Below are 57,381 nucleotides of genomic sequence, written 5' to 3'. Positions count from 1 at the left end.
GCTTCGCATCCCGTGTTTCCTCCTCAGTAGGTCGCCTGCGACCCTAACTGTCGGTGCCGCATGGCACGATCGGACCCGGACAGGATTCCGCCCCGGGGAGATGCTCGTGTTCTGGTTCTTGCTGCTCACCATGGTCGTGGTGGTCGCCGCGGTCACGCTCGCGGTGGTCGGCGGCGGTGGGAGCCCGGTGCTCCAGGATCTGCCGCCCGAGCGGCTGACCGACCCGCTGCCCGCGACGCGCCCGGTCGGCCGGGCGGATGTCGAGGCGCTGCGCCTGCCGATGGCCCCCCGCGGCTACCGGATGGCGGATGTCGACGAGGCGCTCGACCGGCTCGGCGCCGAACTGGCCGAGCGGGACTCCCGGATCGCCGAGCTGGAGTCGGCCCTGGCCGGTGCCCGGTCCGCCGCGGCGGGCGGTCCCGATCTGTTCAAGAGGCCCGGCGAGCCGCTGAGCCAGGACCCGGGCCCGTACCGGGGCGAGGAGGACGAACGATGAGCGGTGGAGCCGAACCGGCCCCGGACGGCGGCCTGCGCTGCCCCTGGGGGCTGTCCACGGATGACTACCTGACCTATCACGACACCGAGTGGGGCCGCCCGGTCCACGGCGACGACGCGCTCTTCGAGCGGCTCTGTCTGGAGGCGTTCCAGTCCGGCCTGTCGTGGCTGACGATCCTGCGCCGCCGCGAGGGCTTCCGCGCCGCCTTCGCCGGGTTCAGCATTCCCGCGGTCGCCGCGTTCACCGACACCGACCGGGAACGGCTCCTCGCCGACGCCGGCATCATCCGCAACCGCGCCAAGGTCGACGCGACCCTCGCCAACGCGAAGGTGCTGGCCGACTGGCCGGCCGGTGAGCTGGACGCGTTGATCTGGTCGTACGCCCCCGATCCGGCCGGCCGGCCCGTGCCGCGCGTGCTGGGGGACGTCGCGGCGGTCACCCCGGAGTCCACGGCGCTCGCCAAGGAGCTGAAGAAGCGCTCCATCCGCTTCGTGGGTCCCACGACCGCGTACGCCCTGATGCAGGCGTGCGGCCTGGTCGACGACCACCTCGCCGACTGTGTGGCCCGCGGGGCCCGTCCGTAGGCCCTCGGGGGCCGCGAGCGCCCCCGAGGGTCCGTCCCGTCCCCGCCTACTTGCCGAGGTACTTCGGCTTCCGCTTGGCCAGGAACGCCTCCACCGCGATGGTGTGGTCCTGCGACGCGCCCGCCCTCGTCTGGAGTTCGTCCTCCTTCTCCAGCGTCTCCGCGAGCGTGTGCCCCGCGCCGTACGCCATGGACGCCTTCAGCGCCGCGTACGCCACGGTCGGGCCGTCGGCGAGGGTGCGGGCCACGGCGGCGGCCTCCTCGGCCAGCTCGGCGGCGGGCACCACCCGGTTCGCGATACCCAGCTCGTACGCGTCCTTCGCCGAGATCGACCGCGGGAAGAACAGCAGGTCGGCCGCACGGCTCTGGCCGATCAGCCGGGGCAGCGTCCAGGACACGCCCGAGTCGGCGGTCAGCGCGACGCCCGCGAAGGACGTGTTGAAGGACGCCGTGTCGGCGACCACCCGGTAGTCGGCCGCCAGCGCGAATCCGAATCCCGCTCCTGCCGCGACGCCGTTGACCCCGGCGACCACGGGCTTCTCCATCTCCGTGATCGCCCGCACGACCGGGTTGTAGTGCTCCCGCACGGTGCTCAGCGCATTGCCGCCGCCCGCCTCGCGCGTGGCCGTCAGCGTCGCGACGTGCTCCTTGAGGTCCTGGCCCACGCAGAAGGCGCGCCCGGTGGCGGTGAGCAGAACCGCGCGCACGGCCGTGTCGGCCGCCGCGGACCGCAGCGCGTCCCGCAGAGCGACCTTGGCCTCGGTGTTCATGGCGTTCATCGCGTCGGGACGGTTGATCGTGATCGTCGCGAGACCTTCGCTCACTGTGTAGAGCACGGTGTTCGCCATGTCGTCGGCCATTCCGGTATCCCCTTACGGCTCGGCATCGTTGCCACTGCAGGCAAGCATGGCCGACTCGGGGCGGGGCGAGCATGTGACCTGCGTCTAACAATTGCCCCTCACCTGGGGGCGCAAGGCGGCGCAGTATCGCAGCCGGATCGCCGAATTGGGTGGTTTTGCGAGAGCGCGTTGCGCAAGCGATGCCGACCGATGTTGGTCATCAGGGTCTGTGATGCGGGATAATGGTGGGGAAGCAATGTGTTCGATGCCGGTGAGGCAGCGCCTGTCATGGGGCCGCCGGTTGCGATGAGCTGGTTTCAGGAAGGGGAACGAGCATGGCGGCCATGAAGCCGCGGACGGGCGACGGCCCGCTCGAGGTGACAAAGGAGGGGCGGGGCATCGTCATGCGCGTTCCGCTCGAAGGCGGCGGTCGGCTTGTTGTCGAGCTGACTCCGGACGAGGCCGATGCACTCGGCGACGCCCTGAAGAAGGTCGTCGGCTGACGCGGAACGCCCACACTCGACCACTGCCCCGGCACGGATTCCGTGCCGGGGCAGTGGCGCGTTCAGGGGGATGACCGGCGGATACGTGAACGGGGCGGGCGAGGGCGCGGAACGGGCGCGGCGGGCCGGAAGGAACCGGTGCGGCGGGCGGAAAGGGGAGAACGGCCGTCAGCCGCGACGGACCGCGCAGAGCAGCCCGTCACCGACCGGCAGCAGCGTCGACATCAGCTCCTGGCTCTCCCGCACGGCGCGCAGCAGCTCGCGCAGGCGCAGCACCTCGGCGGGCTGAGCGGCGGAGTCGACCGTGCGGCCGTCCGCGAAAACGCCCTCGAAACAGACCAGCCCGCCCGGTCGCAGCAGGCGCAACGATTCAGCGAGGCAGTCCAGGCTCTCCAGCCTGTCGCCGTCGCAGAAGACGAGGTCGTACCCGCCGTCCGCGAGCCTGGGAAGGACGTCCAGGGCGCGCCCGGGGATGAACCTGGCCCGGTTCGCGGCGAAGCCGGCCGCGCGGAAAGCCTCGCGGGCGAACTGCTGGCGTTCCGGTTCCGGATCGACCGTGGTCAGTACGCCGTCCGGGCGCATTCCGTGCAGCAGATGGATGCCGGACACGCCTGTCCCGGTCCCGATCTCCGCCACCGCTTTGGCGTCCACGGCGGCAGCGAGCAGGCGCAGCGCGGAACCGGTGCCTGGGGACACCGAGCGCAGCCCTGCCTCGCGGGCCCGCTCCCGGGCCCAGCGCAGTGCTTCGTCCTCGGCGACAAAGGCGTCGGCGAACGCCCAGCTCGTCTGCCGGTTGGCGGTAATGACCCTCTCCTGACCCCGTAGTTGGCGCAACGGTGACTGTATCCGCTGGACCCGGGAACCCGCAGATGGGACCGGGCGTTGTGTAAGGACAGGGGAAAGCGCAGCGAACGGGCCCGCGGATCGGGCCCGCGACCGTGCGCCGGAAGTTCCCGGGCGACGCCCGGCCCCAGCAGGAAAAAGGCTTATCCGGAGCTAACGGGCGAGGTGGCTATGGTAGGGGCTCCACTGGACACCACCAGAGCCGATAGGGGAGGTGCGGCTGCGCCTGTGGATCGGAGAGGAGTGCTGCGGCGCCTTCTCGGGTCGGCGGGTGAGCCGAAATCCGTGACCAACATTGCTGACCGTTCTTCCAACGACTCCGCAACGACCGCGACCTTCGCCTCAGATGCGGACTCTCAGGCGTGGACCCCGCCCTCATGGGAAGAGATCGTCAGCACGCACAGCGGACGTGTGTACCGCCTTGCCTACCGGCTGACGGGCAACCAGCACGATGCCGAGGACCTCACCCAGGAAGTTTTCGTCCGGGTGTTCCGTTCCCTCTCGACCTACACCCCCGGCACGTTCGAGGGCTGGCTGCACCGCATCACGACCAATCTCTTCCTGGACATGGTCCGCCGTAAGCAGCGGATCCGTTTCGACTCCCTGGGCGACGACGCCGCCGAGCGGCTGCCGAGCCGTGAGCCGTCCCCGCAGCAGGTTTTCAACGACACCCATTTCGACGCCGACGTGCAGCAGGCCCTGGACACCCTCGCGCCCGAATTCCGTGCGGCAGTGGTGCTCTGCGACATCGAGGGGCTCAGCTACGAGGAGATCGCCGCGACCCTCGGCGTGAAGCTCGGCACCGTGCGCAGCCGTATTCACCGCGGCCGCTCGCACCTGCGCAAGGCGCTGAAGCACCGTTCGCCCGAGGCCCGCGCCGAGCAGCGCTCCCTGGCGGACGCGGTCCTGGCAGGGGAGGGCGGATCGGCGTGAGTGGCACAGGACCGACCCCCGCGGAGCAGCATCTGGGGGACCGGCTCGCCGCGCTTGTCGACGGTGAGCTGAAACATGATGCCCGTGAACGGGTCCTGGCCCATCTGGCCACCTGTCCCAAGTGCAAGGCCGAGGCAGACGCCCAGCGGCGCCTGAAGAGTGCCTTCGCCCTGTCCAGCTCGCCCTCGCCCTCCGAGGGGTTCCTGGCCCGCCTGCAGGGCCTTCCCGGCGGTCCCAGCGGCGGCGACAGCGGCCCGAGCGGACCGTTCGGCGGCAGTGGACGCTTCGCCGACGAGTTCTTCCCCACGATGCGGCCCTCCGGCGGCGGCCGTACGGACCCGGCCCCGGGCTCCTCGCCGCTCGACAGCTTCGGTTACCTCCCCGCCGGGCACGGCTCCACCGCGGTCCTGCCGGGCGGTGGCTCCCGCGGCGTCTTCCGCATTCACGACGTGGCCCGCGACGCCGACCGTTCGCCCTGGCGCGGCCGGAGATTCGCCTTCGCCGCGGCCAGCGCCGTGTCGCTGGCGGCCATCGCCCTCGGTGGCACCCTCCCCCTGGACTCCGCACCCGACACCGCGCTCCGGGCCGAGGGCGCGGGCAGCAACGTGACCCCGCTCGACGCCGACGCGCGGGCCGAGAGCGGCAACGCGGCCAGCCGCCGGGCCGGTGGCGCGCTCGCCGTGGACGGCGACCGTCCGGCGATCGGCGGCACCGCGGTTCCCTCGGCCTCGCCGACCGTCCGGGCCCTCATGGCCCCGCAGATGCTCGCGGCAGTGCCTTCGTCGCTCAATGCCACGCCGCTCACCGGGCACCCGTTCGTCCTTCCCGTCCTGAATGTCTCCGTACCCCCGCTGATACGGCCGACCGGCACCACGTCGCTGCTCGCCGCGGCGCTCGGCAGTGCCCCGGCGCCGAAGTCGGCCGCCCCGTCCGCACCGGCCTCGGCGATGCCGTCCGCACCCGCCTCCGCGCTGCCGCCCAACGATCACGCGCTGCCGCTTTTCCCTCGCCGCTGACGGGGTCCTGCGCGGGGATTCGCAAACCTGGTTGAATTCCGGGAGGGACGCCTCTGTGGGGGCGTGCAGAGGCCAGTTGCGGGGAGATCATGGACGACGCGAAGCCCACCGGGCCGAAGGCGAAGTGGTGGAGCCGTCCCACGACGGGGCGCAGCGGTCGCACGGAACCGGAAGACGTATCTCCCGTCGAGGACGCCGCAGGAGCCGCGGATACGGCAGGTGCGGCAGCTGCGGATACAGCAGGTGTGACAGACGCGGCTGCGACAGGTGTGACAGGCGAGGCTGAGACGGGGAGCGCGGCGGTGTCGGACCGTCCGGTTCCCGGTGGGCCGACGCCCGCACTCCCCGCCGGGGAGCCGCTCCGGCCCGCCCCCGCGATACGGCCCCTGCACGAGCCCGACGAGTACAGCACTCCGCCCTACGGCGGCCCCGGACCGTGGGCGCCCGCGCCCCCCGTACAGCGACCGGTGCCGACCCCGGCGCACGGGACCCCCGTACCCCCGCAGTACGCCGCGACGAACGGGGCTCCCGTCGCCGTCGATCAGGGTCAGCCGCCCGGTCCGGTGCCCGGCGGCATGCCGCCCCAGGCCCCGCCGCAGCACCTTCCGCCCCATCTGCCGCCCCACCCGCAGGCGCAGCAGGTGCCCCCGCAGCAGTCCGGGCAGCAGCCCCCCTCCCAGTGGCTCCAGTACGACCCCTGGGGGGCGCCGCGGCAGCCCCTGACCCAGCCGGGCCCCCCGCTCGGCACCGAACCCGCCCGGCGCGGGAAGGGCCGCCGGGGCACCGTCCTCATCGGGGCCGTCCTGCTCGCCGTGGTCGCGGGCGGCATAGGCGGGGGAATCGGCGCCTACGTCGAGCGCAACGGCGGCCTGACCAGCGTCGAGCTTCCCCAGGCCGGCCGGGACAGCGGTGGCCGGGCACCCGACAGCGTCGCCGGAATCGCCGCCAGCGCCCTGCCCAGCGTCGTCACCCTGCATGTCAGCGGTGCGTCGGAGTCCGGCACCGGCACCGGCTTCGTCCTCGACAACAAGGGCCACATCCTCACCAACAACCATGTCGTCTCCCCGGCCGGCTCCAGCGGCGACATCACCGTGACGTTCAGCGGCGGCGAGACGGCGACCGCCGAGATCGTCGGCAAGGACAGCGGCTACGACCTGGCCGTCGTCAAGGTCACCGGCGTCTCCGGGCTCAAGCCGCTGCCCCTCGGCAACTCCGACAATGTGCGGGTGGGCGATCCGGTGGTGGCCATCGGTGCTCCCTTCGACCTGTCGAACACGGTCACCTCCGGCATCATCAGCGCCAAGCAGCGGCCGATCACCGCCGGTGGCGAGAAGGGCGACGGCACCGACGTCAGTTATGTCGACGCACTCCAGACCGACGCGCCGATCAACCCCGGGAACTCCGGCGGCCCGCTCGTCGACGCCCAGGCCCACGTCATCGGGATCAACAGCGCCATTCGCGCGGCGGACAGCGGGGCCGGACCCGAAGGCGCCCAGTCCGGCTCCATCGGCCTCGGCTTCGCCATACCGATCAACCAGGGCAAGCGCGTCGCCGAGGAGCTGATCAACACCGGCCGGGCGACCCACCCGGTGATCGGCGTCACCCTGGACATGAAGTACACCGGTGACGGGGCCAAGGTCGGTGCGAAGGGCGCCGACGGCGGGCCCGCGGTCACGACCGGCGGTCCCGGGGCGAAGGCCGGGATCAGGCCGGGCGACATCATCACGGAGGTACAGGGCCAGCGGGTGCACAGCGGCGAGGAGCTGATCGTGAAGATCCGCGCCCACCGCCCCGGCGATCGGCTCGGCCTCCGGCTGACCCGCGGTGGTAAAGACCTGTCCATGACTTTGACGCTCGGCTCGGCGAGCGGCACGTAACGGCCACCGGAAGGTACCGCCCGGACAGCTTCGACAGGTACCGTTGAGCGGTCCGGGCCGTCATCCGGCCTGGTGGGGAAGACCCGGAGAACACGCGGAGAACACGAGGAGCAGCTAGGTGTTCAATGACATAGGCGCACTGGAGCTGCTGACGCTCGTGGTTCTCGCCGTACTGGTCTTCGGCCCCGAGAAGCTGCCGAAGGTCATTCAGGACGTCACGCGCACCATTCGCAAGATCCGCGAGTTCTCGGACAGCGCCAAGGAAGACATCCGCTCGGAGCTCGGTCCGCAGTTCAAGGACTTCGAGTTCGAGGATCTCAACCCCAAGACGTTCGTCCGCAAGCAGCTGATGGACGGCAACGACGACCTGGGGCTGAAGGAGATCCGCGAGAGCTTCGACCTCCGCAAGGAGATGGCCGAGGTCACCGACGCGGTGAACGGACGCGAGAGCGCGTCGTCCGCTTCCGCCAACAGTGCGGCGAACGGATCGGCGAAGGAGTCGTCCGGCGGTTCCTCCGACGGTGCGGTGAATGGCTCCTCCACCACCCCTGACCTGCTCAAGAAGCCCGCTCAGCCGGTCAAGGACGAGCGCCCGCCGTTCGACGCAGACGCCACCTGAGACCGGTCAATCCCGACTCGTCCGTACGGTATGGCTATTCTCCATCTGTCCGGTTGCGAGGACGCCCAAGCCCGCGGGGGGCGGGCCGCTCCGGATCGGAACAGATCGAGGAGGCGGCCGGGCAGATGGAGACGACGAGTCGGGTAGGGGCGGAAGGTGCGCCCAGCACAGTCACCGCAGAGGGGGTGCCGGCGGCCCGGCGTACGGTCGACGGCTATCTGCTGGCGCCGTTCCCGTGGTACGGGCTGGACGAGGCGTTCACCGGGCCGCGCTGGCTGATGCAGGTCGGCACCGCGGCGGACGGCACGGTGCAGCACGGTTCCACCGGACACGGTGACGAGCCCTCGGTACGGTCCGACGCGCGCCCGGAGAAGGAGCGGTTCGCGGTCGTCGTGACCGTGGGCAGCAGCCCGGTGCGGCGCAGCGGCGACGGTACGGGGGTGCTGGACGCCACCACGGTCTCCTCGGCGGCCTGGCTGGCGGGCTCCGGCCTCCTGTCGTACACCTGGCCGCCGCAGCTGGACCACGTGCTGCGGGACGACTGGCTGGACCAGCAGACCGAGACGGCGTTCGAGCTCGCCGACGACCTGGGCACCCCGCCCTGGTCGAAGCTCTCACTTCCGGTGGACGGCGTTCCGGTGGAGTTCCACTACCGCGAGTCCGAGTTCGGCTGGGTGCTGGCCGGTTCGGCGCACGGTGGTGTGCACATCGGGGCGTACGGGCGGGGGATGAGCGCGTACGGGCTGGGGTTCGCGGTGATCGGCGACATCACCACGTACGCCTGAGCGAACCGGGACGCTGTCGGGCGGGCGGAAACGTCCGCCCGGCGACGGGGATCGGCGGTGACCGGGATCAGCGGTGACCGGGATCGGCGGTGCCGGGACCGAGGACAGCGCGGTACCGGGGGCCGGGACCGCGCTGTCGGGGTCGGTGGGTGTCAGAACTTGTTGCGGGGCGTGAGGCCCAGCGACATGCCGGACAGGCCGCGCTGACGGCCGCTCAGCTTCTCGGCGATGGACCGCAGCGCGCTGCCGGCCGGGGAGTCGGGGTCGGACAGGACCACCGGCTTGCCCTCGTCGCCGCCCTCGCGCAGCCGCAGGTCGATCGGGATGGTGCCGAGCACCGGAACCTCGGCGCCGACCGTCCGCGTCAGGCCCTCCGCGACCCGCGCACCGCCGCCCGAGCCGAACACATCGACCATCTCGTCGCAGTGCGGGCACGGCATGCCCGACATGTTCTCGACGACGCCGACGATCTTCTGATGGGTCTGTACGGCGATGGAGCCGGCCCGCTCGGCGACCTCGGCCGCGGCCTGCTGCGGGGTCGTGACGACCAGGATCTCCGCGTTCGGCACGAGCTGCGCGACGGAGATCGCGATGTCACCGGTGCCCGGCGGCAGGTCGAGCAGCAGCACGTCCAGGTCGCCCCAGTACACATCGGCGAGGAACTGCTGGAGCGCGCGGTGCAGCATGGGCCCGCGCCACACCACCGGGGCGTTGCCCGGGGTGAACATGCCGATGGAGATGACCTTCACGCCGTGTGCGGACGGCGGCATGATCATGTTCTCGACCTGGGTCGGCTTGCCGTCGGCACCGAGCATCCGGGGCACGCTGTGCCCGTAGATGTCCGCGTCCACGACGCCCACCTTGAGCCCGTCGGCCGCCATGGCCGCCGCGAGGTTCACCGTCACCGAGGACTTGCCGACGCCGCCCTTGCCGGAGGCGACCGCGTACACCCGGGTCAGCGAGCCGGGCTGGGCGAAGGGCACCTCGCGCTCGGCCGTGCCGCCGCGCAGCGCGGACGCGAGTTCCTTGCGCTGTTCGTCGCTCATCACATCGAGCGTGACGTCGACGCGCGAGACGCCTTCGACCCGCGCGACCGCTTCGGTCACATTCTTGGTGATCGTCTCGCGCATCGGGCAGCCGGAGACCGTGAGATACACCGTGACAGCGACTACACCGTCAGCATCGATCTCGACCGATTTCACCATGCCCAGCTCGGTGATCGGGCGGTGGATCTCCGGGTCGTTCACTGTCGACAGTGCTTCACGCACCGCGTCTTCCGTAGCCATAGGGACGATGGTACGGCGCAGGGCCGTACGCGCGGGTAACCCTTCAGCGGTCGCCTTCGTCACTCTCCGGCCGGGCGAGAACCTGCCGGTCGTCCATGTCCCTCACCATGTCCTGGAGTTCCGACCTGATCCAGTCCCGGGTGGCGACCTCGCCGAGGCCCATCCGCAGCGCGGCGATCTCCCGGGTGAGGTACTCGGTGTCGGCGATGGACCGCTCGTTCTGCTTGCGGTCCTGCTCATGGGTGACCCGGTCCCGGTCGTCCTGGCGGTTCTGCGCGAGCAGGATCAGCGGAGCGGCGTACGACGCCTGGAGCGACAGCATCAGCGTCAGGAAGATGAACGGATACCCGTCGAACCGCAGGTCGCGCGGCGCGAAGATGTTCCACAGCACCCAGAGGATGATGATCAGCGTCATCCAGACGATGAACCGCCCGGTGCCCAGGAACCGGGCGATCCGCTCGGAGAACCGGCCGAACGCCTCCGGGTCGTACTCCGGCAGCAGCTTGCGCCGGGGGTCCTTCGGCTGGTCGATCCGGTTCCGCGGCGGGCGCACGATGCCGGAGGAGCCCGTCGACGCCGCCTTCGAACGCTCCTCACCGGCCACGGGCGATCCCTTCCTCACCGTGGAAGTCGGTCTCACGCCAGTCGTCGGGCAGCAGGTGGTCCAGGACGTCGTCCACCGTCACCGCGCCGAGCAGCGAGCCGCTCTCGTCGACGACGGGCACCGAGACCATGTTGTACGCGGCCAGATAGCTGGTCACGACCGGCAGTGGGGTGTCCGGGGACAGCGGTACGAGGTCGCTGTCGACGATCGAGCTGACCAGGGTGAACGGCGGGTCGCGCAGCAGCCGCTGGAAGTGCACCGTGCCCAGGTACTTGCCGGTCGGGGTCTCGTCCGGCGGCCGGCAGACGTACACCTGCGCGGCCAGCGCGGGCGACAGGTCCGACTGCCTGACCCGGGCCAGCGCGTCGGCGACCGTGGCGTCCGGCCGCAGCACGATCGGCTCGGTCGTCATCAGACCGCCCGCGGTCCGCTCCTCGTACGACATCAGGCGGCGCACATCGGCGGCGTCGTCCGGCCGCATCAGCGCCAGCAGCCGCTCCTTGTCCTCCTCGGGCAGCTCGGAGAGCAGGTCGGCCGCGTCGTCCGGGTCCATCGCCTCCAGGACATCGGCGGCCCGCTCCTCCTGGAGCTTGCCGATGATCTCCACCTGGTCGTCCTCCGGCAGCTCCTCCAGGACATCGGCGAGCCGGTCGTCGTCCAGCGCGGCGGCGACCTCGGCCCGGCGCTTGGGTGACAGATGGTGCAGGGCGTTGGCCACATCGGTGGGCCGCAGCCGCTCGAACGTGGCGACCAGGCTCTCGGCGCCCTGCCCGTGCTCATCCAGCGAGAACCCGCTGACCGCCGACCACTCCACCGTCAGCGTCTCGCCCTTGCGGCGCAGCGCGCCGCCGCGCCCCTTGCGGACGAAGTACTTGTCGATCTCCCAGTCGCGGCGGGCCGGCAGCTGCTGGATCGCCACATCGAGGACGGTGACCTCCTCGCCGGTCTCCACCAGCCGGACCCGCCGGTCCAGGAACTCGCCGAGGATCAGGCGTTCGGTGGGCCGCTGCTCGAAGCGCCGCATGTTGACCACGCCCGTGGTGATGACCTGGCCCGACTCGACGCCCGTCACCCGGGTCATCGGCAGGAAGATCCGCCGTCGGCTGAGCACCTCGACGACCATGCCGAGCAGCCTCGGCGGGCGGCCGCCGACCCGCAGCATCGCCACCAGGTCGCGGACCTTGCCGACCTGATCACCGTTGGGGTCGAAGACCGGCACACCGGAAAGATGTGACACGAAGACCCTGGGGGCGCCTGCCGCCATCCGATGCGCCTCCTTCGCCCGACGGTGCCGTGCGCGGTGTGTGCCCTACGGACCGCACCACGCCATATCGATCAGTCGATTTCGCCGTTATGCCGGGATCAGGCTAGCCCGTACCACGCCACTCCGCCCCGGCGGACGTCTCGGTACGCCTCGCTGCGGGCGGGTGCGGACGGACCGGTACGCTGCCGTCTGCCACCCCGTACACGCAGTTGAGAGGCAGTGCGCCCGTGACCTCTTTTGCCCCGGCCGTCCGGAACCACCGCCGGGCCGCTCTCGCCGTAGTGCTCTGTGCAGGGCTCACCGCGGCCCTCACGGCCTGTGCGGGCGAGGACCTGGACAAGGGGACGAACGGCGTCGGCAGACTCTCGGCCGCGGAGATCGACAAGAAGACGAGAGCCGCGGCGGACGCGGCGGACGCGGTGCGGCTCGCGGGCAAGCTCGTCAGCAAGGGCGGCACGTACACCCTGAACATGCGGCTCAACGCGGAGGGCGGCACCGGCTCCGTCACCTCGAAGCAGAGCACGTTCGTACTGCTGCGGATCGGTGACGAACTCTTCCTCAAGGCCGACTCCGCCTTCTGGAACCACGAGAAGAGCGACCAGGGCGAAAAGGGCGACCAGGCGGCGGCCGACAAGCTCAACGGCAAGTACGTGAAGGTGCCCGAGGGCGACCCCACGTACAAGCAGCTGCGCGGCTTCACGGACAAGGAGATCCTGCTGGACGGCCTGCTCTCGCTGCACGGCGAGGTCAGCAAGGGCGACCGGGACAAGATCTCCGGGGTCCGCACCATCCAGATCCGGGGCGGAAAGGGTGAGGGCGGCGTCCTCGACGTCTCCCTTGAGGGCAAGCCGTATCCCGTACGGGTGGCACGCGGCGGCGGCGGGGGCAGCGTCACCCTCGCCGACTGGGGCAAGCCCTTCGCGCTGGAGGCACCGGAGGAGGCCGACACCGTCGACTACGGGGGCCAGCTCCCGAAGTCCTCGGGCTGAGGTCCCCGGCTGCTCAGCACCGGCGCGGGCTTCGGGCCGGGACGCGTGGCTCGAAGCCCGCGCCGGTGTTACCGAGCCGGGGCGCCGCGTCAGCCCGTGCGGCGACGGCGCTTCAGCAGCAGCCGGGGGAGCGCGGCGGGCACCGGCCGGCGCGTGGTCGCCGGGGTCGGCAGCGGCGGGGCCGCCAGCGAGGTGTCCGGCAGTCCGGTGAGGGTCCCGCCGGGCGTCAGCCGGACGACCACGCACTCCCGCGCCCAGCGTTCGGTCATCTGTTCGGCATCCGGTGCGTTCAGCCGCTTGCCCTTGAGTTCGGCGACCGCGGTCTCCCACTCCTCGGAGTGCGGTGCCAGTACGGAGACCGCGGCGCTCCAGACGACGAGGCGGCCGCCCTTGTCCTTGCTGCGGACGGTAACCTCGACGGCGGCCCCGTCGGTGATCCCGGCCGGGAACGGCTGTTCGCCGGGGCCGTTGCCCACGAGATGGGCCGCACCCTCGTGCCAGACGTGCCACAGCGCGCGGGCGGGCCCGGTGCCCCGCACCCAGATCAGACCGGACTTCTTGGTGGCTTCCTCGACGAGGGCCCGGTCCATCAGCGCGTCAGCGGCAGCAGTCATGGCCGCACTCTATGGGACCGGGTCGCCCCGCTCAGAGCCAGCCGTTGCGCTTGAGCATGCGGTGGATGGAGAAGCAGACCACCCCGATGAAGCCCAGCACCATCGGATAGCCGTACGTCCATTTCAGTTCCGGCATGTGGTCGAAGTTCATGCCGTAGACGCCGCAGATCATCGTCGGTACGGCGATGATGGCCGCCCACGACGTGATCTTGCGCATGTCCTCGTTCTGGGTGACGGTGGCCTGCGCCAGGTTGGCCTGGAGGATCGAGTTCAGCAGCTCGTCGAAGCCGATGACCTCCTCGTGCACCCGGGCGAGGTGGTCGGCGACGTCCCGGAAGTATTTCTGGATGTCGGGGTCGATCAGCCGCATCGGGCGCTCGCTCAGCAGCTGCATCGGCCGCAGCAGCGGGGAGACGGCCCGCTTGAACTCCAGCACCTCGCGCTTGAGCTGGTAGATCCGGCCCGCGTCCGAGCCGCGCGGGGTGCCCTTCGCCGGAGTGGAGAAGACATCGATCTCCACCTCGTCGATGTCGTCCTGCACCGCTTCGGCCACCGCGATGTAGCCGTCCACGACATGGTCGGCGATCGAGTGCAGCACGGCCGATGGGCCCTTGGCGAGCAGCTCCGGGTCGTCCTGGAGCCGGTGACGCAGCGCGCGCAGCGAGCCGTGACCGCCGTGCCGGACGGTGATGACGAAGTCCCGGCCGGTGAAGCACATCACCTCGCCGGTCTCGACGACCTCGCTGGTCGCGGTCAGCTCGGCGTGCTCGACGTAGTGGATGGTCTTGAAGACGGTGAACAGCGTGTCGTCGTAACGCTCCAGCTTCGGGCGCTGATGCGCGTGGACGGCGTCCTCCACGGCGAGCGGGTGGAGACCGAACTCCCGGGCGATACCGGCGAATTCCTCCTCCGTCGGCTCGTGCAGGCCGATCCAGGCGAAGCCGCCGTTCTCCCGTACCCGAAGCATCGCCTCGTGCGGGGTCGGGCAGGCCGACGCGTCGAGCCGCCGCCCGTCGCGGTAGACCGCGCAGTCGACGACCGCGCTGGAGGCGGACGGGTCGCGGGTGGCGTCATAGCCACCGCTGTACGGGGCGCTGTTCTTACGGAGGGAGGGACGCAGGGACGGGCGCACGGCGGCGCGCAGGTCGCGGATCATCGACATGGGCTGACTCCTTCACGGAGGGCCGTCGGCGGGGCGTGGAACAGCCCGGAATGGGGACGTGGCTCACGTCCGCAAAGCGGGCGGCACCGCGCGGGCGCGATGACGGCGTTCGCTACAGACAGGCAAAAACGAAAGGCTCTTCCGTGGTGCGAACTGCCGTGGGCCTGGACCGGGAAAGGGTCAGATCACCGAGGGAAGGCGTCGTGCGGAAGAGCGGCTGGTACTGCACGGTCGACTTGGATCCATGGCAGTCCCCACCTCCTCCGGTCGGTCCCCCGTGAGGGACGACGTGTCGTCGGGACTGAGAGAGCGACGCTTCTGCGCGCTGTCCCGACCGGCGGCCAGGCTATCAGCCACCTAGGGCCCAATCCCTTACTTTGCCCCTCCGATACGCGTTCTATGCTCGCGACATGGGAGAAATTCTTGCTCTGGTCGAGGCGCGGCTGCGGACGGCCCTGGGGGAACCGGACGCCCGCGCCGATGTGACGTTCCTCGGTACGGACCGTATCGAGGTGCTCCGCTTCATCGACGGGGACGTGGTGCGCTACGCGACGCTCGGCATGTCCGCGCAGCCGATGGCCGACCCCACCTCACCGCTCGCCGATCCGGTGAAGGGGCCCCGCGCCGAGCTGGTCCTGTCGGTACGGGCCGGGCTCGCCGACACCGACCAGGTGCTGCGCCCGCTCGCGGTGCTGGCCGCCTCTCCGCAGGTCGAGGGGCTGATCGTGGCCCCGGGCGCCGCGCTGGACCTCGGGCAGCCGCTCTGGACGGGGGCGCCGTTCAGCTCGGTGCTGGTGGCCGAGCCGGGCGGGCTGGTCGAGGATCTGGAGCTGGACGAGCCGCGTGAGCCGGTGCGTTTCCTGCCGCTGCTGCCGATGACGCACAACGAGGCCGCCTGGAAGCGGGTCCGGGGGGCGCAGGAGCTCCAGGAGCGGTGGCTGTCGCACGGGACGGATCTGCGTGATCCGCTGCGTACCTCCGTAACGCTGGACTGAAGCCCCCGCGCCGGTGCCGGGCGGGGTGCGTGCGGGGTCAGTCGGCGAAGACCGTGACGCCGTCCTCGGTGGCGTGCTTCGGCTCCAGTTCCTCGGCCTCGTGGGTCAGGGCCGTACGCCGGACCCCGATGACGACGGCGCCCGCCAGCGCGGCGATCGCGGCGACGACGAACGGGATGTGGATGCTGCTCCACTCCTCGATCTTCGGGGCGAGGAAGGGGGCGGCCGCCGCGGCGAACCAGCGGACGAAGTTGTATCCGGCGCTCGCCACCGGCCGCGGCGCGTCCGACACACCGAGGGCCAGCTCCGTGTACACGGTGTTGTTCATGCCGATGAAGGCGCCGGAGACGATGGTGCAGACAATGGCCGTCGTGTGGTTGCCGTACCCGAGGATCAGCAGGTCGACGGCGAGCAGCACCAGCGAGGCACCGACCACCTTCAGCGAGCCGAAGCGCTTCTGCAGCCGCGGGGCGACGAGCACCGAGAAGACCGCGAGCAGCAGGCCCCAGGCGAAGAACACCGCGCCGGACTTGTACGGGGTCATGTTCAGCACGAACGGGGTGAAGGCCAGGATCGTGAAGAACGCGTAGTTGTAGAAGAACGCCGAGGTCGCGACCGAGGCGAGACCGCCGTGGCCGAGCGCCTTGAGCGGGTCGAGCAAAGAGGTCTTCCGCGCGGGCCTGGGCTGTTCCTTGAGGAACGCGGTGATGCACAGGAAGCCGATCGCCATCAGGACCGCGGTACCGAAGAAGGGGTAGCGCCAGCTGGCGTCCCCCAGCAGCGCGCCGAGCAGCGGCCCGCACGCCATGCCGAGGCCGAGCGCCGATTCGTACAGCAGGATCGCCGCGGCGCTGCCGCCCGCCGCCGCGCCGACGATCACCGCGAGCGCGGTGGAGACGAAGAGCGCGTTGCCCAGACCCCAGCCGGCCCGGAAGCCGACCAGTTCGCCGACGGACGAGGAGGTGCCGGACAGGGCGGCGAAGACGATGACGAGCGCGAGACCGGCCAGGAGCGTCTTGCGGCCGCCGATGCGGCTGGAGACGAAGCCGGTGACGAGCATCGCGACGGCGGTGATCAGGAAGTACGAGGTGAAGAGCAGGGACACCTGGCTGGGTGTCGCGTCCAGCCCCTTGGCGATGGACGGCAGAATCGGGTCCACCAGGCCGATTCCCATGAAGGCGACGACAGACGCGCCCGCGGTGGCCCAGACGGCCTTCGGCTGACGCAGGATGCTTGACGCCCCTTCGTCGAACGGATCCTCTCCCGGCATGGGTTCTCTCGCTCTCCACTAGGTCGTTGTGTTATGCACAGAATAAGTTAGACACTCTAATGAATGCAAGTTACATCTATTTTCCCCGGTGGGGGCCACGCTGCGGACGGGTGATCGTCCTTGACGCGGCGACCGCCGCGGAGGACCGTTGGTGGTTATGAGGGGTGAACCCAGTTGCCCGAAGTGCGGTGGCCGGGTCAGGGCGCCCGGCCTCTTTGCCGACTCCTGGCAGTGCTCCGCGCACGGCCAGGTCCATCCGCTGCAGCCCGTGATCCCGCCCAGCGTCGAGGCGCTCGGCGTGGTCGTGCACCGCGCGCGGGTACCGGTGTGGATGCCCTGGCCGCTCCCCGTGGGCTGGCTGTTCACCGGGGTGGCCTCCGCGGGTGATGACCGCAGCGGCGGCCGTGCCACCGTCGTCGCCTGCTCCGGACCGGGGCCGCTCGGCGGTATGGGTGAGCTGCTGCTCGTCGCCGAGGAGCTGGGGGTCGGACTCGGCGCGCGGTACGCGGGTATCGAGGGGCCCGACCCAGGCCCGTACTTCCAGGTCGACGGCGTGCCCGACGCCAAGGTCCTCGCCGCCGGACGCCCCACCCCCCTCTGGCACGTCAAGGGCGCCCCGGAGGACCGGGCGGTCTTCGCGGGAGAGGCGTGCGGCCTGTGGCTCTGGGCGATCGTCCGGCCCGAGCAGTCGGGGCTGCTGATGTACGACGAGCTGGTGCTGACCGATCTGCGCGACGCCGGGGGAGAGTCGGACCTCGTCCCCTGCGGCGCGCTCACCCCGCGGCTGCTCAGCACTCCGGACGGCCCGCCCCGGCAGGGGTCCGCCGGGATTTAGGGGGGTTCGCGGCGGTTATCCTTGAGCGACCGCCGTCCAGCCCCGCCTGTCACCTTCCTCCGTCCCATCCCCCGCGAGCCATGGAGTACGCGTCGTGCGCATCGATCTGCACACCCACTCCGCCGCGTCGGACGGCACGGACACCCCCGCCGAACTGGTGGCGGCCGCCGCGGCCGCGGGGCTCGATGTGGTCGCGCTCACCGACCACGACACCGTCGGCGGATACCGGCAGGCCATCGGCGCCCTGCCCGAAGGTCTCACCCTCGTCACCGGCGCCGAACTCTCCTGCAGGCTCGACGGTGTGGGCCTGCACATGCTGGCGTACCTCTTCGACCCCGAGGAGCCCGAGCTGGCCCGCGAGCGCGAGCTGGTACGGGACGACCGGGTGCCGCGCGCCCGGGAGATGGTCCGCAAGCTCCAGGCGCTGGGCGTCCCGATCACCTGGGAACAGGTCGCGCGCATCGCGGGCGACGGTTCGGTCGGCCGACCGCACGTGGCCACCGCGCTCGTCGAACTCGGCGTCGTCGAGACCGTCTCCGACGCCTTCACCCCCGAGTGGCTGGCGGACGGCGGGCGCGCGTTCGCGGAGAAGCACGAGCTCGACCCGTTCGACGCGATCCGGCTGGTCCGGGCGGCGGGCGGCGTCACCGTCTTCGCCCACCCGGCAGCCGTGAAGCGCGGCGCCGTGGTGCCCGAGTCCGCGATCGCCCGGCTCGCCGCCGCGGGGCTGGACGGCATCGAGGTCGACCACATGGACCACGACGAGCCCACCAGGGCCCGGCTGCGCGGGCTCGCCCGTGAGCTGGGACTGCTGACGACCGGGTCCAGCGACTACCACGGCACCCGCAAGACGGTGGGACTCGGCGAGTACACGACCGACCCCGAGATCTACGGCGAGATCACCCGGCGCGCCACGGGAGCCTTCCCGGTGCCGGGCGCCGGCGGAACCGGCCGCCCGTAGGACACCGCGCGCACCCGCGCGAGCCCTTCACCGCACCACGCAAGCACGCCACGCACCACTCCCCGCGCGCCCGGACAGCTGTCATGCGACTTCCGTGCGACCGTCCCCGGCCTGCCGCTGACGCTGCTCCGGCCCGACCCGCGCGCACCTCCCCGTACCGCCCGTTCTCTCCTCGCAAGGCTCACTGTGTTCGACGTCGCTGTTTTCGGATCCCTGTTTCTCACGCTTTTTGTGATTATGGACCCGCCCGGGATCACCCCGATCTTCCTGGCCCTCACCGCGGGCCGCCCCGCCAAGGTGCAGCGCAAGATGGCGCTGCAGGCGGTCGCGGTCGCCTTCGGGGTGATCGCCGTCTTCGGTCTGCTCGGGCAGCAGATCCTGGACTATCTGCATGTCTCCGTGCCCGCGCTGATGATCGCGGGAGGTCTGCTCCTGCTGCTGATCGCGCTGGACCTGCTGACCGGCAAGACCGACGAGCCGACCCAGACCAAGGACGTCAACGTGGCGCTCGTGCCGCTGGGCATGCCGCTGCTGGCCGGGCCCGGCGCGATCGTGTCGGTCATCCTGGCGGTGCAGCACGCCGACGGGGTGGGCGGCCAGATCTCGGTCTGGTCGGCGATCGTCGCCATGCACGTGGTGCTCTGGCTGACCATGCGCTACTCGCTGCTGATCATCCGGGTGATCAAGGACGGCGGTGTGGTGCTGGTGACCAGGCTCGCCGGAATGATGCTCTCGGCCATCGCCGTGCAGCAGATCATCAACGGTGTCACCCAGGTCATCCAGAACGCCTGACCGCCCACCGGCGGCACCGGACACCACAGCGCCCCCGGACACCACAGCGCCCCCGCACGGATCTTCCGTGCGGGGGCGCTTCGTCTTTAGCGGCGCAATGCGTCATCAAGTCCGACCGGCAGGTGCCGGTCGGCCCAAGGCGTTACGAAGCCGAGCTTTCGGCCGGCCGGATGTAGATGCGCTGGCCTATTGCCGCGGCCTGCTGCACGATCCGGTTGACGGAGGCGGCGTCCACGACAGTGCTGTCCACGGCGGTACCGTCGACATCGTCGAGTCGCATGATCTCGAAGCGCATATGGCTTCCCTTCGTCTGATCCTCCTGCTGGAGAACTACTGGGAGGACGGGGCGACCCCGTCCGCAAGGATGAAGAGCGCAAGGCGTCCGCGTCTCGCGCTCCACAGGGGGTACAACGGCTTGCCCTCTGCAAACATTCCCTACGCTAAGGAAATTTTTTGGATGTCTAAGTATCCTCCAGTAGCTGCGCGTGCGCAGACGATGAGGTCCGCATGAACGAAGCGGACGCACAGCCATTCGGCGAGGCCGATATCGAAGAGCGCCTGGACCGCACCAACGAGCTGCTCCAGCGCGTGCTCGCCGAGGTGTCGAAGACCCCGTCGACCCACGCGATCTTCGTGGACGCGGGATATGTGTACGCGGCGGCGGGACTGCTCGTCACCGGCACGGAGGACCGCCGCTCCTTCGACCTCGACGCGGAGGGGCTGATCGAGGCGTTCATCGACAAGGCCCGCACGATCTTCGCGGACAGCAGACTGCTGCGCGTCTACTGGTACGACGGGGCCAGGCGCCGCATCCACACCGTCGAGCAGCAGTCCATCGCCGAACTCCCCGACGTCAAGGTGCGGCTCGGCAACCTCAACGCCAACAACCAGCAGAAGGGCGTCGACTCCCTCATCCGTACCGACCTCGAATCACTCGCCAGGCACCGCGCCATCAGCGACGCGGCCCTCGTCGGCGGCGACGAGGACCTGGTGTCGGCGGTCGAGGCGGCCCAGGGCTACGGCGCCCGGGTCCACCTCTGGGGGATCGAGGCCGGTGAAGGGCGCAACCAGGCCGAGCCGCTGCTCTGGGAGGTCGACAGCCAGCGCACCTTCGACCTCGACTTCTGCCGCCCCTACGTCACCCGGCGGCCCGTCACCACGTACGAGGACGACACCCCGGCCCCCTCGCGCGAGGACGTCCGCTTCGTCGGCGCGCAGATCGCCGCCACCTGGCTCTCCGCCCGTGGCCGCGAATCCCTCGCCGACCTGCTGCCCGGACATCCCTACCTTCCGGGCTCCGTCGACCAGGACCTGCTCGTCGAGGCGGAACGGCTGCTCCAGCACTCGTTGCGCGGCCACGCGCACCTGCGGCGGGCGCTGCGGGACGGGTTCTGGCAGCACCTCCAGGCGCAGTACTGATCCACCGGAGCCGCTGAGACACTGATCCACCGGGCCACTGATCCACCGGAGACACCGATCCACCGGAGCCGCTGAGCCGCTACGGGCCCGAGGGCCCGCAGCCGCTGAGCCGCCGCGGGTCCGAAGCTCCGTCAGAGGCTGTCCCAGAACGAGACCAGGGCCGCGGCCGTCTCCTCGGGCCGGGCCGTGTTGGGGGAGTGCTCGGCACCCCCGACCGTGGTGCGGCGGGCCCCCAGCCGCCGCGCCATCGCATCGAACCGCTCGACCGGCCAGACGTCGTCGCGCTCGCCGGAGATCACATGGACGGGCAGCGCGAGGGCGGCCAGTTCGTCCACCCGGTCCGGTTCGGCGGCCAGCTGCGCACCGGTGGCGATCAGCTGCGCCGGGTTGTGGAGCAGCCAGCGGCGGCGCAGCTCCTCGCCGCCACCGGTGTCCGCGTCCTGCGGCGGGTCGAGGGCCCGCATCGCGTCCCACACCTCCGCCATGCTCAGCGCCGACAGCGCGTCGCTGAGCATCTTCACCTTGTCCCGCTGGGCGGCGACGACCTCGGCGGGACCCGAGGACATGAGGGTCAGCGAGCGGAACGGCGCGACGTCGAGCAGGACGGCGGCACGGGCGATCTGACCGCCGAGCGAATGACCGAGCAGATGTACGCGGCCGGGGGTGCCGTCGGGCCCAGCGGGGGCGCCGAGCGCCGTCGCCTGGGCCAGCACGTCGCGGGCCAACTCCTCCTGGGCGTACGACTCCTGACGGTCCGTTCCCGCGGTCTCGTACTGTCCCCGGCCATCGACGGAGACGACCCGGTACCCGGCGTCGGTGAGCGGTTCGAGCAGCGCGATGAAGTCCTCCTTGCTGCCGGTGTATCCGGGCAGCAGCAGGGCGGTGGAGTGCGCCTCGGTACGCGGTGCGGCGTCCAGCACGGCGAAGTCCCCGCGCGCGGTACGCAGCACACGGGCACGGGCACAGGGGGGCGGGGTGAAGGTGGGCGGCCGACTCATGTCACCGAGGCTATCCCCGGCCGCCCACCTCGCGCCGTACAGCCCTACGGCCCCGGTCCCGCAGCTGCGGGACCGGGGCCGTAGGGGCCGTGTTGTGCGGGTGCGTGCGGCTGTCAGCCCTCGGTCGTGGCCGACTCGACCTTGGCCGACGCGCGGGTGGCCCGGCGGCGGCGCGGCTTGGCCGGGGCCTCCGCGTCGGACGCGGCCTCGCTCACCACGGCCTCGGCCTCGGAGACCACGGCGGCCTCCGTAGCGGCGGTGGCGGCGCGGGTGGCCCGGCGGCGGCGCGGCTTGGCCTCGGCCTCGTCGGCCGGAGCCTGCGTCACCGTCTCCGTCGCGGCCTTCGTCGTGGTCTTCGCCTTGGCGTCGGCCTTCGGCTTCGACTCCGTCTTCGGCTTCGCGGCGGCACGGGGCCTGCTGCGGCGCGGCTTGGTCTCCGGCTCGGGCTCGGACGCCGGGGCGATCTGGAAGTCGACCTCGTCGACGACCGGCTTCACGACCCGGGTGCGGCGGCGCGGCTTGGTCTCCGCCACCGGCTCGGCGAAGCCGACCGCGACGGCCACCGTCTGGAACTCGGCCTCGGCCCTGGTCCTGACGGCCGGAGCCTGCGTCACGGTCTCGGCCACCGGCTTCACGGCGGCGGTCCGGGCGCGGCGGCGGCGCGGCTTGGTCTCCGCCGCGGGCTCCGCCTCGGTCACGGCTTCGACGACCTGAGCCGCCGGGGCCTCCACCACGGCCACCGCTGCCTCGGCAGCGGCCTCCGGGGCACCCACGCGGGTACGGCGACGGCGGCGCGGGGTGCGCGGCTCCGCCGGGGCGTCGGTGGCGTCGGGCACCGGGGTGATCTCGCCGGCCGGTGCGGGCACCGTGGCGACGCCCTCCTCCAGCGTGGCTCCGTTCCTGGTACGACGACGCTGACGCGGCGTACGCGTACGCGGCTCGCGCTCCTCGCGGGCGGGGGCCGGTGCGCTCGCGGCGGACTTGCGGCCGCGGCCGCCCGTCTCGCCGAGGTCCTCGACCTCTTCCGCGCGCAGACCCGCACGGGTCCGGTCGGCACGGGGCAGTACGCCCTTGGTGCCCGCGGGGATGCTGAGCTCCTCGAAGAGGTGCGGGGACGTGGAGTACGTCTCGGGCGGGTCGGGGAACTTCAGGTCCAGTGCCTTGTTGATCAGCTGCCAGCGCGGGATGTCGTCCCAGTCGACCAGCGTGACCGCGATGCCCTTGGCGCCCGCGCGGCCGGTACGGCCGATGCGGTGGAGGTAGGTCTTCTCGTCCTCGGGGGACTGGTAGTTGATGACGTGGGTCACACCCTCGACATCGATACCGCGCGCGGCGACGTCGGTGCAGACGAGGACGTCCACCTTGCCGTTGCGGAACGCGCGCAGCGCCTGTTCACGGGCGCCCTGGCCGAGGTCGCCGTGGACCGCGCCGGAGGCGAAACCGCGCTTCTCCAGCTGCTCGGCGATGTCGGCGGCCGTCCGCTTCGTACGACAGAAGATCATCGCGAGCCCGCGGCCGTCGGCCTGGAGGATGCGCGAGACCATCTCGGGCTTGTCCATCGAGTGGGCGCGGTAGACGAACTGCGCCGTGTTCTTGACGGTCGAGCCCTCGTCGTCGGGCGACGTGGCGTTGATGTGGGTGGGCTGCGACATGTAGCGACGCGCCAGGCTGATGACGGCGCCGGGCATCGTCGCCGAGAACAGCATGGTCTGACGCTTCGGCGGCAGCATCGTGATGATGCGCTCGACGTCGGGCAGGAAGCCCAGGTCCAGCATCTCGTCGGCCTCGTCGAGGACGAGCGCGCGGATGTGGGACAGGTCGAGCTTGCGCTGGCCCGCCAGGTCGAGCAGTCGGCCCGGGGTGCCGACGATCACGTCGACGCCCTTCTTGAGGGCCTCGACCTGGGGCTCGTACGCACGGCCGCCGTAGATCGCGAGAACGCGGACGTTACGGACCTTGCCCGCGGTCAGCAGGTCGTTGGTGACCTGCTGGCACAGCTCGCGGGTCGGGACGACGACCAGGGCCTGCGGGGCGTCGGTCAGCTTCTCGGGCGCGGCACGCCCGGCCTCGACGTCGGCGGGGACGGTGACGCGCTCGAGGAGCGGCAGTCCGAAGCCGAGCGTCTTGCCGGTGCCGGTCTTGGCCTGGCCGATGACGTCACTGCCGGAGAGCGCTACGGGGAGCGTCATCTCCTGGATGGGGAACGGGGACATGATGCCGACTGCCTCAAGGGCTTCGGCCGTCTCGGAAAGGATCCCGAGGTCGCGGAACGTAGTCAGGGTGCTGCCTCTTCTGTGAGACGCGGACCGAGGCGAACGCTGGGGGTCGTACCGTGCCGGGGTTGGTCATCCGGCCGTGGATGGGCCGGGTGGCGCGGGACCACTGCCGTCGCTCGAGCGCTCGTGCCGCTGAGGGGGCCCCTCATCTGCGGTCGTACGTGTCGTACGCCCCGCGTGGAGGGCTGTCGGGTCGGAGCCGATCGGGCCACCGACCGGGCATCCTCATTCAAGGTCGCGTCCCTGGCACTGGAAAATGCTCAGTAGACGCAATACCACTGTACCCCGGATTCGCGCATGTGTGTTGGGCGAATTCATCGGAACGGTGTGATGTCTGTAGCCGGGCGGGCCCTTCGGCGGTTCGGCGAGCGGGCTATTGTGCGCTCCATGGAGACGCCTGACAACGCCGCTGAACCCGCCAACGAAGCTCCCGAAACCCCCGCACCCACCGGAATCGCCGCCCAGGACTGGGCCACCGCATCCGCTGACCCGCAGTACCGCGCAGCCGTCGTGGATCTGCTGGGTGCGCTCGCCTATGGCGAGCTGGCGGCCTTCGAGCGGCTGGCGGAGGACGCCAAACTCGCGCCGACACTCGGTGACAAGGCGGAACTGGCGAAGATGGCCTCCGCCGAATTCCATCATTTCGAGCAGCTGACGGACCGGCTCACCGCGATCGAGACGGACCCGACCGCCGCGATGGAGCCGTTCGCCAAGGCGCTCGACGACTTCCACCGGCAGACCGCGCCGTCGGACTGGCTGGAGGGGCTGGTCAAGGCGTACGTCGGTGACTCGATCGCCAGCGACTTCTACCGCGAGGTCGCGGCCCGGCTCGACGAGGACACCCGCTCGCTCGTCCTCGCCGTGCTCGACGACACCGGCCACGGGAACTTCGCGGTCGAGAAGGTGCGCGCCGCGATCGAGGCCGAACCGAGGGTCGGTGGCCGGCTCGCGCTGTGGGCCCGTCGGCTGATGGGAGAGGCGCTCTCCCAGGCCCAGCGGGTGGTCGCCGACCGGGACGCCCTGTCGACGATGCTCGTGGGCGGCGTGGCCGACGGCTTCGACCTGGCCGAGGTGGGACGGATGTTCTCCCGGATCACCGAGGCCCACACCAAGCGGATGGCCGCGCTGGGCCTGGCCGCGTAGTCGGCCCGGCCGCCGCCCGCCGCCTCGGCGGGCCGCCCGGACTACTGGGCCGCCGCCGATCGGCCGAGGCGGCGGCCGCGTGGGCGGATCAGCAGCGACAGCGTCACCGACCCGACGAGCACCGCGCCGATCAGCGTCGCCAGGACATGGCCGGAGCCCAGGGCCGAATGCGTCAGATACGCGCCGAACAGGGCGCCCAGGGCACCGGTGAGGAACACGGGACGGCCGGACGGCAGGCGGCCGGGCAGTGAACGGAGCGCCGCCCAGGAAAGGGCGAGTCCGAGCACCGCGGAGCCGAAGATTTCCCAGATCACAGAGGATCACCTCGCGGGGGTGTGCGGGGCGGTCAAATCGGTCGTAGGCGGTACTACCCGTGGGTCGCGGAACGCAACCCTCCCGCGAGCTGCGGAAACCGTTCGAGCACACCCGGACACGAGGGACCGGTCCGGGCCCGGATACGCGGAAGCGGTCCGGCGGGGAATCCCCTGCCGGACCGCTTCCGCGTTCACTGTGTCGCGTGAGTTACAGCGCGCCGAACCCCACACGCCGGGTGCTGGGCTCGCCGATCTCCACGTACGCGATCCGGTCGGCCGGCACCAGAACCTTGCGGCCCTTGTCGTCCGTGAGGCTGAGCAGCTGCGCCTTCCCGTTGAGCGCTTCGGCGACCGCGCTCTCGACGTCCTCGGCGGAAAGCCCGCTCTCCAGAACGATCTCCCGGGGCGTGTGCTGCACCCCGATCTTGACCTCCACGGCTATGTCCCTCCGACGGTCAGTCCCTGCGCGGTGAACCGCGCCGTACGCAGCCACACTAGCCCGGTGGAACCAGAGGTCATGGCCCGACCGGCAACGCCCGCAGCGAACACGGCCGACGGCCCGTCGGTCAGTGCTGGTCGATCCCGTGCAGCGGGAACCCCGCGATGCCCCGCCAGGCCAGCGAGGTCAGGAGCTGGACCGCCGTGTCGCGCGGAATGCTGGAGCCGCTGGAGAGCCAGTAGCGGGCCACCACCTGGGACACCCCGCCCAGGCCGACCGCGAGCAGCATGGACTCGTCCTTGGACAGCCCCGTGTCACCGGCGATGACGTCGGAGATGGCCTCCGCGCACTGGAGCGAGACCCGGTCGACCCGTTCGCGTACCGCGGGCTCGTTGGTCAGGTCGGACTCGAAGACCAGCCGGAAGGCGCCGCCCTCGTCCTCGACGTACGCGAAGTAGGCGTCCATCGTGGCCTCGACGCGCAGCTTGTTGTCCGTCGTGGAGGCCAGCGCCGTGCGCACGGCCGCCAGGAGGGACTCGCAGTGCTGGTCCAGCAGGGCCAGGTAGAGCTCCAGCTTCCCCGGGAAGTGCTGGTAGAGCACCGGCTTGCTGACCCCGGCGCGCTCGGCGATGTCATCCATGGCCGCGGAGTGGTAGCCCTGCGCGACAAAGACCTCCTGCGCGGCCCCCAGCAGCTGATTGCGTCGGGCGCGGCGGGGCAGGCGAGTGCCCCGCGGGCGCGCTGCCTCTGTCTGCTCGATGGCTGTCACGCCGCCTCCCAAATTTGTGATCAAGCACAGACGTTCGTTCACACGCTGCGCCGTACAGCCATCGTACTTTTGAGTAACCCGGGTGCGCGCGGCGCGGACGCAGAATTTCACGGACCGGACGACTGCGGTAGCCACAGATTCAACGAGTCAGGGAACAAAGCGGGGCGTATTACCGGTAATCGTCTTCATCCAGTGCGACAACCCGGCTCTGTTCCGCGGCATCCGCCTCATTGGCGGCGTCCCGGTCGATGTCCGTCAGCGGTTCGTCGGCCCGCTGCTGGAGGTCGAGCTGTTGTTCGGCGGCGTCGGCTTCGGGGGTCTCCGGGTCCAGCTCGTCCGGCTCGACATCCTCGAAGGTCTCCGGGTCGCTCGGGTCGACCGTCATGATGGCTCCCTTCCTTCCCTTGAAGCGTAGGAGCAACCCTCCCGCGCCGCGATGCGGCCTGTGACCGCGAACACATCAATCGGCACGTGATCGTCTCGTAACATTGCCGCATGTCTTCGACCGAGCTGCCGGGTACCCGTGCCGCCGCCGCAGCGTTGGCCCCCACGGTCAGTGCCGTCAGGGTCGCGGAGGGTGAGCGGCTGCGCTCCGTCTCGCTGCCGGGACTCAGCCTGTCCGTCCGCGCCCGGCCCGGGGACCGGGCCGGGCTGCCTCCCGCGCTCTATGTGCACGGGCTGGGCGGTTCCTCCCAGAACTGGTCGGCGATGATGCCGCTGCTGTCGGACGTGGTCGACGGCGAGGCCGTCGATCTGCCCGGATTCGGGGACTCGCCGCCGCCGGACGACGGCAATTACTCGGTCACCGGGCACGCGCGCGCGGTGATCCGGCTGCTGGACGCGGGGGAGCGCGGGCCCGTCCACCTGTTCGGCAACTCCCTGGGCGGCGCGGTCGCCACCCGGGTCGCCGCCGTCCGCCCCGACCTGGTGCGCACCCTCACCCTCGTCTCGCCCGCGCTGCCCGAGATCCGGGTGCAGCGGCCCGCCGTTCCGACCGGGCTGCTGGCGATCCCCGGAGTCGCATCCCTGTTCTCCCGGCTCACGAAGGAGTGGACGGCGGAGCAGCGCACGCGCGGGGTCATGGCACTCTGTTACGGCGATCCGGCGCGTATCTCCGAAGAAGGCTTCCGCCACGCGGTGGCCGAAATGGAGCGACGACTGGAACTGCCGTACTTCTGGGACGCCATGACGCGCTCCGCCCGTGGCATCGTCGATGCCTACACGCTGGGCGGACAGCACGGGCTGTGGCGCCAGGCCGAGCGGGTGCTCGCACCGACCCAACTGGTGTACGGCGGACGGGACCGGCTGGTCTCGTACCGGATGGCGCGCAGAGCGTCCGCGGCCTTCCGCGATTCGCGACTGCTGTCACTGCCCGACGCGGGGCACGTGGCGATGATGGAGTACCCGGAGGCGGTCGCCCAGGCGTTCCGGGATCTGCTCGACGAATGTGGCGGGAGCTGATCCGGGGCGTGGGACGACACAGTCGAAAGGGCCCCGAGGCCAAAAACCCTCAGGCCCCGGCCGCACCGGATCCGGGCGGCGAGCGCGGAGCGCCCCGGTCCGCGCCGGGCAACGGGCGACGCCGCAGGGCCGCCCCCGCACCGCCGGGCGGCGAGGGAAACACCCCGTTCGGGGAGGCAAACACCCCGTTCGGCGAGGGGGACACCCCGTTCCATGACGCCCCGCAGGTCCGCGGCGGCCATCCCGAGCAGCGCGAACCGGGTGGCGGCTGGGGGGCCGGGCCGCAGTCGCAGGCGTACGGGGACCAGCGGACGCCGGGTCGTCCGGGCGTGGCCGGACCGTCAACGGCGCCGGGCGGGAGGGTCGTTCCGGGGCAGGCCGGACAGCCGGACGGGTGCGCCCCGGCTCCCGGGGTCTCGCCCCGCCAGGAGGCCGTGGCGCGTCAGGTCTCGGCGCAGCGGGCGGCACAGCGCGCCGCCGACGGGCGCGTGGCGGCGCGGCCCGCACCCGGCGGAGGCCCGTTGATACCGGGCCCGCGCAGGGAGTTCGTCGACGCCTTCGACGCCGCACCGCAGTCCGCGGCACCGCAGTCCGCCACATCCCACTCCGCCGCATCGCAGGTCACCACATCGCAGTTCGCCGCGGTGCAGTCCGTCGCGGCGCCGGTGACGACGCCTCCGTCGTCCGTGTTTCCCGCCGGCCCGAACGCCCCGGTCACCGACGGGGACGACGGCCCCGAGGGCCCGGCCGGCGACCGGGGCGGGCCGGGTGCCGGGGACGGCAAGGATGGCAAGGGCGGTGGCAGGAGCGGCAGGGGCCGGACGTTCACCGGTATCGCGGCCGCCGCGGTGACCACCGTGCTCGCGGTGGTCGTGGCCGGACAGGTGGCGCAGGACTCCGAGGACCGGGAGGGCGCGCCGCGGACCGCGGGCGTGGACCGGGACGGCAGTTCCGACGCGTCGCGCTCCGATGCCCGCCCCGCCCCCGCGAAGGCGCCCGAGGTCAAGCCCCTTTCGTACGCGGAGAAAATGGCTGAGCCCTATCCGCTCGATCCGAAACTGAAGGCGAGCGGGAAATTCGAGGCCGTTCCGGGTCTGGCGAAGGCGCCGGGCAAGGGGCAGAAGTACCGCTATCGCATCGACGTCGAAAAGGGCCTTGCCCTTGATGCCGGTCTTTTTGCCGAGGCCGTACAGAAAACGCTGAATGACGACCGGAGTTGGGCGCACGGCGGTGCGATGACATTCGAGCGGATTTCCTCGGGTGAACCGGATTTCGTGATTACGCTGGCGAGTCCGGGAACCACCGGGGACTGGTGCTCGAAATCCGGTCTGGATACGACCATCGACAATGTCTCCTGCGACTCCGCCGCGACCGACCGGGTCATGATCAATGCCTATCGCTGGGCGCAGGGCTCGTCCACCTACGGCCCGGACAAGTTGCTGACCTACCGCCAGATGCTGATCAATCACGAGGTCGGCCACCGACTCGGGCACGACCACGCGAGCTGTGACACACCCGGAGCGCTGGCTCCGGTGATGCAGCAGCAGACGAAGTCGCTGAACCTGAAGGGGATCAAGTGCAAGGCCAACCCTTGGGTCCATCCCGGTAGTTGACCGCCGTTGTCCATATTTCGAGATGACCGTCTCATTCCGCGTTGACATCGCTGAGGCGGTCGTCCATATTTCTCGGCATGTCACGCATCCCGTTCACCCCCGAGCGCGCCGCCATCGAGCTGGCGCTCATCGGCGTGGCCGGGCATTGCGTAGCCGACGTTCTCTGTCGCTGACGCCCGCCCGAGCGCGCGTCGGCCCTCCTTCCCCGTGAGCCTGTTCAGGGCTCAGTGAGCCCGTTTCGGGGCTCCGTGGGTCATCCATGACTGCCGCGCCCGGCGTATTCCGTCCGTAGGTGCGGCTTTTCGGTGTTTATCGGCACTTCGGTGCTCCGATGCCTCCTCTCGCTGTCGCCTGCACGGATCTTTTCTTCTGCTTTCCATGCATTCCTCCTGTTTGCAGCACACCGAGAGGTCATCTTCCGATGCGTCAACCGTCCGTCATATCTCGCCGCGTGGCAGCGGCAGCCGTGGGTCTCGTACTGGCCGCGGGTGCCGCGGCCTGCGGGCCCGAGGACACCAAGGGCAGCGACGGCAGCTCCGGCGCCGAGGGCAAGCCGCAGAAGGGCGGCACCCTCACCGTCCTCAACAGCAACCCGCAGGAGGACTTCGACCCCGCGCGGCTCTACACCTCCGGCGGCGGCAACGTCCCCTCGCTCGTCTTCCGTACGCTCACCACCCGCAACCGCGAGGACGGCGCGGCGGGCGCGAAGGTCGTCCCCGACCTGGCCACCGACCTGGGCACGCCCAGCAAGGACGCCACCGTCTGGACGTACACCCTCAAGGACGGCCTGAAGTACGAGGACGGCACCGCGATCACCTCCGCGGACATCAAGTACGGCATCGAGCGCTCCTTCGCCGCCGAACTCTCCGGCGGCGCCCCCTACCTGCGCGACTGGCTCATCGGTGGGGCCGACTACCAGGGCCCGTACAAGGACAAGAAGGGCCTCGCCTCCATCGAGGTGCCCGACGCGAAGACCATCGTCTTCCACCTCAACAAGCCCGAGGGTGAATTCCCCTACCTCGCCACGCAGACCCAGACGACCCCGGTGCCCAAGGCCAAGGACACCGGCACCAAGTACGAGGAGCACCCGATCTCCTCGGGGCCGTACAAGGTCGTCACCAACGAGAACGACGGCGAGCGGCTCGTCCTGGAGCGCAACCCGCACTGGTCGGCCACCACCGACGAGGAGCGCAAGGCGTACCCGGACCGGATCGACGTACGCTCCGGGCTCGACTCCGCCGTCATCAACCAGCGGCTCTCCGCCTCCCAGGGCGCCGACGCCGCGGCCGTCACCACCGACACCAACCTCGGCCCGGCCGAACTCGCCAAGGTCACCGGCGACAAGAAGCTCGCCACCCGCGTCGGCACCGGCCACTTCGGCTACACCAACTACATCGCCTTCAACCCGAAGGTGAAGCCGTTCGACGACCCGAAGGTGCGCCAGGCGATCTCGTACGCCGTGGACCGCTCCTCCGTGATCAACGCGGCCGGCGGCTCCTCGCTCGCCGAGCCCGCCACCACCTACCTGCCGAACCAGAAGTCCTTCGGCTACACGCCCTACGACCACTTCCCGGCCGGGAAGACGGGCAACGCCGAGGAGGCCAGGAAGCTCCTGAAGGAGGCCGGTTACGCCAAGGGCCTGACCGTCACCCTGACCCACTCCAACGACAAGGACTTCGAGACCAGCCCGGAGATCGCCACCGCCCTCCAGGCCGCGCTCAAGAAGGCCGGGATCACGGTCAAGCTCCAGGGCCTGGAGAGCAACGACTACTCCGACACCACCCACAGCGCCACCAAGGAGCCCGGCTTCTTCCTCGCCCACTGGGGTGCGGACTGGCCCTCCGGCGGCCCGTTCCTCGCCCCGATCTTCGACGGCCGGCAGATCGTCAAGGACGGCGCCAACTTCAACACCGGCTTCCTGAACGACCCGGCGGTCAACAAGGAGATCGACGAGATCAACAAGCTCACCGATCTGAACGCCGCCGCCGCCCGCTGGGGCGCGCTCGACAAGAAGATCGGTGAGCAGGCCCTGACCGTGCCGCTCTTCCACCCGGTCTACAAGCGGCTCGTCGGCCAGGACATCAAGAACGTCGTCATCAGCGACTGGACCGGCGTCCTCGACATCTCCCAGGTCTCGGTCAAGTAACCATGTCGGAAGCACTTCTGGTCCAGGAGGCGGGAGCGGCGAACACCGCCCCCGCCTCGGGGGCCCGGCTGTTCCGGCGGCGGCTGCGCGCCCAGCGCGCGGCCACCGCCGCGGCGGTCGTGGTCCTCCTGCTCGTCCTGGTCGCACTCGCCGCGCCGCTGCTCAGCGCGCTGGCGGGCCAGGACCCCAACACCTACCACCCCGACCTCGTCGACTCGGCGGCCGGCGGGGTGCCCATCGGCCCGTTCGGCGGCATCAGCGCGGATCACTGGCTCGGTGTCGAACCGCAGACCGGCCGCGACCTGTTCGCCCGTATCGTGTACGGAGCCCGGGTCTCGCTCGGCGTCGCCGTCGTCGCCACGGTCCTCCAGATCGCGATCGGGCTGGCCATCGGTCTCGCCGCGGCCCTCGGCAGCCGCTGGGTCGACCAGATCCTCAGCCGCATCACCGACATCAACGTCGCCCTGCCGATCATGGTCATCGCCCTGGCGCTCCTGGCGATCGTCCCGGACACCTTCCCCCGGCCCGTGCTGATCGCCCTGGTCATCGGCGGAATCAACTGGGCCGGTACGTCGAAGATCGTGCGGGCCCAGGCCCTCACCCTGAAGTCCCTCGACTTCGTCTCGGCGGCCCGGCTCAGCGGACGCGGCAAGTGGAGCATCGCCCGGCGCGAACTCCTGCCCGCGCTCGCCGCACCCGTCATCACCTACGCCGCGCTGATGTTCCCCACCAACATCGTCGTCGAGGCGGCCCTGTCCTTCCTCGGCGTCGGCATCAAACCGCCCACCCCGTCCTGGGGACAGATGCTCACCGAGGCCGACACCTGGTACCAGGCGGCCCCCACCTATCTGCTGCTCCCCGCCGGACTGCTCTTCGTCACCGTGCTCGCGCTGACCGTCCTCGGCGAGGGCATCCGCACGGCACTCGACCCGCGCGCCGCGTCCCGGCTGCGGATCGGCACCGGACGCAAGGAAGCCGTCGGCACCGGACGCAAGGAAGCCAAGGAAGCCAAGGGCTCCGGTGCGGACACGGCGGCCGAGGTCTCCGAGGCGCCCCGCGCGGGACGTGGGCAGGCCGAAGGACACACCGAGGAGGACCGGGCATGACCGGGTTTCTGCTGCGACGGCTCGCGGGAGCCGTCTTCGTCCTTCTCGCGCTGACCGTCATCCTGTACGCGATCTTCTACGTCGCCCCCGGCGATGTCGCCCAGATCGCCTGCGGCCCGCGCTGCTCACCCGCCCAGGTCGCCCAGGTCACCCAGCAGCTGCGGCTGGACGACCCGGTGTACGTGCAGTACTGGCACTTCCTCCAGGGCATCGTCGCCGGACGCGACTTCTCCACCGGGACCGGGGCCGAGCACTGCTCCGCACCCTGCCTCGGGGTCTCGTACCAGAGCGACCAGCAGGTCACCGAGCTGATCCTGGCCAAGCTGCCGGTCACCGCCTCGCTCGTGATCGGCGCCTTCGTGGGCTGGGTCCTGCTCGGCGTCGGCACGGGAGTGCTGTCCGCCTGGCGGCGGGGCCGGATCACCGAGCGGGTGCTGACCTGGCTGACCCTGGCCGGAACCGCCACGCCCGTCTTCGTCATCGGGCTGCTGCTCATCATCGTCTTCTGCTCCACGCTCCAGTGGCTGCCGTCCCCGACATACGTACCGTTCACGGAGAGCCCCGAGCAGTGGGCCTGGGGGCTGCTCCTGCCCTGGGTGTCGCTGGCCCTCATCGAATCCGCCAAATACGCCCGGCTGACCAGGAGTTCCATGCTGGAGACGCTCGCCGAGGACCATGTGCGCACCTTTCGCGCGTACGGCGTCGGCGAGCGCGCCATCATCGGGCGGCACGCCCTGCGCGGTGCCGTCGCACCCGTGATCGCGCTCAGCGCGCTGGACTTCGGCTCGATGTTCGGCGGCGCGGTCCTGACCGAATCGCTCTTCGGCATCCCCGGCATCGGCCGCGAACTGGTGCACGCCGTCAAGGTCGTCGACCTGCCCGTCGTCGTCGGCATGGTGCTGGTGACCGGCTTCTTCGTGGTGCTCGCCAATACCGTCGCGGACATCCTGTACGCGCTGGCCGACCGACGGGTGGTCCTGTCATGACAACTGCCTCCCCTCCCTCCCCTCCTTCCCCGTCGGTCGAGTCCCCGTCGGTCGAGTCCCCGTTGGTCGAGGTCAAGGACCTCACCATCGACTTCGGCACCGTCCGGGCCGTGGACGGCCTCTCGTTCACCCTGGAGGCGGGCGGCGCGCTCGGCGTCGTCGGTGAATCCGGCTCCGGCAAGAGCGCGTCCGCGTACGCCCTGCTCGGACTGCACCGCGGCACGGGCGCCCGGGTCGACGGTTCGATCCGGGTCGCCGGTACGGACGTGGGCGCCGCGGACGACGCCGCGCTGCGGGCGCTGCGGGGCGCGAAGGCCGCCATGGTCTTCCAGGACCCGCTGTCCTCGCTCGACCCGTACTACACGGTCGGCGACCAGATCGCCGAGGTGTACCGGGTGCACAACTCCGTGTCCCGGCGGGCCGCCCGTGCCCGTGCCGTCGAGGTGCTGGACCGGGTCGGCATCCCGGACGCGGCGCGCCGGGCCGGCTCCCGGCCGCACGAGTTCTCCGGCGGCATGCGGCAGCGGGCGCTCATCGCGATGGCCCTGGCCTGTGAACCGCGGCTGCTGATCGCCGACGAGCCGACCACTGCCCTGGACGTCACCGTGCAGGCCCAGATCCTGGACCTGCTGCACGGCCTGCGGCGCGAGAGCGGCATGGGGCTGCTGCTGGTCACCCATGACGTGGGGGTGGCGGCGGAGAGCGTGGACGAGGTGCTCGTCATGCGGGCGGGCCGTGAGGTCGAACGCGGACCGGTCGCCGAGGTGCTGGGCCGGCCCCGCGAGCCGTACACCAGGGAACTGCTCTCCGCGGTGCCGAGGGTGGACGTGAAGCGGGTGGTGCCGGGCGCGATATCCGTTCCGGTGCCTCGCGCGTCGGCCGTCGCGGCGTCCCACGCCTCCGGACCCGCTGGCATCTCGGCCGAGCCGCGTGTTGTTGTCGCGCCGCCGTTGCTCGAAGCGGTGGACCTGCGGCGCGAGTTCGGCCGCGGGCGTGGCCGGGTCGCCGCCGTGGACGGGGTCTCGCTCACCGTGCACGCCGGCCGGACGCTCGGCATCGTCGGCGAGAGCGGCAGCGGCAAGACGACACTCGGGCGGATGCTGGTGCGGCTGCTCGATCCGACGTCGGGCCGGCTCCGGTACGGAGGTACGGAGATCGGCTCGCTCTCGGAGAGGGGGCTGCGGCCGATGCGGCGCGAGCTCCAGATGGTCTTCCAGGACCCCGTCGCCTCGCTCAACCCGCGCCGGTCGATCGGTGAATCCGTCGCCGACCCGCTCCGGGCGGCGGGGGAGAGCGACGAGACCCGGATCCGCGACCGGGTGGGCGAGCTGCTGGAACGGGTGGGCCTGGACCCCGGCCGGTACGAACGCTATCCGCACGAATTCAGCGGCGGACAGCGTCAGCGCGTCGGGATCGCCCGCGCGCTGGCCGCCGAACCCAAGCTGATCGTCTGCGACGAGCCGGTCTCCGCACTGGACGTCACCACCCAGGCGCAGGTCATCGGGCTCCTCGCCGAGCTCCAGCGCGAGCTGGGCATCGGGCTGGTCTTCATCGCGCACGACCTCGCCGTCGTCCGGCAGGTCAGCGACCGGGTCGCGGTGATGCGCAACGGGGTCGTCGTCGAGCAGGGCGATGCCGACGACGTGTACGGGTCGCCTCAGGACCCGTACACGAAGCAACTGCTGGCGGCCGTGCCCGCCCTCGACCCCGGGCTCGCGGCGGTCCGCCGCGCGGCCCGCAAGGAGCTGGCCGCGGCCTGACCCTGCGTAACTCTCCAACCCCATATCGCGACGGAACGCCGTCGGGGCGGGAAAGTTACGACGGTTCACCCCTTTCGGTGGCGCGACGGACAACCGTCCGTCGCGCCACCGGCGTATCCGCTTACGGTCGTCCCGCTGTGAGTCGCCGTTCCAACGGCGGCCGCTGACAAGGGAGATCGGGAGTGTACTCGTGCGGATCGGACTGCTCACCGACGGTGGCTACCCGTATGCGTTCGGTGAGTCCGGGCTCTCCGGCGAGTCCGGACTCTGGTGCGGCCGGCTGGTGCGCGGTCTTCCTCAGCACGAGTTCGACCTCTTCGCGCTGAGCCGCTCCGCCCATCAGGAGGACCGGGGCTGGGTCCGGCTCCCGCGCCATGTGAGCCGGGTGCGCACCGCGCCGCTGTGGACCGCCGAGGACGGCACCCCGCGCGGCAGCGGCGAGCGCGGGCTCCTGGCCCGCCTCGTGACGGGGGGCCGAGGCTCGTACGGGAGGCGCGAACGGCGGCGCTTCAGGGCGCACATGACGGCGCTCGCCACCGCGGTCTGCGCGGCGGACGGCGTCAGTACGGACGCGGGTTCCGGTTCCGGTTCCCGTTCCGGTACGTCCCGTGCGGCGGCCGGTACGCCCGGTGCGCTCTTCGCCCAGGGCCTCTACGGGCTGGCCGAGCTGGCCGCGGAACGCGGCGGTCTGCACACCGCCCTGCGCTCCGAGACCACCGTACGCATCCTGGAATCGGCCTGCCGCGCCCGAGGCACCGGCCGGACCGTCCAGAGCGCCACCGTGCCCGACCACCTCGCCTTCGCCGCCGAGCTGGAGCGCATCCTGCGCCCGCTCTCCCTCGACTGGTACGGCGGGGAGAGCCTCGGGGCGGTCGACCTCTGCCATGCGGCATCGGGTGGCGCCGCGGCCCTGCCGGGGCTGCTGGCCAAACGCTTCTTCGGGGTGCCGCTGCTGGTCACGGAGCACGGCGTGCCGCTGCGGGCGCACTATCTGGCCGCGCCCGACGCGCCGTTCAGCGCGCCGGTACACGCCCTGCTCGCGAACTTCCACGGACTGCTGGCCGCCGAGGTCTACCGGCAGGCCGAACTCATCACCCCCGGCAACACCCATGTACGCCGCTGGCAGGAGCGGTGCGGCGCCGACCGCGCCAAACTGCGCACGGTCCACCCCGGCATGGCGGCGGACCGCTTCACGGGCGTGGGGGAGGCCGACGACAACGGCGGCCCGGACACCCTGGTCTGGGTCGGCCGGATCGAGCCCGCCAAGGACCTGATCTCCCTGCTCCACGCGTTCACCGAGGTCCGCCGCGCCGAACCGGACGCCCGGCTGCGGATCTTCGCCGCCCCGGCCGAGAGCGCCGAGGGCACCACGTACCTCACGCACTGCCGGGCGCTGGCCGCCCAGCTCTTCCCCGACGAGGCCACCGGAGCGCACGCCGAGGGCGACAATCCGGTCTCCTTCGAGGAGATCGGCGGCCCCAAGGTCCCCGACCTCGCCGAGGCGTACGCGGCGGCCGGCGTCGTCGTGCTCTCCAGCGTGGTCGAGGGCTTCCCGGCCGGTCTGGTCGAGGCGATGTTCTGCGGCCGGGCCACCGTCTCCACGGACGTGGGAGCGGTCGTCGAAGTCATCGGCGGTACGGGGCTCGTAGTGCCCCCGCGCAATCCGCGGGCGCTCGCCGACGCCTGCGTCACGCTGCTGCGCGACCCCGAACGCCGTGCACGCCTGGGCGCGGCGGCGCGGGCGCGGGCGCTCGAACTGTTCACCGTCGAACAGAACCTCGCGGCATTTCGCGGCATTTACCTGGAGCTGATCTCGCGCTCCCCGGTGTGCCGGGAGGCCGACGCGGTGGACGCCGACGGCGATCCCCGTCCGTTCGCCACCCCGCCGGAGGCCCAGGTGTCCGGCCACTGGACACGGCCCGCCGCCCGGGTGCCCGGATGGGCCGCCGAACCTGCGGGCGTGTACGCGGGCGCGGCACGCGGCGCGGGAACCGGGGGCAGCGATGCGTGACCACCTGACGGGCCACGACCACGGAGGATTCCCGATGCGCCGACCGACCGAGGGGCGCGAAGTCCCCGGCGCCCATGACACCCCGGCCGCCCCGCGCGCCGGCGGCGCCTGGGACCCGCGCTCCGAGGCGCTGGTCCTGGCGACCTCGGCGACCCCGGCGACCTCCGCCACATCAGCCACATCAGCCACATCGGCCCCTCCGGTCACCGCGTTCGCGGAGATCTCCGAGCCCCCGTGGGGCCTCTCGTCCGGCGCCGACCGGCAGGGCGGGGCCCCCGTGCCGGAGGACAGCGCGACAGGGGCGCCCACATCGGGGGGCCGTGCGGCGGATGGTCCCGAGGCAGAAGGCCCCGTGTCCAAGGGCCCCAGGCCCCGCATCACCCGCCGGGGCCCCGCCGACCCCGTGAAATCGCTCATGCACAGCCATCGCGAACTCTGCGAACGCGCCGTCGACGCCCTGGAGATCGCCGCCGGTCTTGAGGCCCACGGACTCACCGACCGCACCGCCGCCCGCTACCGGCACCGGGACGTCTTCTCGCTCGCCGAGGAGCTGTACGCCCGGGTTCCGGGCGGCGTGGGGGAGCCCGGAACCCGACGGGCTCCCGGACCCGGGCCCGACACCGAGGCACGGGCCGGCTGGACGCTGCTCGCGATGCTGCCGGGCGCCGCCTGTCTCGCGACCTCGTGCGCGCTGCGCGCCGCGGAAGGCGTCCTGGGAGGAGGAGCGCGATTCGCCGTGACCGCGCTCGGGGCGCTCCTCGTGCTTCTGGCCCTGCGGCTGTGCCTACGGCGCGGACCGTTGCACGCCCCCGAAGGCTCCGGCCGGAGCGCACTGTACGGCTGCTGGCTCCTCGCCTACGCCGTGTACGGCGAGGAGTTGCTCGCCCAGGTGATCAGCGGTGGACCCGACGGGCACTGGACCGGTACACCCGCCCCGCTGCTCGGGCTCGCGCTCGCCGTGGCCCCCGCCGCGTGGTGCGTGCACCTCTTCTCCGTACACGCACACCGCAAACTCACCGGCAGCCGCGCACTGGAGGAGTTCGGTGCCGGTGTGCGCCCCCTGCTCCTCGGTGCCGTCGCGCTCTTCCTGTGCGCGCTCGTGCCGTTGCTCCTCCTCGCCGACCTGGGATACGCGGGCGGCGGCACGCCCGTCGCCGTCACGGCCCTCGGCGTCCTGTTCTTCCTGGCCCGGCTGCTCTGCGCGCACGGCTTCCCGGAGGCCGCCACCACCGGGCTCGCCGCCGCCTGTGCCGTCGAAGCGGCGGCCCCCGCCCTGATCCTCGCCGGGCGTCTGCCCGGCCTCGACCTCCTCGCCCGGCCGGTGAACGCCCTCGTCACCTGGGCCGGCACCGGAGCCGTACCCGCCCTCGCCTGTGGAGCGGCCGCCCTCGGGCTGCTCATCCACGCCGCCGTCGCCCTCTCCCGGGCATCCGCCCACGCGAGGGCCTGACCCCCCATCGAGGCACCACCGCACCGACGCGCTGCTGCCCCGCTCCGCACCACCGCCCCACCTCGTACCACCGCCCGACCCCGCACCACCGCCCCACCCCGCGGAGCCGACGCCGTGGGCCCGCCTCGCACGTAACTGCCCCAAGGAGACACCGGACATGACGCCCCAATCCCCCGCACCGGCAACGCGCCGCCGGCACCGAAGGGGTGCACGATGAGGGTGCTGCTGCTCGGAGCCAACGGATTCCTCGGCCGCTTCGTCGCCGACCGCCTGCTCGCCGATCCCGCCGTGCACCTCACGGCACTCGGCCGCGGCGACGACGCCGACGTACGGTTCGACCTCGCGGGCGGCAGCCCCGGAGCGCTCACCCGCTTCCTGGACGCCGTCCACCCCGGGGTCGTCGTCAACTGCGCGGGCGCCACCCGCGGCGGCGCCCGGGACCTGACCAGGCACAACACCGTCGCCGTCGCCACCGTCTGCGAGGCGCTGCGCCGCAGCCGCTGCGGGGCCAGGCTCGTCCAGGTCGGCTGCGCCTCCGAGTACGGGCCCTCGCAGCCCGGCTCCTCGACCGCCGAGGACGCCATCCCGCGCCCCGGCGGCCCGTACGGGGTCAGCAAGCTCGCCGCGACCGAACTAGTCCTCGGCTCGGACCTGGACGCCGTCGTGCTCAGAGTGTTCTCACCGGTCGGCCCCGGCACCCCGGCGGGCTCGCCGCTCGGCAGGCTCGCCGAGGCCATGCGCCGGGCCATGCAGTCCGGCGACGGCGAGCTCAAGCTCAGCGGGCTCGGCGTGCAGCGTGACTTCGTCGACGTACGGGACGTGGCGCGCGCCGTGCACGCCGCCTCGCTCTCCGCCGCCCAGGGCGTCGTCAACATCGGCACCGGCCGGGCCGTACGGCTGCGCGACGCGGCCGCCGTCCTCGCCAGGGTCGCCGGGTACGCGGGCGCACTCCACGAGCTGGACACGCCCCCCGCCCGGATTCCGATCGGCGCCCCGCGCGCCTCCACCGAATCCGTCGTCGAGCACCTCTCGGCCACCCCGTCCCCGTACCCGGACGGCTGCGGCGGCTGGCAGCAGGCCGACGTCCGCACCGCCCGCGACCGGCTGGGCTGGCGGCCCCGGATCAATCTGGAGGAGTCCCTCGCCGACATCTGGATGGAGGCGGCGTGCCGTATCTGACCACCACCGGTGCCGCGCGGCGGACCTGTGGCGGCGAACAACTCGGCTTCGGCGTCCCCGGATACGCCCATCCGCTGCTCGCGCCCACCGAATGGGCCGAGCTGGTGCGGCCGGGCACTCCGCTGCACTGGGCGGTCCTCAACATCGCCGACGGACCCGGCTCCCGGCCGGACCCGCACTGTCTGGAGGCCGCGGGCCGGCTCCGCAACGCCCGGGAGCGGGCCCTGCACGGCGAGGCCCCGGACGACTCCGTCCGGGCCGCGGGCGGCAGGCTGCTGGGCCACCTCGACCTGGCCTTCGGCAACCGCCCCTTCGGCGAGCTGATCGCCGACGCGCGGTCCTTCCTCGACTGGTACCGGGTCGGCGGCTTCTACCTCGGCCGCTGCCCGGCCGAGCGGGCCGACCTCCCGGCGGTCCGGCGGCTCACCAGCACCCTGCACACCCTGCTGGAGGGGAGCGACAGCGGCGACGAGGGCGGGCGCCTCGTGCTGGGGCACGGCACCCACCCGTATCCGGGGTACGCCGAGACCGCCGATCAGCTGGTCACCTTCCGCGGCCCGTGGACCGACTACCGCTGGTCACAGGTGGCCCAGTGGACGGCCGACTACCCGCCGGAGCGCTTCGCGCACTTCGTCCACGGCGTTCCGCGCACCCATCTCGAAGAGGCCATGCGCATCGCCCGCTGGCAGGGGGCCGGGACGATCTTCTTCACCGACCGGGACGACCATCACGGACAAACCGATCCATTCGCGGCGCTGCCCAGTTACTGGGACGAAATCGTCTCGCGGATCGGACCAGGTATCTCGGAATGAGAGGGGGCGTGGCAGTGTTACGGCAAGAACAACCGTACGTAGATGAAGTACGTAGAATCCGACCACCTGCATTGTTGAGGTTCCTGTGTCGCTGCCACCCCTGGTCGAGCCAGCTGCTGAGCTCACCGTCGACGAGGTCCGCAGGTACTCCCGCCACCTGATCATCCCCGATGTCGGGATGGACGGACAGAAGCGCCTGAAGAACGCGAAGGTGCTCTGTGTGGGCGCCGGCGGTCTCGGCTCGCCGGCCCTGATGTACCTGGCCGCGGCGGGCGTCGGGACGCTCGGCATCGTGGAGTTCGACGAGGTCGACGAGTCGAACCTGCAGCGCCAGATCATCCACAGCCAGGCCGATATCGGCCGCTCCAAGGCACAGTCCGCCAAGGACTCGGTGCTGGGCATCAACCCGTACGTGAACGTCATCCTCCACGAAGAGCGGCTCGAAGCCGAGAACGTGATGGAGATCTTCGCGCAGTACGACCTGATCGTGGACGGCACGGACAACTTCGCCACCCGCTATCTCGTCAACGACGCCGCGGTCCTGCTGAACAAGCCGTACGTATGGGGCTCGATCTACCGCTTCGACGGCCAGGCATCCGTGTTCTGGTCCGAGCACGGCCCCTGCTACCGCTGCCTCTACCCGGAGCCCCCGCCCCCCGGCATGGTTCCCTCCTGCGCCGAGGGCGGCGTGCTGGGCGTGCTCTGCGCGTCCATCGGCTCCATCCAGGTCACCGAGGCCATCAAACTGCTCGCCGGTATCGGTGACCCGTTGGTCGGCCGTCTGATGATCTACGACGCCCTGGAGATGCAGTACCGCCAGGTCAAGGTCCGCAAGGACCCCGACTGCGCGGTCTGCGGCGAGAATCCGACCGTCACCGAGCTCATCGACTACGAGGCCTTCTGCGGCGTCGTGTCCGAGGAGGCCCAGGAGGCGGCGCTCGGCTCCACGATCACTCCCCAGCAGCTCAAGGAGTGGATCGACGCCGACGAGAAGATCGAGATCATCGACGTCCGCGAGCCGAACGAGTACGAGATCGTCTCGATCCCGGGTGCCAAGCTGATCCCGAAGAACGAGTTCCTGATGGGCAACGCCCTCTCGGACCTCCCGCAGGACAAGCGCATCGTCCTGCACTGCAAGACCGGTGTCCGCAGCGCCGAGGTCCTCGCGGTCCTCAAGTCGGCGGGCTTCGCCGACGCGGTGCACGTGGGCGGCGGAGTGATCGGCTGGGTGCACCAGATCGAGCCCGAGAAGCCGGTCTACTAGAGCCTGAACCGAACAGGGGCCGGTCCGCGGAATGCGGACCGGCCCCTTCTCGTGTGCGGGCGGTACGGGCCGGCCCTTTCGCGTGTGCGGGTGCCAGAGGGACGGCGGGAACGTTACGAGCAGGTCTTCCCGTCCGCCGGAACCTTCCCGTCCAGGAAGTAGTCGTCGACGATCGAGGTCACACACCCGCTCTCGCCGTACGCGCCGTGTCCCTCGCCCTTGTTGGTGACCATGATCCCGACGCCCTTGCCCAGCTCGTCGGCCATCTTCCGCGCGCCCTCGTACGGCGTCGCCGGGTCACCGGTCGTGCCGATCACCAGGACCGGACCGGCGCCCGGAGCGCTCGCCTCCGGGGTGTCGTGCTCACCTTCCACCGGCCACTCGGCGCACCAGCCCGCGGTGTCCCAGGCGAGGAACGGGCCGAAGACCGGGGACAGCTGCCTGAACTCGGGCAGCAGCGCCCTGGCCTCGTCCGCCGTGGGGCGGGCCTTGGAGTCGGCGCACGAGATGGCCCGCTGCGAGTGGTTCTGGGTGTCGTAATGCCCGTTCTCGTCCCGGCCGTTGTAGGAGTCGGCCAGCTGGAGCAGCCCATTGCCCGTGCCGCTGTTCTCGGCCTCGTCGAGCGCCTCGGTCAGAGTCGGCCAGCTGCTCCTGGAATAGAGCGGGGTCACGATGCCGGTGATGGCGAGCGACTCGCTGAGCTTGCGCCCGGTGCCGGTCGGCAGCGGGTTCTTGTCGATCCGCTCCAGCAGCCGCGCGATCCGCTGGGTGCCCGCCTTCGGGTCCTGGCCCCGGTCCTTCAGGTAGTTCTCCAGCGCCCGCTGGAAGCCGGTGGCCTGGTTCCGGGCATGTCCGACCCCGTCGGCCGTCGGGTCGACGACCGCGTCCAGCACGGTGCGCCCCACGTTCTTGGGGAAGAGGTGCGCGTACGTGCCGCCGAGCTCCGTACCGTAGGACATGCCGAAGTAGGAGAGCTTCTTGTCGCCGAGCACCTGCCGGATCAGGTCCAGGTCACGGGCGGCGTTCGTCGTCCCCACGTGGGGCAGGACCTCGCCCGAGCGGCGTTCGCAGCCCGCGCCGAAGGCCGCGCCGTCCTTGACGAACGCCTCCTCCTCCGCCGCCGTGTCCGGGGTCATGTCGATGCTCCGGTAGGACTGTTCCTGCTCCTCGTCGGTGCGGCAGTTCACCCCGGCGCTGGCCGCGACCCCGCGCGGATCGAAACTCACCAGGTCGTAGCGGGAGTTGAGATTCCCGTACGAACCGGCGGCGCGCGGCAGTATGTCGACGCCCGAACCGCCGGGCCCGCCGAAGTTGAAGAGCATCGAGCCGAGCCGACCGCTCTTGTCCCGGGCCTCCTTGCGGATCAGCGCGATCTTGATCGTCTTGTCGGACGGCTTCGCGTAGTCCAGCGGTACGTCGACGGTGGCGCAGCGCCAGCCGGAGCCGGGGGCGGTGCCGCCCTCGGGGGCCTTGCAGCGCTTCCAGTCCGGCCGCTGGGAGGTGAGCGACGCGGGCAGCACGGGGGACTTGGGGTCGTCCGCGGGGGACGCGGCGGCGGTGGGGGTGCTCGGTGCGGCGGACCGCCCGGCCGCCGGTTCCGCCCCGGTCGGCTCCGGCTCCGAGCTGCAGCCCGCGAGGGCTCCGGCAGCCAGCAGGGCCGCCCCGGTCAGGGCCACCGCCCGACGGGTCCGTCCTTGTACACGCATGTGCTGGAATCCCTCCCGATGCCCGAAGTCGCTTGACGTGCCGGGCCGTACAGATGTGCGGCCATGCTAGGGGGTGTCCCGCGCGGGCGCTGTCGCACGCCGGTCCGGGACTCAGCCGCAGACCGTGCCGGCCGCCGGGACCTTGCCGTTCAGCAGGTAGCCGTCGACCGCCTTCTGTACGCAGGCGTCGCCGCTGTTGTACGCGCCGTGTCCCTGGCCCTTGTACGTCAGCTCGATCCCGACGCCCTTGCCCAGTTCCCCGGCCATCGCCCGTGCCCCCTTGTACGGGGTCGCCGGGTCACCGGTGTTGCCGATGACCAGGACGGGGTCCGCACCCGGGGCGCTGACGTCCGGGGTGTCCCAGGCGCCCGCGACCGGCCAGCCGGTGCAGCTCAGCAGCCCCCAGCCCAGATAGTCGCCGAACACCGGCGACGCCTTGCGGTACTCGGGGAGTGCGGCCTTCGTCTGCTCCAGGGTGAACCGCTGCTTGGAGTCCGCGCAGCTGATGGCGATGTTGGCGGCCGTGGAGTTGTCGTAATGCCCCTTCTCGTCACGGCCGTTGTAGGAGTCGGCGAGGGCCAGGAGCAGTGCGCCGTTGCCGCCGTCCGCCTCGTCGAGGCCCTGTTCGAGCAGGGTCCAGCTCTCCTTGGAGTAGAGGGCGGAGGCGACGGCCGTGGTCGCCTGGGACTGGGTCAGCCGCCGGTCGCCGAGGCCGTCGACCGGTTGCTTCTCCAACTGGTCGAGGAGATCGGCGATCCACTGCTCGACCTCCTTGCCGGTGGCCCCGGGGAGCTTGCAGTTGTCGCGGCCCGCGCAGTCGGCGGTGAAGCTGTCGAAGGCGAGCTGGAAGCCCTTGGCCTGGCCGAGGGAGGACTGCCCGGAGTTCTGGGTGGGGTCGACCACCGCGTCCAGGACCGCCCGGCCGACGCGCTCGGGGAACAGATGGGCGTAGACACCACCCAGTTCGGTGCCGTACGAGATGCCGAAGTAGGAGAGCTTGTCGTCGCCGAGCACCTGCCGCATCAGGTCCAGGTCACGGGCGGCGTTCGTCGTTCCCACGAAGGGCAGTTCGGCGCCCGAGTTCTTCTCGCAGTCCGCGATGTACGACTTCTGGTCCGCGACGAGTGCCTTCTCCTCGGCGGCGTCGTCGGGGGTGGAGTCCTCCTGGTTGCGGGCGTCCATCGACGCGTTGTCCGAGCACTCGACGCCCTCGCTGCGGCCGACCCCGCGCGGGTCGAAGCTCACCAGGTCGTAGCGGGTACGGAGCTTCTCGTACTCCGTACCGAAGGCAGGCAGCGTGGCGACGCCGGAGGCGCCGGGGCCACCGAAATTGAACAGGAGGGAACCGATCCGCCGTTCCTGGTTCCTGGCCTTTCCCCGGACCAGCGCCAGCTCGATCGTCCTGCCGTCCGGCTTCCCGTAATCGAGCGGGGCGTCCATGAAGGAGCACTCCCAGACGGTGCCGCCGGGCAGCGGGGAGGGCGATCCGCCGCCGCCCTGGGCCTCGTTCGGGGCCGGGCAGGGCTGCCAGTCGAGCTTCTGGGACGACAGTTTCCGCGCCGTCGAGGACGGTGAGGCGGTCGATGCCTCGGAGGGCGTGGACCGGTCCGCACCGCCGCTGTCGCTGCTGTCCGAGCAGGCGGCCAGGGGCAGCAGCACGGTGGCGGTGGCAGCGAGGGCAGCGGCACGCAGGGCGGGGGAAGTCCTCATGAGCCCATCGTGCGGCGGGGCACGGGGGAGCGCGCGGGGCACGGTCCATGCGGGTGGCGCGGGGCCCGGTACGGAGGGGTGGGGCCCGGTACCGGGTATGGCGGGGTGGGGCCCGGTACCCGATGCCGCGGGGCGGCGCTGTTTCCCGTACGCCGGTCGGCGCGGGGGCTAGAGCTCGCCCTTGCGGGTCAGATGGCTGAAGCAGATCCAGCCGGGCAGCACCGGCAGCCACAGCGTCATCACGCGGTACAGCAGCACCGCGGGCGCCGCGACCTCCTTCGGCAGGCCGACCGCGATCAGGCCCAGCGTCAGCGCACCCTCGACCGCGCCCATGCCGCCCGGGGTGGGCGCCGCCGAACCCAGCGCGTTCCCGGCGAGGAAGACCACCGCGATGCTCGCGTAACTGAGCTGGGGGACGTCGGGGCCGCTGAACGCCCGGATCGACGCGTCCAGGCAGAGGACGAACAGGCCGGTCAGCAGCAGCATGCCGCCGATGCCGGTGAGCAGCTTCTGCGGGCGCTGCACGACATCGAGCATGCGCGGGACGACTCCGGCGAACAGCGACCTCACCCGGGTCACCACGAACTTCCGCAGGAACGGAATCGCGGTCACCACCAGCACCAGCACCGCGACCGTGAGCAGCCCGGCGATGACCGTGCGGGACGGTGTGAGCGAGTCCGGGGTCTTCTCGGTACCGGTCAGATAGCCGAACAGCGCCAGCAGCAGGATGTGGGAGCCGAGCCCGAACAGCTGGGAGGCGCCGACACTCGCGACGGCCAGTCCGGGGCGCACCCCGGACCGCTGCAGGAAACGGGTGTTCAGCGCCACACCGCCGACCGCCGCCGGAGCGACGATCTTCACGAACGAGCCGGCCACCTGCGCCAGCACGGTCTTGCCGAAGGGCACCCGTTCCGGCACGAAGCCCAGCAGGCTCATCGCCGCCGCGACGTAGCTCAGGGCCGAGAAGCCCAGCGCGGCCGCCACCCAGCCCCACTCCGCCTCCTCGACGACCGTGCCGAAGTCGGCCTGGGTGACCTGGGAGATCAGGAAGTACGCGGCGATGGAACCGGCGATGAAGGTGAGGAGGGTGCGCGGCTTGATGCGTTCGAGGCGGACCGGTTCGACCGGGGCCTGCGGCCGGATCAGCAGCACCTCGCGGCGGATCTGGGTGAGCAGATCCTCCTCGCGCGCCTCGTCCAGCGCATCGTCTATCGCCCGCTTCTCGGCCTGCTTCTCGGTGCGCAGGGACTTCCGGTCCGCCTTGCGGTCACCGGACCCGGCCGCCCCTTCGCCCGCCCCGGTGGTCCCGGAGCCGTCCGTACGCAGGTGCTTGGCCGCCTGGGACGCCTCCAGCACCGCCTCGCGCTCGCGCTGCGCACGCTCGCGGGCGATCCTGCGCAGCGCCGCCCGGGTGGAGCGGCTCAGCGCGATCGGCTGGAGCAGCGGCAGGGAGTCGGCGACGGCGTCGGGCCCGAGCACGGCGAGCGCCCCGGCGACGGACCGCTCGGCTCCCACCCGCAGCCCCAGGGTGGTGAGGAGCTGGGCGACATCCATCCGCAGGACCAGGTCCCCGGCCGCGATCTCCCCGCCCCGCAGATCCGTGACGAACGCCTTGCCGGAACGATCCACCAGAATCGCGTCACCGGTGAGCCTGCGGTGCGCGATGCGCCGGGACTGGAGAGCCTTCACCTGACGCCAGGCGCTGCGCACCAGGTCGTCGGTGATCTCCGCGTCCTCCATCGCGTCCAGGGAACGGCCGCCGATGTGCTCGTACACGAGCATCACCGCGTCGGGCCCCAGTTCGGACGTGGCGATCAGTTTGGGCGCGTTGGCCCCGGCGGCGATCGCCGCGTACGCGAGCAGCGCCTCCTGCTCCAGGGCCTGGCGCAGCGACTGGATGGACCGGCGCTGGGTGATGCCGCGCAGTGTGAGCCTGCGCCACACCCGGTAGAAGAACCCCTGGGCCTGCTGCTCTCTGTCGACGACCGTCACATCGAGCGGAGGCCCGTCCTCCAAGGTGACCAGATAGCGCCGCCCGCGGTCGTTCTGGTCGGCGTTGTCGGGGGCGTCCTCGGCGCGCATCGCGGCGACCGGGTGGAACCCGACGTGGCGCAGGCCTGCCATCAGGTGCTGGCCGGTCGGCCGGACGTTGGGCGAGCCGACCGCGTACAGGGTGCCGTACGCGACGGTCCAGCCGATCAGCACGGTGAGGATGATCGAGAACGGGGTGGTGTAGCCGCCGACCAGCATCGCGAACGCGTCGAGGAGCAGGACCACCCACAGCACGACCCGCCAGCGCGGCCGTCTCGCCATCCCGACCGCCGTCATATAGGCGATGACGGGGGCGAGGTAGCCGTGCACGGGATCGGTGAGCCCGTCCCCGGGCTGCGGCTGGGTCAGCGCGTCCTGGATGGTGGCGGGGGCCGAACCGGAGACCCAGAGGTCGGTGGCGAGCGTGACGCCATGGGCGAGCACGGCGGCGAGCACACCGTCCGCGATGCGCAGCCCGTCCCGTTTGACCAGGCGCTCGATGGCGAAGGCGACGGGGACGAGCAGCACGGCGATGCTGGACACCAGTCCGGCCATCTTGATCAGCAGGTCGGGAGCCTGCGCCGTGCCCTTGGAGATGTCGTCCTCAAGGCCGGTGGTGGTGTTCTGGGCGAAGACGGCGATGGTGAACAGGACGACGATCGCGAGGATGCCGACGAGCAGCCGCAGCAGGTCGGAAGGGCGGTGGACCCGCGCGGGAAGCAGCGGCTCGTCGCCGGAGACCCGGTCGGTCAGCCCGTTCTCGACGGTCGCGAGGGTCGAGCCGGAGAGGTGGCCCTCCCGCTCGTGCTCCGGTGCGTCAGGTCCGTGAGGCGCGTCCGGTCCGTCGGGTGCGGCCGGTGCGGCCGGTCGGGCCGCTTGTTCCGGTGCGGAACCGGAGGTGCCGTCGGCGGTGTTCCCAGCGGTGTTCCCGGCGGTTTCCGACGCGTGCGGGCGCGGTTCGGCATTGGGGGCGTCCGCCCCCTTCGGTGGCTGCACGCCCTGCTCCTTCGTCGCCTCTGAATCGTCTTCGTGGTCTCGTATCACCGGTCACCGCCCGCATGATGGTGGCACGGGCCGCAGACAGAGGGGGGCATCAGGGTGCGTCGCACAGGTGCGAGATGCGCAAGATACGCTCCTTTGTGCCCGCGCGCACGCTCCGTGCGCGGCCGGACACGGATTCGGCGGCACTGTCGGTGGCATACGGCAGGATGGACCGGATGAGCGAAGACCGGGAGACCCAGGACCGGGCGAGCGGGGGCGGTACCGACTCGGCACCGCTCGGCGCAGAGCTGCCGGAGTACGCGGAGCGGGTCCTCGATGTCGCCGACCTGATCCCGCCCGGCCGCGTCATGACGTACGGCGATGTCGCGGAATGGCTGGGCGACGGCGGCCCCCGGCAGGTCGGCCGGGTCATGGCGCTGTACGGCTCCGCGGTGCCGTGGTGGCGCGTGGTGCGGGCCGACGGGGCGTTGCTCCCCGGCCACGAACTGCGGGCGCTGGACCATTACCGCGAGGAAGGCACCCCGCTGCGCGAGGCGTCCCGCGCCGCCGCCGGGCATGTGCCGCGCCTCGACATGAGACAGGCGCGATGGGACGGGGCGACCGGCCCCACCGGCGGGGCGGGCGGTACGGGTGCCGTCGGCGGAGGCGGCGGGACCCACGGTCCCGACGGGGGCGAGGAAGCTCACATCTGACAGCTTCGGCCATCCGGCCCTCCCAGGGGCGGCGCCGGGCGCGTACGGGAAACGCGTCGGGGTCCCGGACCGGCCCGGTCGACCGCCCGAGGCGCCCCCGACCGGCCTGTCGGCCCCGAACGGTCCACATGACCTCCTCCGGCCGTCGGACCTGATCGTTCCGGCAGACCTGACCGTCCCGTCGGACCTGATCGTTCCGGCAGACCTGACCGTCCCGTCGGACCCGATCCTCCCGGCAGACCTGATCGTTCCGGCCGTCCGTACGACCTCGGCCGACAGGACACGTGACGAGGGACGCAACGGACTCGCTGCCTCCCGCGCCACCGCTGGCGTAGCGTCGTCAACGCGCGGCACGCTCCGCCCCTCTCCTCACCAGTACACCCACCAGGACCGGCGACCCACGTGAGCTCCTCCTCTTTCACCCGGCACAGTCCGCACCGTGAGACACGGCAGCGGACCCCGGGCGCGTACCGACTGGTGCGCACCCCGCCGGGTTCTGTGGATCCCCCCCTCCTGGACGCGAGCCAACGCGCGGTGGTTGATCACCGGGGCGGCCCGCTGCTCGTCCTCGCCGGACCCGGTACGGGCAAGACCACCACGCTCGTCGAGGCCGTCGCGGCCCGCGTGACCGCGGGCGCCGACCCGGCCCGCATCCTGGTCCTCACCTTCAGCCGCAAGGCCGCCGTGGAGCTGCGCGACCGGATGGCGGCCCGGCTCGGCGCCGCCCGGGGCCCGCAGGCCACCACGTTCCACTCCTACTGCTACGCCCTGGTCCGCGCTCATCAGGACGCCGATCTGTTCGCCGATCCGCTGCGTCTGCTGTCCGGCCCGGAACAGGACGTCACCGTGCGCGAGCTGCTGGCCGGGCAGCTCGACCTGGAGAAGGCCGGCCTCGCCCACGTCCGCTGGCCGGACGAACTGCGGGCCTGCCTGACCACGCGCGGGTTCGCCGACGAGGTACGTGCGGTGCTGGCACGCAGCCGCGAGCTGGGCCTCGGTCCGGACGCGCTGGCCGCCTTCGCGCGCCGTACGGGCCGCCCGGACTGGAGCGCGGCGGCCCAGTTCCTCGCGGAGTACCTGGACGTGCTCGACGCGCAAGGGGTCCTGGACTACGCGGAGCTGGTGCACCGCGCGGTGCTGCTCGCCGAGCGCCCCGAGGTGTCCGAACTGCTGGCCGGGCGGTACGACGCGGTGTTCGTCGACGAGTACCAGGACACGGACCCGGCGCAGGTGCGGCTGCTGCACGCGCTGGCCGGGAACCGCGGGCGCGGCCCCGGCATGGGCGGCGGCCGGACGCTGGTCGCCTTCGGCGACCCGGACCAGTCGATCTACACCTTCCGGGGCGCCGACGTGAACGGCATCCTCGACTTCCCGGACACCTTCCGGCGCGCGGACGGGGAGGCCGCTCCCGTCGGCGTCCTCACCACGTCGCGCCGCTCCGGCGCCGGGCTGCTCGCCGCGACCCGGCTGCTCACCCGCCGGATGCCGCTGAACCGCCTCCCGGCGGCCAAGGTGCGCGCCCACCGCGAGCTCACCGCCGTCCGCGAGGGCGGCCACGTCGAGACGTACACCTATCCGACCGCGTCCACGGAGCTCGACAACATCGCGGACCTGCTGCGTCGCGCGCACCTGGAGGACGGGGTTCCGTGGCACGAGATGGCCGTGCTGGTACGGGCCGGTGGCCGCTCGATCCCCGCGGTCCGCCGCGCTCTCACCTCGGCCGGAGTGCCCCTGGAGGTGGACGGCGACGATCTCGCGCTGCGTCACGAACCGGCCATCGCCCCGCTCCTGACCGCGCTGCGCACGGTGGCCACGGCCGCCCTCCAGCGCCCGGCCCCGGAACCGCGTACGGAGAAGGAGTCCGGGGACGCCACCGCAGCCGCGGCGCCCGACGAAGCCGAAGCGGTCGCCGTCGCCGATGCCGATGGCGAAGCCCTCGCCGAAGCCGATGCCCTCACAGATGCCGCCGATGCCGAAGAAGGCGACGCCGAGCCCGGCCGCCACACGGAGGTCGACGCGGAGGCCGACGCCGAGCCCGTCTCAGCGTCGGCCACAGCACCCGCCACAGCGCCCGGCACCGTCCCCGGGCCGGCGTCCTGGCTGGACACCGAGACCGCCCTCGCCCTCCTCACCTCCCCCCTCGGCTCCATGGACGCCGCCGACCTGCGCCGCCTCGGCCGGGCCCTGCGCGACGAGGAGCGGGCCGCCGGGAACCGCGTTCCCGCGCCCTCCGGCGAGCTGCTGGCCCGCGCACTCGCCGAGCCCGAGCGGCTCGTGGCGCACGATCCGGCGTACGCCCGCGGAGCCCAGCGCCTCGGGATCCTCCTGCGCAAGGCCAGGGAACTCCTCGAAGGCGGCGGCACCGCGGAGGAGGCCCTGTGGACCCTGTGGAACGGCACCCCGTGGCCGACCCGGCTGGAGCGGGCCGCGCTGCGCGGCGGCGCCGGAGGCCGTAACGCCGACCGTGACCTCGACGCCGTCTGCGGCCTCTTCGAGACCGCCGCGCGCGCCGAGGGGCGGACCGGCGGGCGCGGGGCGCTCAACTTCCTGGAGGAGGTCGACGCGCAGGACATCGCCGCGGACACCCTCTCCAGGCGGACCGTGCGCCCCGAGGCCGTACGCCTGATGACCGCCCACCGCTCCAAGGGCCTGGAGTGGCGCCTGGTCGTCGTCGCCGGGGTGCAGGAGGGGCTCTGGCCCGACCTGCGCCGCCGCGGATCCCTCCTGGAGGCGGACCGGATCGGCCGCGACGGCCTCGCCGAACCCCTCACCCCCGGCGCCCTCCTCGCCGAGGAGCGCCGCCTCTTCTACGTCGCCGCGACCCGCGCCCGCGAACGACTCGTCGTCACCGCGGTCAAGGCCCCCGCCGACGACGGCGACCAGCCGTCCCGCTTCCTGACCGAACTGGGCGTCGAGCCCCGCGACATCACCGGCCGGCCCCGCCGCCCCCTCGCCGTCGCCGCGCTCGTCGCCGAACTCCGCGCCACGACGGTCGACCCCGCCGCCTCCGACGTCCTGCGCGACGCCGCCGCCCAGCGGCTCGCCCGGCTCGCCGCGCTCAACGACGACGAGGGCCAGCCGCTCGTCCCCGCGGCTCATCCGTACCGCTGGTGGGGCCTGTACGAGCCGACCCGCTCCGCCGTGCCGCTGCGCGACCGGGACCAGCCCGTCGCGCTCTCCGGCAGCGCGCTCGACCAGCTCGCCAACACCTGCGCCCTCCAGTGGTTCCTGGGCCGCGAGGTGAAGGCCGACGCCCCGGCGACGGCCGCGCAGGGCTTCGGCAACGTCGTGCACGTACTGGCCGACGAAGTGGCCTCCGGCCGCACCCCCGCCGACCTGGCCGTCCTCATGGAGCGCCTCGACTCCGTCTGGAACGGCCTGGTCTTCGACGCGCCCTGGAAGTCCGAGCAGGAGAAGGACCACGCCCGCGCCGCCCTCGAACGCTTCCTGCGCTGGCACGTCATGGACCGGGCCGGCCGCACACCCGCCGTCAGCGAGCACGACTTCGACGTGACGCTCGAAGCGGGCGAGTACGCGGTCCGCATCCGCGGCTCGATGGACCGGGTCGAACAGGACGCCGAGGGCCGGGCGTACGTCGTCGACTTCAAGACCGGCAAACAGTCGCCCACGAAGGACGAGGTGGCCGTCCACCCCCAGCTCGCCGTGTACCAGCTGGCCGTCCGCGAAGGCGCCCTCGACGAGGTGTTCGACGGGCAGCGGCCGGACTCCGGGGGCGCCGAACTCGTCCAGCTGCGGCAGCCCGCCCCGAAGAAGGAGGGCGGCGACGCCCTCCCCAAGGTCCAGGCCCAGGAGCCGCTGTCCGGCGCGTGGGTCTCCGACCTGCTGGCGACGGCCGCGGGGCGGGTCCTGGACGAACGGTTCACGCCCACGACCGGCCAGCACTGCACCCACTGCGCCTTCCGGGCCTCGTGCAGCGCGCAGCCGGAGGGCCGCCAGGTCGTGGAGTAGCCGACGAGCGCCACGGGGCGCGGCACGTTGTCAGTGCGTCCGGTTACGGTTCTTGGGTGTCCTCACGCCTCACCGATCCCGAGCAGCTCAAGGAGCTCCTCGGGATCCCCTTCACCCCGGAGCAGACGGCCTGCATCACCGCGCCGCCCGCCCCGCAGGTGATCGTGGCCGGAGCCGGGTCGGGGAAGACCACGGTGATGGCCGCCCGCGTGGTCTGGCTGGTCGGGACCGGGCAGGTCGCCCCCGAGCAGGTCCTCGGCCTGACCTTCACCAACAAGGCGGCGGGTGAACTGGCCGAGCGGGTCCGCAGGGCGCTGGTCGCCGCCGGGGTCACCGACCCGGACACCATCGACCCGGACAACCCGCCGGGCGAGCCCAGCATCTCCACCTATCACGCCTTCGCCGGCCGGCTCCTCACCGAACACGGCCTGCGGATAGGGCTCGAACCCACCACCCGGCTCCTCGCCGACGCCACCCGCTACCAGCTCGCCGCCCGCGTGCTGCGCGAGGCGCCCGGCCCCTATCCGGCCCTGACCAGGTCGTTCCCCACCCTGGTCAGCGATCTGCTGGCGCTCGACGCCGAGCTCGCCGAGCACCTCGTACGCCCCGAACAGCTCGCGCGCCACGACACCGACCTCCTCCACGCGCTGGAGACGGCCAGGCTCACCAACGCGGAGCTGCGCAAGATCCCCGAGACCGCCGAGGCCCGGCGCGAACTCCTCGGGCTGACCGAGCGGTACCGCACCGCCAAGCGCGGCCGGGACCTCCTCGACTTCGGCGACCAGATCGCCCTCTCCGCCGAGCTGGCCCTCACCAGGCCCGAGACCGGCACCATCCTCCGCGAGGAGTTCCGGGTCGTCCTGCTCGACGAGTACCAGGACACCTCCGTCGCCCAGCGCCGGCTGCTCTCCGCCCTCTTCGGCAACGGCCCCGAGGGGGCGACCGGCCACGCGGTGACCGCCGTGGGCGACCCCTGCCAGGCGATCTACGGCTGGCGCGGCGCCTCCGTCGCCAACCTCGACGACTTCCCGCTCCACTTCCCGCACCCCGACGGCACCCCCGCCACCCGCTACAGCCTCAGCGAGAACCGGCGCAGCGGCGGCCGCCTCCTGCACCTCGCCAACGGCCTCGCCGACCCGCTGCGCGCCATGCACGAGGGCGTCGAGGCCCTGCGCCCCGCGCCCGGCGCCGAGCGCGACGGAACCGTCCGCTGCGCCCTGCTCCGTACGCACACCGAAGAGATCGACTGGCTCGCCGACTCGCTCGCCCACCTCGTTACGACGGGCACCCCGCCCGGTGAGATCGCCGTGCTGTGCCGCACCGCCGGGGACTTCCCGCAGATCCAGGCGGCGCTCGTCGCCCGCGACGTCCCGGTCGAGGTCGTCGGCCTGTCCGGACTGCTGCACCTGCCGGAGGTCGCCGACCTCGTCGCCGTCTGCGAAGTCCTCCAGGACCCGGGGGCCAACGCCTCCCTGGTCCGGCTGCTCACCGGACCGCGCTGGCGGATCGGCCCCCGTGACCTCGCTCTGCTCGGCCGCCGCGCCCGCCTCCTCGTCCACCACGCCTCCCACGCGGACGACGAGGACTTCGATCCCGACCGCCGCCTCGCGGAAGCCGTCGAGGGCATCGACCCGGCCGAGGTGATCTCCCTCGCCGACGCCCTGGACACGTTCCTGGTCGCGGGCGACGCCCAGGACGACGGGCTGCCGTTCTCCGCAGAGGCCCGAGTCCGCTTCGCCCGCCTCGCCGGCGAACTGCGTGACCTGCGACGCTCGCTGGCCGACCCCCTCATGGACGTGCTGCACCGGGTCCTCGCCACCACCGGCCTCGAAGTCGAGCTGTCCGCGTCCCCGCACGCCCTCGCCGCCCGCCGCCGCGAGACCCTCGCCAACTTCCTCGATACGGCGGCGGGCTTCGCGGCCCTCGACGGCGAGGCCACCCTGCTGGCCTTCCTCGGCTTCCTGCGCACCGCCGCGCAGTACGAGAAGGGCCTGGACAACGCCCTGCCCGGCGGCGAGAACACCGTCAAGGTCCTCACCGCGCACAAGTCCAAGGGCCTGGAGTGGGACGTCGTCGCCGTGCCCGGACTGGTCACCGGACAGTTCCCCAGCACCCAGTCACGGGACGCCTGGACCTCGCAGTCCAAGGTCCTGCCGCACACCCTGCGCGGCGACGCGGCCACCCTCCCGGTCATCTCCTCCTTCGACGCCAAGGGGCTCAAGGCGTTCAAGGAGGAGATGAAGGAGCATCAGCACACCGAGGAGCTCCGCCTCGGCTATGTCACCTTCACCCGCCCCCGCTCGCTGCTCCTCGGCTCCGGCCACTGGTGGGGACCGTCCCAGAAGAGGACGCGCGGCCCGTCCGCCTTTCTCCACGCGCTGTACGAGCACTGCGCCGCCGGATACGGCGAGATCGAGTCCTGGGCCGACGAACCGGCCGAGGACGAGGAGAACCCGGCACTGGCGGAGCGGGACGCCGATCAGGCATGGCCGCTCCCGCTGGACGACACCGCGCTGGCCCGCCGCCGCGCCGCACGGGACACGGTGCTGGCCCACCTGGAGTCCCTGGCCGCCGCCGGGCCCGTACCGGCGGACGACGACGGCCGCCCCGGGACCCCGCACGACGACCCGTTCGACGACGTCTTCGGCGACTCCCTCGGCGACGCTTCCGGTGACCCGCTCGGTGACCTGTTCGCGGGGGAGGAGCTGGACTGGGACGATCTGCCGACCGAACGACCAGGGGAAGCTCCGCACGTACCCGCAGCGCGCCAAGGGGACGACGGAGAGAGCGGGGGCAGCGGAGGCAGAGGAGACAGAGGAGACAGAGGAGAGAGCGGGGGCAGCGGAGACCACACCGGCCACGCAGACCACGGGGACCCCACGGACCACGAGGACCCCGCCCGCCCCCCCTCGCTCACCCCGGAGGAAGCGCGCACCCTCGCCTCCTGGGACCGCGATCTGGACGCCCTCGCCGGGGAGCTGCGTCGCTCCCGCGCCACCGTGCGCGACGTCCTCGTACCCGCCTCGCTCTCCGCCACCCAGTTGCTGCGCCTGGCCGAGGACCCCGACGCGTTCGCCCGGGAGCTGGCCCGGCCCATGCCGCGTCCGCCCCAGCCCGCCGCCCGCCGGGGCACCCGCTTCCACGCCTGGGTGGAGTCCCGGTTCGAGGAGGTGCCGCTGCCCATGCTCGGCCCCGACGAACTGCCGGGCGGCGACGAGAGCGACGCGGAGATCGCCGACGAGCGCGACCTCGCCGCGCTCAAAGAGGCGTTCGAGCGCACGGAGTACGCCCGCCGCACCCCGTACCGCGTCGAGACGCCGTTCCAGATCACGCTGGCGGGCCGGGTGATCCGGGGCCGGATCGACGCGGTGTACCGCACGGGTGACACGTACGAGATCGTGGACTGGAAGACCAGCCGCCACCGCTCGGCCGATCCCCTCCAGCTCGCCGTCTACCGGCTGGCCTGGGCCGAGCTGCACGACCTGCCGCTCGACTCGGTCACCGCGACGTTCCTCTATGTACGCAGCGGGGAGACCGTTCACCCCGCCGGGCTGCCGGGCCGGGCCGAGCTGGAGCGGCTCCTGCTGGACGAGCCACCTCCGCCGGGCCGATAGGCTCAACAGCATGAGCGACACCCCGGACAGCGCCGTCCGTACGTACACCGAACAGCACCGCACAGCCTTCCTCGACGACCTCGCCGAGTGGCTGCGCATCCCGTCCGTATCCGCGCAGCCGGAGCACGAAGGGGACGTACGGCGCAGTGCCGAGTGGCTGACCGCGAAGCTCAAGGAGACCGGCTTCCCGGTCGCCGAGATCTGGGAGACCCCCGGTGCCCCGGCGGTGTTCGCCGAATGGCCAT

The 57,381-nt window shown here is 71.7% G+C and carries 50 protein-coding genes (2 of these 50 only partly in view); 31 read left to right on the top strand and 19 right to left on the bottom strand.

What is annotated here, in order from left to right:
- Positions 1–9 carry the 5' portion of a dihydropteroate synthase gene (gene folP, locus OG413_RS03970; RefSeq protein WP_266803021.1) on the bottom strand. 864 nt of this gene lie to the left of the window's left edge, so 9 of the gene's 873 nt are visible here — the first part of the coding sequence; the start codon lies at positions 7–9; the stop codon falls past the left edge of the window.
- A 91-nt stretch (positions 10–100) separates the two neighbouring features.
- On the opposite strand from folP, the gene OG413_RS03965 reads away from it, so the two are divergent.
- Complete coding sequence (locus OG413_RS03965; protein WP_266803020.1) at positions 101–496, top strand: DivIVA domain-containing protein; 396 nt, start codon at positions 101–103, stop codon at positions 494–496.
- Positions 493–1,080: a DNA-3-methyladenine glycosylase I gene (locus OG413_RS03960; protein WP_266803019.1), complete on the top strand. Its 588-nt coding sequence runs from the start codon at positions 493–495 to the stop codon at positions 1,078–1,080. Before OG413_RS03965 ends, OG413_RS03960 begins: the two co-directional genes overlap by 4 nt.
- A gap of 46 nt (positions 1,081–1,126) precedes the next feature.
- Here the strand turns inward: OG413_RS03960 and OG413_RS03955 are convergent, their stop codons facing one another.
- On the bottom strand, positions 1,127–1,939 hold the full coding sequence (locus OG413_RS03955; protein ID WP_266803018.1) for an enoyl-CoA hydratase/isomerase family protein: 813 nt from the start codon (positions 1,937–1,939) through the stop codon (positions 1,127–1,129).
- Between the two features lie 314 nt (positions 1,940–2,253).
- Here OG413_RS03955 and OG413_RS03950 point away from each other — a divergent pair, with 314 nt between their 5' ends.
- The gene (locus OG413_RS03950; RefSeq protein WP_003966491.1) at positions 2,254–2,421 is read left to right on the top strand and encodes a DUF3117 domain-containing protein; all 168 of its coding nucleotides are present in this window, start codon (positions 2,254–2,256) and stop codon (positions 2,419–2,421) included.
- A 168-nt stretch (positions 2,422–2,589) separates the two neighbouring features.
- Here OG413_RS03950 and OG413_RS03945 read toward each other — a convergent pair whose 3' ends face one another.
- Positions 2,590–3,255 (bottom strand): O-methyltransferase, encoded by a 666-nt coding sequence (locus OG413_RS03945; protein WP_073718008.1) that lies wholly within the window; start codon positions 3,253–3,255, stop codon positions 2,590–2,592.
- A gap of 180 nt (positions 3,256–3,435) precedes the next feature.
- On the opposite strand from OG413_RS03945, the gene sigE reads away from it, so the two are divergent.
- From sigE to OG413_RS03920, 5 genes are all read left to right on the top strand, one after another.
- A complete protein-coding gene (gene sigE / locus OG413_RS03940; protein WP_266803017.1) occupies positions 3,436–4,197 on the top strand; it encodes an RNA polymerase sigma factor SigE in 762 nt (253 codons plus the stop codon).
- Positions 4,194–5,213, top strand: coding sequence for an anti-sigma factor (locus OG413_RS03935; protein WP_266803016.1), 1,020 nt, complete (start codon positions 4,194–4,196; stop codon positions 5,211–5,213). The genes sigE and OG413_RS03935 overlap by 4 nt, the downstream gene beginning before the upstream one ends.
- 89 nt (positions 5,214–5,302) lie before the next feature.
- Positions 5,303–7,090, top strand: coding sequence for a S1C family serine protease (locus OG413_RS03930; protein ID WP_266803015.1), 1,788 nt, complete (start codon positions 5,303–5,305; stop codon positions 7,088–7,090).
- Positions 7,091–7,208: 118 nt separating this feature from the next.
- The gene (locus OG413_RS03925) at positions 7,209–7,709 is read left to right on the top strand and encodes a sec-independent translocase (protein WP_266803014.1); all 501 of its coding nucleotides are present in this window, start codon (positions 7,209–7,211) and stop codon (positions 7,707–7,709) included.
- Between the two features lie 125 nt (positions 7,710–7,834).
- Entirely contained in the window at positions 7,835–8,494 is a 660-nt protein-coding gene (locus OG413_RS03920) for a hypothetical protein (RefSeq protein WP_266803013.1), read from the top strand.
- Positions 8,495–8,646: 152 nt separating this feature from the next.
- Here OG413_RS03920 and OG413_RS03915 read toward each other — a convergent pair whose 3' ends face one another.
- Genes OG413_RS03915 through OG413_RS03905 form a run of 3 tightly spaced genes read right to left on the bottom strand, consistent with a single transcriptional unit; the run spans position 8,647 to position 11,648 of the window.
- The gene (locus OG413_RS03915; protein WP_266803012.1) at positions 8,647–9,780 is read right to left on the bottom strand and encodes an Mrp/NBP35 family ATP-binding protein; all 1,134 of its coding nucleotides are present in this window, start codon (positions 9,778–9,780) and stop codon (positions 8,647–8,649) included.
- A gap of 43 nt (positions 9,781–9,823) precedes the next feature.
- Positions 9,824–10,384: a DUF1003 domain-containing protein gene (locus tag OG413_RS03910; RefSeq protein WP_266803011.1), complete on the bottom strand. Its 561-nt coding sequence runs from the start codon at positions 10,382–10,384 to the stop codon at positions 9,824–9,826.
- Positions 10,374–11,648 carry a CBS domain-containing protein gene (locus OG413_RS03905; protein WP_266803010.1) on the bottom strand — a complete coding sequence of 425 codons (1,275 nt, stop codon included), beginning with the start codon at positions 11,646–11,648 and terminating at the stop codon, positions 10,374–10,376. Before OG413_RS03905 ends, OG413_RS03910 begins: the two co-directional genes overlap by 11 nt.
- A gap of 227 nt (positions 11,649–11,875) precedes the next feature.
- Between OG413_RS03905 and OG413_RS03900 the strand changes: the two genes are divergently transcribed.
- A complete protein-coding gene (locus OG413_RS03900; protein ID WP_266803009.1) occupies positions 11,876–12,637 on the top strand; it encodes a hypothetical protein in 762 nt (253 codons plus the stop codon).
- 89 nt (positions 12,638–12,726) lie between these two features.
- Here OG413_RS03900 and OG413_RS03895 read toward each other — a convergent pair whose 3' ends face one another.
- Together OG413_RS03895 and OG413_RS03890 are read right to left on the bottom strand one after the other, a co-directional pair.
- Positions 12,727–13,251, bottom strand: a complete 525-nt coding sequence (locus tag OG413_RS03895; RefSeq protein ID WP_266803008.1) for a hypothetical protein — start codon at positions 13,249–13,251, stop codon at positions 12,727–12,729.
- A 31-nt stretch (positions 13,252–13,282) separates the two neighbouring features.
- The gene (locus OG413_RS03890) at positions 13,283–14,413 is read right to left on the bottom strand and encodes a magnesium and cobalt transport protein CorA (protein WP_266803007.1); all 1,131 of its coding nucleotides are present in this window, start codon (positions 14,411–14,413) and stop codon (positions 13,283–13,285) included.
- A gap of 410 nt (positions 14,414–14,823) precedes the next feature.
- On the opposite strand from OG413_RS03890, the gene OG413_RS03885 reads away from it, so the two are divergent.
- A complete protein-coding gene (locus tag OG413_RS03885) occupies positions 14,824–15,408 on the top strand; it encodes a suppressor of fused domain protein (protein ID WP_266803006.1) in 585 nt (194 codons plus the stop codon).
- Positions 15,409–15,445: 37 nt separating this feature from the next.
- Here OG413_RS03885 and OG413_RS03880 read toward each other — a convergent pair whose 3' ends face one another.
- Complete coding sequence (locus OG413_RS03880) at positions 15,446–16,678, bottom strand: MFS transporter (protein ID WP_266803005.1); 1,233 nt, start codon at positions 16,676–16,678, stop codon at positions 15,446–15,448.
- A gap of 157 nt (positions 16,679–16,835) precedes the next feature.
- Between OG413_RS03880 and OG413_RS03875 the strand changes: the two genes are divergently transcribed.
- The 3 genes from OG413_RS03875 to OG413_RS03865 all read left to right on the top strand — a co-directional run bounded on the left by OG413_RS03875 (position 16,836) and on the right by OG413_RS03865 (position 19,266).
- Positions 16,836–17,513 (top strand): DUF6758 family protein, encoded by a 678-nt coding sequence (locus tag OG413_RS03875; protein ID WP_266803004.1) that lies wholly within the window; start codon positions 16,836–16,838, stop codon positions 17,511–17,513.
- Between the two features lie 94 nt (positions 17,514–17,607).
- On the top strand, positions 17,608–18,474 hold the full coding sequence (locus OG413_RS03870) for a PHP domain-containing protein (RefSeq protein ID WP_266803003.1): 867 nt from the start codon (positions 17,608–17,610) through the stop codon (positions 18,472–18,474).
- A gap of 186 nt (positions 18,475–18,660) precedes the next feature.
- Positions 18,661–19,266, top strand: a complete 606-nt coding sequence (locus tag OG413_RS03865) for a MarC family protein (RefSeq protein WP_073717992.1) — start codon at positions 18,661–18,663, stop codon at positions 19,264–19,266.
- 142 nt (positions 19,267–19,408) lie between these two features.
- Here OG413_RS03865 and OG413_RS03860 read toward each other — a convergent pair whose 3' ends face one another.
- A complete protein-coding gene (locus OG413_RS03860; RefSeq protein ID WP_198676864.1) occupies positions 19,409–19,561 on the bottom strand; it encodes a hypothetical protein in 153 nt (50 codons plus the stop codon).
- A gap of 212 nt (positions 19,562–19,773) precedes the next feature.
- On the opposite strand from OG413_RS03860, the gene OG413_RS03855 reads away from it, so the two are divergent.
- Positions 19,774–20,685 (top strand): NYN domain-containing protein, encoded by a 912-nt coding sequence (locus OG413_RS03855; protein WP_266803002.1) that lies wholly within the window; start codon positions 19,774–19,776, stop codon positions 20,683–20,685.
- Positions 20,686–20,816: 131 nt separating this feature from the next.
- Here OG413_RS03855 and OG413_RS03850 read toward each other — a convergent pair whose 3' ends face one another.
- Positions 20,817–21,683 (bottom strand): alpha/beta fold hydrolase, encoded by an 867-nt coding sequence (locus OG413_RS03850; protein WP_266803001.1) that lies wholly within the window; start codon positions 21,681–21,683, stop codon positions 20,817–20,819.
- A 113-nt stretch (positions 21,684–21,796) separates the two neighbouring features.
- Entirely contained in the window at positions 21,797–23,896 is a 2,100-nt protein-coding gene (locus tag OG413_RS03845; protein ID WP_266803000.1) for a DEAD/DEAH box helicase, read from the bottom strand.
- Between the two features lie 450 nt (positions 23,897–24,346).
- Here OG413_RS03845 and OG413_RS03840 point away from each other — a divergent pair, with 450 nt between their 5' ends.
- Entirely contained in the window at positions 24,347–25,102 is a 756-nt protein-coding gene (locus tag OG413_RS03840) for a ferritin-like fold-containing protein (RefSeq protein ID WP_266802999.1), read from the top strand.
- Positions 25,103–25,143: 41 nt separating this feature from the next.
- On the opposite strand, the gene OG413_RS03835 is transcribed toward OG413_RS03840, so the two are convergent.
- From OG413_RS03835 to OG413_RS03820, 4 genes are all read right to left on the bottom strand, one after another.
- Positions 25,144–25,416: a hypothetical protein gene (locus OG413_RS03835; protein ID WP_266802998.1), complete on the bottom strand. Its 273-nt coding sequence runs from the start codon at positions 25,414–25,416 to the stop codon at positions 25,144–25,146.
- A 208-nt stretch (positions 25,417–25,624) separates the two neighbouring features.
- Positions 25,625–25,852: a DUF3107 domain-containing protein gene (locus OG413_RS03830; RefSeq protein WP_073717986.1), complete on the bottom strand. Its 228-nt coding sequence runs from the start codon at positions 25,850–25,852 to the stop codon at positions 25,625–25,627.
- A gap of 130 nt (positions 25,853–25,982) precedes the next feature.
- Entirely contained in the window at positions 25,983–26,624 is a 642-nt protein-coding gene (locus OG413_RS03825; protein WP_266802997.1) for a TetR/AcrR family transcriptional regulator, read from the bottom strand.
- A gap of 169 nt (positions 26,625–26,793) precedes the next feature.
- Positions 26,794–27,009 (bottom strand): hypothetical protein, encoded by a 216-nt coding sequence (locus OG413_RS03820; protein ID WP_266802996.1) that lies wholly within the window; start codon positions 27,007–27,009, stop codon positions 26,794–26,796.
- 110 nt (positions 27,010–27,119) lie between these two features.
- On the opposite strand from OG413_RS03820, the gene OG413_RS03815 reads away from it, so the two are divergent.
- The 12 genes from OG413_RS03815 to moeZ all read left to right on the top strand — a co-directional run bounded on the left by OG413_RS03815 (position 27,120) and on the right by moeZ (position 42,412).
- Positions 27,120–28,085 carry an alpha/beta fold hydrolase gene (locus tag OG413_RS03815; protein ID WP_266802995.1) on the top strand — a complete coding sequence of 322 codons (966 nt, stop codon included), beginning with the start codon at positions 27,120–27,122 and terminating at the stop codon, positions 28,083–28,085.
- Positions 28,070–29,698 (top strand): DUF3152 domain-containing protein, encoded by a 1,629-nt coding sequence (locus OG413_RS03810; RefSeq protein ID WP_266802994.1) that lies wholly within the window; start codon positions 28,070–28,072, stop codon positions 29,696–29,698. Before OG413_RS03815 ends, OG413_RS03810 begins: the two co-directional genes overlap by 16 nt.
- Positions 29,699–29,775: 77 nt before the next feature.
- A complete protein-coding gene (locus OG413_RS46855) occupies positions 29,776–29,871 on the top strand; it encodes an Ms4533A family Cys-rich leader peptide (RefSeq protein ID WP_323137801.1) in 96 nt (31 codons plus the stop codon).
- 248 nt (positions 29,872–30,119) lie between these two features.
- Positions 30,120–31,844 (top strand): ABC transporter substrate-binding protein, encoded by a 1,725-nt coding sequence (locus OG413_RS03805; RefSeq protein ID WP_266802993.1) that lies wholly within the window; start codon positions 30,120–30,122, stop codon positions 31,842–31,844.
- A 2-nt stretch (positions 31,845–31,846) separates the two neighbouring features.
- Complete coding sequence (locus tag OG413_RS03800) at positions 31,847–32,950, top strand: ABC transporter permease (protein ID WP_266802992.1); 1,104 nt, start codon at positions 31,847–31,849, stop codon at positions 32,948–32,950.
- On the top strand, positions 32,947–33,936 hold the full coding sequence (locus OG413_RS03795) for an ABC transporter permease (protein ID WP_266802991.1): 990 nt from the start codon (positions 32,947–32,949) through the stop codon (positions 33,934–33,936). The genes OG413_RS03800 and OG413_RS03795 overlap by 4 nt, the downstream gene beginning before the upstream one ends.
- Positions 33,933–35,696 (top strand): ABC transporter ATP-binding protein, encoded by a 1,764-nt coding sequence (locus tag OG413_RS03790; RefSeq protein ID WP_266802990.1) that lies wholly within the window; start codon positions 33,933–33,935, stop codon positions 35,694–35,696. The genes OG413_RS03795 and OG413_RS03790 overlap by 4 nt, the downstream gene beginning before the upstream one ends.
- Before the next feature lie 190 nt (positions 35,697–35,886).
- A complete protein-coding gene (locus OG413_RS03780; protein ID WP_266802989.1) occupies positions 35,887–37,707 on the top strand; it encodes a DUF3492 domain-containing protein in 1,821 nt (606 codons plus the stop codon).
- A 34-nt stretch (positions 37,708–37,741) separates the two neighbouring features.
- Complete coding sequence (locus OG413_RS03775; protein WP_266802988.1) at positions 37,742–39,157, top strand: hypothetical protein; 1,416 nt, start codon at positions 37,742–37,744, stop codon at positions 39,155–39,157.
- 213 nt (positions 39,158–39,370) lie between these two features.
- The gene (locus OG413_RS03770) at positions 39,371–40,336 is read left to right on the top strand and encodes an NAD(P)-dependent oxidoreductase (protein WP_266802987.1); all 966 of its coding nucleotides are present in this window, start codon (positions 39,371–39,373) and stop codon (positions 40,334–40,336) included.
- Entirely contained in the window at positions 40,324–41,148 is an 825-nt protein-coding gene (locus tag OG413_RS03765) for a spherulation-specific family 4 protein (RefSeq protein ID WP_266802986.1), read from the top strand. The genes OG413_RS03770 and OG413_RS03765 overlap by 13 nt, the downstream gene beginning before the upstream one ends.
- Positions 41,149–41,233: 85 nt before the next feature.
- Complete coding sequence (gene moeZ / locus OG413_RS03760; RefSeq protein WP_266802985.1) at positions 41,234–42,412, top strand: adenylyltransferase/sulfurtransferase MoeZ; 1,179 nt, start codon at positions 41,234–41,236, stop codon at positions 42,410–42,412.
- Between the two features lie 113 nt (positions 42,413–42,525).
- On the opposite strand, the gene OG413_RS03755 is transcribed toward moeZ, so the two are convergent.
- The 3 genes from OG413_RS03755 to OG413_RS03745 all read right to left on the bottom strand — a co-directional run bounded on the left by OG413_RS03755 (position 42,526) and on the right by OG413_RS03745 (position 48,855).
- On the bottom strand, positions 42,526–44,118 hold the full coding sequence (locus tag OG413_RS03755; RefSeq protein ID WP_266802984.1) for an alpha/beta hydrolase: 1,593 nt from the start codon (positions 44,116–44,118) through the stop codon (positions 42,526–42,528).
- Positions 44,119–44,229: 111 nt separating this feature from the next.
- Positions 44,230–45,828, bottom strand: a complete 1,599-nt coding sequence (locus OG413_RS03750) for an alpha/beta hydrolase (RefSeq protein ID WP_266802983.1) — start codon at positions 45,826–45,828, stop codon at positions 44,230–44,232.
- A gap of 168 nt (positions 45,829–45,996) precedes the next feature.
- Complete coding sequence (locus tag OG413_RS03745; RefSeq protein WP_266802982.1) at positions 45,997–48,855, bottom strand: lysylphosphatidylglycerol synthase transmembrane domain-containing protein; 2,859 nt, start codon at positions 48,853–48,855, stop codon at positions 45,997–45,999.
- 212 nt (positions 48,856–49,067) lie between these two features.
- Here OG413_RS03745 and OG413_RS03740 point away from each other — a divergent pair, with 212 nt between their 5' ends.
- From OG413_RS03740 to OG413_RS03725, 4 genes are all read left to right on the top strand, one after another.
- Complete coding sequence (locus tag OG413_RS03740) at positions 49,068–49,553, top strand: MGMT family protein (RefSeq protein ID WP_323137906.1); 486 nt, start codon at positions 49,068–49,070, stop codon at positions 49,551–49,553.
- A 402-nt stretch (positions 49,554–49,955) separates the two neighbouring features.
- Positions 49,956–53,522, top strand: a complete 3,567-nt coding sequence (locus OG413_RS03735) for an ATP-dependent DNA helicase (RefSeq protein ID WP_266802980.1) — start codon at positions 49,956–49,958, stop codon at positions 53,520–53,522.
- Between the two features lie 56 nt (positions 53,523–53,578).
- Positions 53,579–57,136, top strand: coding sequence for an ATP-dependent DNA helicase (locus OG413_RS03730; protein ID WP_266802979.1), 3,558 nt, complete (start codon positions 53,579–53,581; stop codon positions 57,134–57,136).
- Positions 57,137–57,146: 10 nt separating this feature from the next.
- On the top strand, positions 57,147–57,381 hold the 5' end (the start) of the coding sequence (locus tag OG413_RS03725; protein WP_266802978.1) for a dipeptidase. 1,172 nt of this gene lie beyond the right edge of the window; only the first 235 of its 1,407 coding nucleotides appear in the window; the start codon lies at positions 57,147–57,149; its stop codon lies beyond the right edge, outside the window.

The organism is Streptomyces sp. NBC_01433 (assembly GCF_026340105.1).
Taxonomy (GTDB): Bacteria; Actinomycetota; Actinomycetes; order Streptomycetales; family Streptomycetaceae; genus Streptomyces.
Note: the sequence above shows the minus strand (reverse complement) of the source record. Positions and strands in the feature narration are given on the sequence as shown.

Excerpts from the sequence above, each read along its gene's own strand:
- OG413_RS03965 (WP_266803020.1), top strand. The coding sequence starts at position 101 with ATGCTCGTGTTCTGGTTCTTGCTGCTCACCATGGTCGTGGTGGTCGCC.
- OG413_RS03750 (WP_266802983.1), bottom strand. The coding sequence starts at position 45,828 with ATGAGGACTTCCCCCGCCCTGCGTGCCGCTGCCCTCGCTGCCACCGCC.
- OG413_RS03815 (WP_266802995.1), top strand. The coding sequence starts at position 27,120 with ATGTCTTCGACCGAGCTGCCGGGTACCCGTGCCGCCGCCGCAGCGTTG.
- OG413_RS03860 (WP_198676864.1), bottom strand. The coding sequence starts at position 19,561 with ATGCGCTTCGAGATCATGCGACTCGACGATGTCGACGGTACCGCCGTG.
- OG413_RS03880 (WP_266803005.1), bottom strand. The coding sequence starts at position 16,678 with ATGCCGGGAGAGGATCCGTTCGACGAAGGGGCGTCAAGCATCCTGCGT.
- OG413_RS03905 (WP_266803010.1), bottom strand. The coding sequence starts at position 11,648 with ATGGCGGCAGGCGCCCCCAGGGTCTTCGTGTCACATCTTTCCGGTGTG.
- OG413_RS03915 (WP_266803012.1), bottom strand. The coding sequence starts at position 9,780 with ATGGCTACGGAAGACGCGGTGCGTGAAGCACTGTCGACAGTGAACGAC.
- OG413_RS03770 (WP_266802987.1), top strand. The coding sequence starts at position 39,371 with ATGAGGGTGCTGCTGCTCGGAGCCAACGGATTCCTCGGCCGCTTCGTC.
- OG413_RS03800 (WP_266802992.1), top strand. The coding sequence starts at position 31,847 with ATGTCGGAAGCACTTCTGGTCCAGGAGGCGGGAGCGGCGAACACCGCC.
- OG413_RS03740 (WP_323137906.1), top strand. The coding sequence starts at position 49,068 with ATGGACCGGATGAGCGAAGACCGGGAGACCCAGGACCGGGCGAGCGGG.
- OG413_RS03920 (WP_266803013.1), top strand. The coding sequence starts at position 7,835 with ATGGAGACGACGAGTCGGGTAGGGGCGGAAGGTGCGCCCAGCACAGTC.
- OG413_RS03805 (WP_266802993.1), top strand. The coding sequence starts at position 30,120 with ATGCGTCAACCGTCCGTCATATCTCGCCGCGTGGCAGCGGCAGCCGTG.
- OG413_RS03950 (WP_003966491.1), top strand. The coding sequence starts at position 2,254 with ATGGCGGCCATGAAGCCGCGGACGGGCGACGGCCCGCTCGAGGTGACA.
- OG413_RS03850 (WP_266803001.1), bottom strand. The coding sequence starts at position 21,683 with ATGAGTCGGCCGCCCACCTTCACCCCGCCCCCCTGTGCCCGTGCCCGT.
- OG413_RS03875 (WP_266803004.1), top strand. The coding sequence starts at position 16,836 with ATGAGGGGTGAACCCAGTTGCCCGAAGTGCGGTGGCCGGGTCAGGGCG.
- OG413_RS03955 (WP_266803018.1), bottom strand. The coding sequence starts at position 1,939 with ATGGCCGACGACATGGCGAACACCGTGCTCTACACAGTGAGCGAAGGT.
- OG413_RS03855 (WP_266803002.1), top strand. The coding sequence starts at position 19,774 with ATGAACGAAGCGGACGCACAGCCATTCGGCGAGGCCGATATCGAAGAG.
- OG413_RS03795 (WP_266802991.1), top strand. The coding sequence starts at position 32,947 with ATGACCGGGTTTCTGCTGCGACGGCTCGCGGGAGCCGTCTTCGTCCTT.
- OG413_RS03960 (WP_266803019.1), top strand. The coding sequence starts at position 493 with ATGAGCGGTGGAGCCGAACCGGCCCCGGACGGCGGCCTGCGCTGCCCC.
- sigE (WP_266803017.1), top strand. The coding sequence starts at position 3,436 with ATGGTAGGGGCTCCACTGGACACCACCAGAGCCGATAGGGGAGGTGCG.
- OG413_RS03890 (WP_266803007.1), bottom strand. The coding sequence starts at position 14,413 with ATGTCGATGATCCGCGACCTGCGCGCCGCCGTGCGCCCGTCCCTGCGT.
- OG413_RS03810 (WP_266802994.1), top strand. The coding sequence starts at position 28,070 with ATGTGGCGGGAGCTGATCCGGGGCGTGGGACGACACAGTCGAAAGGGC.
- OG413_RS03790 (WP_266802990.1), top strand. The coding sequence starts at position 33,933 with ATGACAACTGCCTCCCCTCCCTCCCCTCCTTCCCCGTCGGTCGAGTCC.
- OG413_RS03755 (WP_266802984.1), bottom strand. The coding sequence starts at position 44,118 with ATGCGTGTACAAGGACGGACCCGTCGGGCGGTGGCCCTGACCGGGGCG.
- OG413_RS03885 (WP_266803006.1), top strand. The coding sequence starts at position 14,824 with ATGGGAGAAATTCTTGCTCTGGTCGAGGCGCGGCTGCGGACGGCCCTG.
- OG413_RS03845 (WP_266803000.1), bottom strand. The coding sequence starts at position 23,896 with ATGTCCCCGTTCCCCATCCAGGAGATGACGCTCCCCGTAGCGCTCTCC.
- OG413_RS03820 (WP_266802996.1), bottom strand. The coding sequence starts at position 27,009 with ATGACGGTCGACCCGAGCGACCCGGAGACCTTCGAGGATGTCGAGCCG.
- OG413_RS46855 (WP_323137801.1), top strand. The coding sequence starts at position 29,776 with ATGTCACGCATCCCGTTCACCCCCGAGCGCGCCGCCATCGAGCTGGCG.
- OG413_RS03775 (WP_266802988.1), top strand. The coding sequence starts at position 37,742 with ATGCGCCGACCGACCGAGGGGCGCGAAGTCCCCGGCGCCCATGACACC.
- OG413_RS03895 (WP_266803008.1), bottom strand. The coding sequence starts at position 13,251 with ATGACTGCTGCCGCTGACGCGCTGATGGACCGGGCCCTCGTCGAGGAA.
- OG413_RS03840 (WP_266802999.1), top strand. The coding sequence starts at position 24,347 with ATGGAGACGCCTGACAACGCCGCTGAACCCGCCAACGAAGCTCCCGAA.
- OG413_RS03930 (WP_266803015.1), top strand. The coding sequence starts at position 5,303 with ATGGACGACGCGAAGCCCACCGGGCCGAAGGCGAAGTGGTGGAGCCGT.